General features: G+C 68.3%; 48 protein-coding genes. 28 read left to right on the forward strand and 20 right to left on the reverse strand.

The annotated features are described in order from the left end of the window. Positions 1-252: 252 nt before the first annotated feature. From ABZX92_RS21490 to ABZX92_RS21500, 3 genes are read left to right on the forward strand one after another with little or no spacing between them, the layout of a single operon-like run. A complete protein-coding gene (locus ABZX92_RS21490) occupies positions 253-1,182 on the forward strand; it encodes an ABC transporter ATP-binding protein (protein WP_355562008.1) in 930 nt (309 codons plus the stop codon). A gap of 56 nt (positions 1,183-1,238) precedes the next feature. Then, positions 1,239-1,937, forward strand: a complete 699-nt coding sequence (locus ABZX92_RS21495) for an ABC transporter permease (RefSeq protein WP_355562129.1) — start codon at positions 1,239-1,241, stop codon at positions 1,935-1,937. Between the two features lie 19 nt (positions 1,938-1,956). Further along, positions 1,957-2,871 carry a COX15/CtaA family protein gene (locus ABZX92_RS21500; RefSeq protein ID WP_355562011.1) on the forward strand — a complete coding sequence of 305 codons (915 nt, stop codon included), beginning with the start codon at positions 1,957-1,959 and terminating at the stop codon, positions 2,869-2,871. Here ABZX92_RS21500 and ABZX92_RS21505 read toward each other — a convergent pair. Together ABZX92_RS21505 and ABZX92_RS21510 are read right to left on the reverse strand one after the other, a co-directional pair. After that, the gene (locus ABZX92_RS21505) at positions 2,850-3,944 is read right to left on the reverse strand and encodes an ankyrin repeat domain-containing protein (RefSeq protein ID WP_355562014.1); all 1,095 of its coding nucleotides are present in this window, start codon (positions 3,942-3,944) and stop codon (positions 2,850-2,852) included. The genes ABZX92_RS21500 and ABZX92_RS21505 overlap by 22 nt on opposite strands. A gap of 9 nt (positions 3,945-3,953) precedes the next feature. Continuing rightward, a complete protein-coding gene (locus ABZX92_RS21510; protein ID WP_355562017.1) occupies positions 3,954-4,418 on the reverse strand; it encodes a transcriptional regulator in 465 nt (154 codons plus the stop codon). Between the two features lie 139 nt (positions 4,419-4,557). Here ABZX92_RS21510 and ABZX92_RS21515 point away from each other — a divergent pair, with 139 nt between their 5' ends. Both ABZX92_RS21515 and ABZX92_RS21520 read left to right on the forward strand, forming a co-directional pair. After that, positions 4,558-6,063 carry a glycoside hydrolase family 88 protein gene (locus tag ABZX92_RS21515; RefSeq protein WP_355562020.1) on the forward strand — a complete coding sequence of 502 codons (1,506 nt, stop codon included), beginning with the start codon at positions 4,558-4,560 and terminating at the stop codon, positions 6,061-6,063. A 3-nt stretch (positions 6,064-6,066) separates the two neighbouring features. After that, on the forward strand, positions 6,067-7,635 hold the full coding sequence (locus ABZX92_RS21520) for a carbohydrate-binding protein (protein ID WP_355562023.1): 1,569 nt from the start codon (positions 6,067-6,069) through the stop codon (positions 7,633-7,635). A 71-nt stretch (positions 7,636-7,706) separates the two neighbouring features. Here ABZX92_RS21520 and ABZX92_RS21525 read toward each other — a convergent pair whose 3' ends face one another. From ABZX92_RS21525 to ABZX92_RS21540, 4 genes are read right to left on the reverse strand one after another with little or no spacing between them, the layout of a single operon-like run. Then, positions 7,707-8,246, reverse strand: a complete 540-nt coding sequence (locus ABZX92_RS21525; protein WP_355562026.1) for an ATP-binding protein — start codon at positions 8,244-8,246, stop codon at positions 7,707-7,709. A 58-nt stretch (positions 8,247-8,304) separates the two neighbouring features. Beyond that, the gene (locus tag ABZX92_RS21530; RefSeq protein ID WP_355562028.1) at positions 8,305-8,850 is read right to left on the reverse strand and encodes a DUF742 domain-containing protein; all 546 of its coding nucleotides are present in this window, start codon (positions 8,848-8,850) and stop codon (positions 8,305-8,307) included. Between the two features lie 2 nt (positions 8,851-8,852). Continuing rightward, positions 8,853-9,272, reverse strand: a complete 420-nt coding sequence (locus tag ABZX92_RS21535; protein WP_045313784.1) for a roadblock/LC7 domain-containing protein — start codon at positions 9,270-9,272, stop codon at positions 8,853-8,855. After that, positions 9,269-11,935 carry a nitrate- and nitrite sensing domain-containing protein gene (locus ABZX92_RS21540; RefSeq protein WP_355562031.1) on the reverse strand — a complete coding sequence of 889 codons (2,667 nt, stop codon included), beginning with the start codon at positions 11,933-11,935 and terminating at the stop codon, positions 9,269-9,271. The genes ABZX92_RS21535 and ABZX92_RS21540 overlap by 4 nt, the downstream gene beginning before the upstream one ends. A 333-nt stretch (positions 11,936-12,268) precedes the next feature. Here ABZX92_RS21540 and ABZX92_RS21545 point away from each other — a divergent pair, with 333 nt between their 5' ends. Both ABZX92_RS21545 and ABZX92_RS21550 read left to right on the forward strand, forming a co-directional pair. Further along, on the forward strand, positions 12,269-12,679 hold the full coding sequence (locus ABZX92_RS21545) for a DUF485 domain-containing protein (protein ID WP_355562034.1): 411 nt from the start codon (positions 12,269-12,271) through the stop codon (positions 12,677-12,679). Continuing rightward, positions 12,676-14,253, forward strand: a complete 1,578-nt coding sequence (locus ABZX92_RS21550; RefSeq protein WP_355562037.1) for a cation acetate symporter — start codon at positions 12,676-12,678, stop codon at positions 14,251-14,253. Before ABZX92_RS21545 ends, ABZX92_RS21550 begins: the two co-directional genes overlap by 4 nt. Here the strand turns inward: ABZX92_RS21550 and ABZX92_RS21555 are convergent. The 4 genes from ABZX92_RS21555 to ABZX92_RS21570 form a co-directional block, all read right to left on the reverse strand. Then, complete coding sequence (locus tag ABZX92_RS21555) at positions 14,239-15,027, reverse strand: alpha/beta hydrolase (RefSeq protein WP_355562039.1); 789 nt, start codon at positions 15,025-15,027, stop codon at positions 14,239-14,241. The genes ABZX92_RS21550 and ABZX92_RS21555 overlap by 15 nt on opposite strands. A 26-nt stretch (positions 15,028-15,053) precedes the next feature. After that, entirely contained in the window at positions 15,054-15,461 is a 408-nt protein-coding gene (locus tag ABZX92_RS21560; RefSeq protein ID WP_355562042.1) for a hypothetical protein, read from the reverse strand. A 75-nt stretch (positions 15,462-15,536) separates the two neighbouring features. Further along, positions 15,537-16,382, reverse strand: coding sequence for a hypothetical protein (locus ABZX92_RS21565; RefSeq protein WP_355562045.1), 846 nt, complete (start codon positions 16,380-16,382; stop codon positions 15,537-15,539). After that, entirely contained in the window at positions 16,379-16,669 is a 291-nt protein-coding gene (locus ABZX92_RS21570) for a hypothetical protein (protein ID WP_355562048.1), read from the reverse strand. Before ABZX92_RS21570 ends, ABZX92_RS21565 begins: the two co-directional genes overlap by 4 nt. Before the next feature lie 36 nt (positions 16,670-16,705). On the opposite strand from ABZX92_RS21570, the gene ABZX92_RS21575 reads away from it, so the two are divergent. Further along, entirely contained in the window at positions 16,706-18,292 is a 1,587-nt protein-coding gene (locus tag ABZX92_RS21575) for a DUF885 domain-containing protein (protein WP_355562050.1), read from the forward strand. Positions 18,293-18,376: 84 nt separating this feature from the next. Next, on the forward strand, positions 18,377-19,318 hold the full coding sequence (locus ABZX92_RS21580; RefSeq protein WP_355562053.1) for a quinone oxidoreductase: 942 nt from the start codon (positions 18,377-18,379) through the stop codon (positions 19,316-19,318). A 59-nt stretch (positions 19,319-19,377) separates the two neighbouring features. On the opposite strand, the gene ABZX92_RS21585 is transcribed toward ABZX92_RS21580, so the two are convergent. Continuing rightward, the gene (locus ABZX92_RS21585) at positions 19,378-19,902 is read right to left on the reverse strand and encodes an FKBP-type peptidyl-prolyl cis-trans isomerase (protein WP_355562055.1); all 525 of its coding nucleotides are present in this window, start codon (positions 19,900-19,902) and stop codon (positions 19,378-19,380) included. 100 nt (positions 19,903-20,002) lie between these two features. On the opposite strand from ABZX92_RS21585, the gene ABZX92_RS21590 reads away from it, so the two are divergent. The 5 genes from ABZX92_RS21590 to ABZX92_RS21610 all read left to right on the forward strand — a co-directional run bounded on the left by ABZX92_RS21590 (position 20,003) and on the right by ABZX92_RS21610 (position 23,741). Then, positions 20,003-20,641, forward strand: coding sequence for an HAD-IA family hydrolase (locus tag ABZX92_RS21590; RefSeq protein WP_355562058.1), 639 nt, complete (start codon positions 20,003-20,005; stop codon positions 20,639-20,641). 385 nt (positions 20,642-21,026) lie between these two features. Continuing rightward, entirely contained in the window at positions 21,027-22,031 is a 1,005-nt protein-coding gene (locus ABZX92_RS21595) for a hypothetical protein (RefSeq protein WP_355562061.1), read from the forward strand. 6 nt (positions 22,032-22,037) lie between these two features. Next, positions 22,038-22,685 carry a hypothetical protein gene (locus tag ABZX92_RS21600; protein WP_355562063.1) on the forward strand — a complete coding sequence of 216 codons (648 nt, stop codon included), beginning with the start codon at positions 22,038-22,040 and terminating at the stop codon, positions 22,683-22,685. A gap of 58 nt (positions 22,686-22,743) precedes the next feature. Then, positions 22,744-23,397 carry an HD family phosphohydrolase gene (locus ABZX92_RS21605; protein ID WP_355562066.1) on the forward strand — a complete coding sequence of 218 codons (654 nt, stop codon included), beginning with the start codon at positions 22,744-22,746 and terminating at the stop codon, positions 23,395-23,397. Further along, on the forward strand, positions 23,361-23,741 hold the full coding sequence (locus ABZX92_RS21610) for a hypothetical protein (RefSeq protein ID WP_355562068.1): 381 nt from the start codon (positions 23,361-23,363) through the stop codon (positions 23,739-23,741). Before ABZX92_RS21605 ends, ABZX92_RS21610 begins: the two co-directional genes overlap by 37 nt. Here the strand turns inward: ABZX92_RS21610 and ABZX92_RS21615 are convergent. Genes ABZX92_RS21615 through ABZX92_RS21625 form a run of 3 tightly spaced genes read right to left on the reverse strand, consistent with a single transcriptional unit; the run spans position 23,704 to position 26,925 of the window. Next, positions 23,704-23,952, reverse strand: a complete 249-nt coding sequence (locus ABZX92_RS21615) for a three-helix bundle dimerization domain-containing protein (RefSeq protein WP_355562071.1) — start codon at positions 23,950-23,952, stop codon at positions 23,704-23,706. The two genes, ABZX92_RS21610 and ABZX92_RS21615, sit on opposite strands and share 38 nt — an antisense overlap. A gap of 32 nt (positions 23,953-23,984) precedes the next feature. After that, positions 23,985-25,982, reverse strand: coding sequence for a hypothetical protein (locus ABZX92_RS21620; RefSeq protein WP_355562073.1), 1,998 nt, complete (start codon positions 25,980-25,982; stop codon positions 23,985-23,987). Positions 25,983-26,004: 22 nt separating this feature from the next. Continuing rightward, positions 26,005-26,925 carry a heme o synthase gene (locus ABZX92_RS21625; RefSeq protein WP_355562076.1) on the reverse strand — a complete coding sequence of 307 codons (921 nt, stop codon included), beginning with the start codon at positions 26,923-26,925 and terminating at the stop codon, positions 26,005-26,007. Between the two features lie 243 nt (positions 26,926-27,168). Here ABZX92_RS21625 and tkt point away from each other — a divergent pair, with 243 nt between their 5' ends. Genes tkt through ABZX92_RS21660 form a run of 7 tightly spaced genes read left to right on the forward strand, consistent with a single transcriptional unit; the run spans position 27,169 to position 35,812 of the window. After that, positions 27,169-29,253 (forward strand): transketolase, encoded by a 2,085-nt coding sequence (gene tkt, locus ABZX92_RS21630; RefSeq protein WP_355562079.1) that lies wholly within the window; start codon positions 27,169-27,171, stop codon positions 29,251-29,253. 4 nt (positions 29,254-29,257) lie between these two features. After that, entirely contained in the window at positions 29,258-30,370 is a 1,113-nt protein-coding gene (gene tal, locus ABZX92_RS21635) for a transaldolase (protein ID WP_355562082.1), read from the forward strand. A gap of 7 nt (positions 30,371-30,377) precedes the next feature. Then, entirely contained in the window at positions 30,378-31,982 is a 1,605-nt protein-coding gene (locus ABZX92_RS21640) for a glucose-6-phosphate isomerase (protein WP_355562085.1), read from the forward strand. A 50-nt stretch (positions 31,983-32,032) separates the two neighbouring features. Continuing rightward, a complete protein-coding gene (gene zwf, locus ABZX92_RS21645) occupies positions 32,033-33,520 on the forward strand; it encodes a glucose-6-phosphate dehydrogenase (RefSeq protein ID WP_355562132.1) in 1,488 nt (495 codons plus the stop codon). Beyond that, entirely contained in the window at positions 33,517-34,545 is a 1,029-nt protein-coding gene (opcA, locus tag ABZX92_RS21650; RefSeq protein ID WP_355562087.1) for a glucose-6-phosphate dehydrogenase assembly protein OpcA, read from the forward strand. Before zwf ends, opcA begins: the two co-directional genes overlap by 4 nt. Then, complete coding sequence (gene pgl, locus ABZX92_RS21655; protein WP_355562090.1) at positions 34,542-35,321, forward strand: 6-phosphogluconolactonase; 780 nt, start codon at positions 34,542-34,544, stop codon at positions 35,319-35,321. Before opcA ends, pgl begins: the two co-directional genes overlap by 4 nt. A 56-nt stretch (positions 35,322-35,377) precedes the next feature. Further along, complete coding sequence (locus ABZX92_RS21660; RefSeq protein WP_355562092.1) at positions 35,378-35,812, forward strand: GNAT family N-acetyltransferase; 435 nt, start codon at positions 35,378-35,380, stop codon at positions 35,810-35,812. On the opposite strand, the gene ABZX92_RS21665 is transcribed toward ABZX92_RS21660, so the two are convergent. Then, positions 35,796-36,590 carry a hypothetical protein gene (locus tag ABZX92_RS21665; protein WP_355562095.1) on the reverse strand — a complete coding sequence of 265 codons (795 nt, stop codon included), beginning with the start codon at positions 36,588-36,590 and terminating at the stop codon, positions 35,796-35,798. The two genes, ABZX92_RS21660 and ABZX92_RS21665, sit on opposite strands and share 17 nt — an antisense overlap. Before the next feature lie 117 nt (positions 36,591-36,707). On the opposite strand from ABZX92_RS21665, the gene ABZX92_RS21670 reads away from it, so the two are divergent. Beyond that, entirely contained in the window at positions 36,708-39,611 is a 2,904-nt protein-coding gene (locus tag ABZX92_RS21670; RefSeq protein ID WP_355562097.1) for a substrate-binding domain-containing protein, read from the forward strand. Here ABZX92_RS21670 and ABZX92_RS21675 read toward each other — a convergent pair. Next, a complete protein-coding gene (locus ABZX92_RS21675; RefSeq protein WP_355562100.1) occupies positions 39,599-39,988 on the reverse strand; it encodes a response regulator in 390 nt (129 codons plus the stop codon). The genes ABZX92_RS21670 and ABZX92_RS21675 overlap by 13 nt on opposite strands. 286 nt (positions 39,989-40,274) lie before the next feature. On the opposite strand from ABZX92_RS21675, the gene ABZX92_RS21680 reads away from it, so the two are divergent. The 3 genes from ABZX92_RS21680 (at position 40,275) to ABZX92_RS21690 (ending at position 42,923) form a co-directional block, all read left to right on the forward strand. Then, on the forward strand, positions 40,275-40,811 hold the full coding sequence (locus ABZX92_RS21680) for a DUF4360 domain-containing protein (protein ID WP_355562103.1): 537 nt from the start codon (positions 40,275-40,277) through the stop codon (positions 40,809-40,811). A gap of 73 nt (positions 40,812-40,884) precedes the next feature. Further along, the gene (locus ABZX92_RS21685; RefSeq protein ID WP_355562106.1) at positions 40,885-41,514 is read left to right on the forward strand and encodes a DUF4360 domain-containing protein; all 630 of its coding nucleotides are present in this window, start codon (positions 40,885-40,887) and stop codon (positions 41,512-41,514) included. Between the two features lie 131 nt (positions 41,515-41,645). Further along, positions 41,646-42,923: a histidine kinase gene (locus tag ABZX92_RS21690; RefSeq protein ID WP_355562109.1), complete on the forward strand. Its 1,278-nt coding sequence runs from the start codon at positions 41,646-41,648 to the stop codon at positions 42,921-42,923. Here the strand turns inward: ABZX92_RS21690 and ABZX92_RS21695 are convergent. After that, positions 42,920-43,867 (reverse strand): hypothetical protein, encoded by a 948-nt coding sequence (locus ABZX92_RS21695; RefSeq protein ID WP_355562111.1) that lies wholly within the window; start codon positions 43,865-43,867, stop codon positions 42,920-42,922. The genes ABZX92_RS21690 and ABZX92_RS21695 overlap by 4 nt on opposite strands. Before the next feature lie 192 nt (positions 43,868-44,059). Here ABZX92_RS21695 and ABZX92_RS21700 point away from each other — a divergent pair, with 192 nt between their 5' ends. Beyond that, entirely contained in the window at positions 44,060-44,686 is a 627-nt protein-coding gene (locus ABZX92_RS21700) for a TetR/AcrR family transcriptional regulator (protein ID WP_355562113.1), read from the forward strand. Here the strand turns inward: ABZX92_RS21700 and ABZX92_RS21705 are convergent. Both ABZX92_RS21705 and ABZX92_RS21710 read right to left on the reverse strand, forming a co-directional pair. After that, the gene (locus ABZX92_RS21705) at positions 44,673-46,280 is read right to left on the reverse strand and encodes a serine/threonine-protein kinase (protein ID WP_355562115.1); all 1,608 of its coding nucleotides are present in this window, start codon (positions 46,278-46,280) and stop codon (positions 44,673-44,675) included. The two genes, ABZX92_RS21700 and ABZX92_RS21705, sit on opposite strands and share 14 nt — an antisense overlap. After that, positions 46,277-46,900, reverse strand: coding sequence for a hypothetical protein (locus tag ABZX92_RS21710; protein WP_355562118.1), 624 nt, complete (start codon positions 46,898-46,900; stop codon positions 46,277-46,279). The genes ABZX92_RS21705 and ABZX92_RS21710 overlap by 4 nt, the downstream gene beginning before the upstream one ends. A gap of 314 nt (positions 46,901-47,214) precedes the next feature. On the opposite strand from ABZX92_RS21710, the gene ABZX92_RS21715 reads away from it, so the two are divergent. Next, positions 47,215-47,979, forward strand: a complete 765-nt coding sequence (locus ABZX92_RS21715) for a hypothetical protein (protein ID WP_355562121.1) — start codon at positions 47,215-47,217, stop codon at positions 47,977-47,979. Then, on the forward strand, positions 47,976-48,818 hold the full coding sequence (locus ABZX92_RS21720; RefSeq protein ID WP_355562123.1) for a hypothetical protein: 843 nt from the start codon (positions 47,976-47,978) through the stop codon (positions 48,816-48,818). Before ABZX92_RS21715 ends, ABZX92_RS21720 begins: the two co-directional genes overlap by 4 nt. Positions 48,819-48,999: 181 nt before the next feature. Here the strand turns inward: ABZX92_RS21720 and ABZX92_RS21725 are convergent, their stop codons facing one another. Further along, positions 49,000-49,458, reverse strand: a complete 459-nt coding sequence (locus tag ABZX92_RS21725; protein ID WP_355562126.1) for an NUDIX domain-containing protein — start codon at positions 49,456-49,458, stop codon at positions 49,000-49,002. Between the last annotated feature and the right edge of the window lie 200 nt (positions 49,459-49,658).

Below are 49,658 nucleotides of genomic sequence, written 5' to 3' on the forward strand. Positions count from 1 at the left end.
GCGAGCATCCCTCCACTCACCCCACACCCGGGGAGCTTCCGTCCCGTCCCACCACACGCGGGGAGCTTCCGTCCCATCCCGCCACACGCGGGGAGCTTCCGTCCCATCCCACCACACGCGGGGAGCTTCCGTCCTGTCCCGATGCACGCGGCGTCCCCGCGTGCGTCGGGTGACGCGGGGCTCGCATTCCCCAGGAGGAGCGGCTGGACCCACGTTCGGGCGGATTGGCCTGACCGCCTAGGCTGACCGGTCGTGAGCTCGAATCCCCAGCCTGCGGTGGAAGTGTCGGGGCTGGTCAAGAGGTACGGCTCGAAGACCGCCGTTGACGGCCTCGACCTCGTTCAGGAAGCCGGCACCGTTCTCGCCCTGCTCGGGCCCAACGGTGCGGGCAAGACGACGACCGTCGAGATCTGCGAGGGTTTCCGCTCGGCCGACGACGGCACGGTGCGCGTGCTCGGGCTCGCGCCGGGCGACGAGGCGCTCAGGCCCCGCATCGGCGTGATGCCGCAGGGTGGTGGCGGGTATCCCGGCATCCGCGCGCTGGAGATGCTGAACCTCGTGGCGGCCTGCGCGAAAAACCCGCTCGATCCCCAGTGGCTGATCGAGATCCTCGGGCTCACCAACGCGACGAAAACGCCCTACAAACGACTCTCCGGCGGGCAGCAGCAGCGGTTGTCGCTGGCGTGCGCCTTGATCGGACGGCCGGAGCTGGTGTTCCTGGACGAGCCGACCGCGGGCATGGACCCGCAGGCCCGCCGTCTGGTCTGGGACCTCGTGCACGCCCTCAAAGACGACGGCGTGTCCGTGTTGCTGACCACGCACCTCATGGACGAGGCCGAAGCGCTCGCGGACAACGTCGTGATCATCGACGAGGGCAGGATCGTGGCGCAGGGCTCGCCGGCCGAGCTGACCGCGAACCGCGCGGACGACCAGCAGCTGCGGTTCCGGGCGCGGCCTGGGCTCGACACCAGCCTGCTGTCCGCCGCGCTGCCCGAGAAGCTCAAGGTGCGCGAGGCGGCGCGGGGGCAGTACGTCGTGGAGGGGCTGATCGACCCACAGGTCGTGTCGACCGTCACGTCGTGGTGCGCGCAGCAGGGGGTGCTGGCCGAGGAGCTGACCGTGGCCAAGCGCAGCCTCGAAGACGTTTTCCTGGAACTGACCGGCAGGGAGCTGCGTTCGTGACCACCTTCGCTCCCGGCACGTTCAAGCCCGCGCCCGGCCGCGGGTCGTTGCCGAAGATGCTCCTGACGCACGCGCGCACCGAGGCGATGCTGACGTTGCGCAACGGCGAGCAGATCCTGCTGACGGTGATCATCCCGCTGGCACTGCTCATCGCGCTCAGCCTGATGTCGGTCATCCCCATGCCGGAACCGAGGATCGGTTCGGCCACCGCACGGATCTTCGCGCTGGCGATCATTTCGAGCGCCTTCACCGGACAGGCCATCGCGCTCGGCTTCGACCGGCGTTACGGCGTGCTCAAAAGGCTTGCGGCCTCGGCACTCCCCCGCTGGCTGCTGGTGGCCGGACGGGTCTGCGGCGCACTGGTCGTGGCCGCGATCCAGGTCGCGATGCTGGCCATCACCGCGTTGATCCTGGGCTGGCGCTTCCCGCTCGCAGGCCTGCCGTGGGTCGTCGTGCTGGTCGTCCTCGGCACGCTGACGTTCGGCGCGCTGGGCGTGCTGCTCGGCGGGGCGCTCAAAGCAGAGGTCGTGCTGGCACTGGCGAACATCATCTGGTTCGTGCTGCTGATGGTCGGCGGCGTGGCACTGAGTGTCCCGGTCGGGTTCGTGCACCTGCTGCCGTCCGCAGCACTGGCCCAGGCGCTGGAAACCGCTGTGGTGCAGGGCACCGCGCCCTCCCCTGGCACGGTCGCGGTACTCGTGGCCTGGGGCGTTGTCGCCGGAGCACTGGCCACCCGGACGACGAAGCTGACCTGACCCGGCCTACCATCAGTCCGTGTCCCGATTGACCGCCTTCATCGTTCCGTTGCAACGCGCCCTTGCGATTGCCGCCATCATCGCGCAGGGCGGTATCGCGGTCACCGGGTCGATCGTGCGCGTCACCGGCTCCGGGCTCGGCTGCCCGACGTGGCCGGAGTGCGTCGAGGGCAGCATCGTTCCCGTCGAACACCCGGACGTCGCCGCGCTGCACCAGTGGGTCGAGTTCGGCAACCGGACGCTGTTCGGTGTCATCGGCATCATCACGGGCCTCTGCCTCATCGCCGCGTGGCTGAACAAGCCGCGCCGCAAGCGCGTCCTCTGGCTCGCCGCCGCCCAGGTCGGCGGTGTGCTCGCGCAGGCCGTGATCGGCGGTGCGACCGTCCGCCTCGGACTGGTGTGGTGGAGCGTGTCCGTCCACTTCATGGTCTCGATGGTGCTGGTGTGGTTCGCCGTGCTGCTGCTGCGGTCGCTGAGCGAGGGCGACGGACCGGCGCGCTGGCTCGTTCCCGTTGGGGCGCGCGGACTTCAGGTCGTCATGGCGGTCGTGATGTACCTGCTGCTGATCGCGGGCACGTTCGTCACCGCGGCCGGCCCGCACGCGGGTGACTCGGCGACGCCGCGGCTCGGCATCAAGGTGGCGACGCTCGCGCAGCTGCACGCCGATCTGCTGTTCCTGTTCCTGGGCATGCTGATCGCGATGGGCTTCTTCGTCCGCAACCGCGCCTACTGGACGCTCGTCGGCGTGGTCGTCGCCCAGGGCGCGCTCGGCATGGTCCAGTACTTCACCGGCGTGCCCGAGGTGCTCGTGTCGCTGCACGTGCTCGGTGCAGGTGCGGTTGTCGTTGCCACGGCGACGCTGTGGACTTCGAGCCGCGAACGGACCGTCGAGGTCGCCGTTCCCACCGAGGATCAGGCGCTCAGCAAGGCCTGAGCGTCCTGCTGCGAGTTGTGCCCGGCCCAGTTGGCGGGCGTCGAGTCGTAGTTCGCGTCCGTGATGGTCCGGTCGGCGCCTGCGTCGAGCAGGATCTGGATTACGGACAAGTGGCCGCGTTCGGCCGCGAGGTGCAGCGCGGTCACGCCCTCGCCGTGCATCGGACCGCCGAAACCCGTGCGCTGGTTGGGATTCGCGCCCAGGTCGAGCAACGTGCGGGTGGCGTTCTCCAGGCCGCACCACGCCGCCCACGCCAGCGCCGTGCCGCGGTAGACGTCCGCGTCGATCCGCGCGCCTCGCTTCAGGAGATCACCGAACACCTCGACCCGGTCGTTGCGCGCGGCCCACGACAACGCTTCGTCGAGCACTTCCTGCGGGTCGGCAGTCGGCCACCAGCGCGGGAAACCGCTGTGCGGGCGATAAAATCCGCGCTTCGCCTCTGGTTCGGCCGCTAAATCCAGATTGCCGAGACCAGCGGCGACCCGCAGGTTCGGCGGATCCACCCCCAGCAACTCGGCGACTTCCCTGTTGCCCCAGAACAACGCGACGGTCAACGGGGTACCGCCCTCGCCACGGGCTTCGAGGTCGGTGCGAGCGCCCGCGGCGAGCAGGATCCGCGCCATGTGCGGGAGGTTCGAGCAGCCGGCCTGGTGCAGCGCGGTCCAGCCGTGCACGTTCTGGTGGTTGACGTCCGCGCCGTCCTCCAGCAGCACCTGCACGAACCGCTCGTCGCAGGTGGCGGACGCGAGGCCGAGCAGGTCGTTCCCGTTGGTACCGCTGGCTTTCACGAGCCACGGGTCCCGCATCAGGATCGCCTTGAGCTCACCGAGGTTGCGCGTCTCGATCGCCTGGAACGCCCGCGCGAACGGCCTCGGCCTGCGGATGTTGGCCTGCAGCGCCTTCCAGTCCTCGCACCCGTGCGCGCGGGCGAGGACGTCGTGCGCACCCTCGTCCGTCAGCGGTTCGCCGTCGAAGACCTCCAGCGCACCGGGTGTCCCGTCCCACGCGGAGGCGAGCAGACCGCGCGCACGCTCCTCGTAGTACTCGATGTCATCGCGAAACGGGTGCCACATGGCACCACGCTACTTGGGCGAGGCAGGCCTGCGCTCCCACAAAGCGGGCAGTTCCGCTGAGAGCCAACCGTAGAGGTGGTCGACGGTCTTGAGCCGCATCGCGCGCTCCGGATCGCCGCTGAGCAGCCGCATGCCGTCGTCGGTCAGCGTCTGGACGCTCGCGATCGCGGTGAGCTTGCGCTGGATGAAGTCCGTCCAGGCCTTCTCGTTGATCCGGTACTCGGCGGCTTGCCGGCCGCGGCGGGTCCGCTTGGTCACCAGGCCGACGTTGACCAGGTACTTCAGGTTGGTGCTGATCGAGCCGCTGCTGGCCTCCAGCTCCTGCGACAGCTCGGCGGCCGTGCGCTCGACCGGCTGGCAGATCAGCAGATAGCCGAGGATGCGGCCGCCGATCAGCGGAATGCCCTCCTCTGCGAAGTGGGCCGCGAACCGCTCGATCCAGGCAGACAGCCGGGTTTCCCGTCCGACGCTCATGCTGTGCTCATCTCCGGGTGATCCCTTTCGGTCGACACTGAAATCATCGTAGCGATCTTGTCAACGATTTTCTTGTCATTCAGAGTCAATGAGTTGACACTTGGTCCGCCGCCGCCCGAACTGAAGGGCTGGGTGTGCGGTGCGCGTTCTCAGATCCGTGGTCGCCCTGGTGTTGGTCGCAGGCCTCGCGCCGGCGACCGCGCAGGCGGCCGTCTCGCAATACGAGGCAGAGTCGGCGGTGATCTCGCAGGGCGTGGTGGAGTCGAACCACGCCGGCTTCACCGGGTCAGGTTTCGTCAACTATGACAACGCGGTCGGCTCGTACGTCGAGTTCACGGTGACGTCAGACGGCCCGGTGACCTTCCGGTACGCGAACGGCACGTCGGTGGACCGGCCGCTGGCCATCTCGGTCGACGGCGGTCCCGCGACCACGGTGTCGTTCCCCGGCACCGGAGCCTGGACCACGTGGCGCACGCAGCAGGTGTCGCTGACCCTGCCCGCGGGCGGGGCGAAGGTCCGGGCCACGGCGACCACTGCGAACGGCGGGCCGAACCTCGACTCGCTGACCGTCGGATCGAGCGGGTTCGACTGGTCGGTGGCGGTGGTCGAGTCGACGATGGCGGCCAAGACGCCCGCACAACTGGGCGGCTGGGGGTATCAGACCGGGCTGTACCTGTACGGGCAGTACCTGGTGTACCAGCGCACGCACGATCCCCGGTACCTCGCGTACATCAAGGCCTGGGTCGACCGGTTCGTGGACTCCTCGGGAACCATCTCGCAGAGCTTCAACAACCTCGACAGCATGCTTTCGGGGCGGCTGCTGGTGATCCTGCACCACGAGACCGGTCAGGCCCGCTACGAGAAGGCGGCGCGCAAGATCAGGACCCGGCTGAACACGTATCCGCGCACGTCCGACGGCGGGTTCTGGCACTCGACGTCCGAGTCGCGGCACAACCAGCTGTGGGCGGACGGGGTGTTCATGCTGAACCCGTTCCTCGCCGAGTTCGGCGCGGAGTTCGGGGATTCCGCTTACGCCAACGAGGAAGCCGCGAAGCAGATCAACGTCTACGCGTCGCACCTGCAGCAGCCCAACGGGATTCTCAAGCACGCCTGGGACGAGTCCAAGTCGCAGCCGTGGGCCGACAAGACCACGGGCCTGGCGCCGGAGTACTGGTGCCGCGCCATGGGCTGGTGGGGCATGGCGTCGATCGACGTGCTGGAGAAGCTGCCCGCGAACCACCCGCGGCGAGCTCAGATGATCACCGACCTGCGCGAGTACGCGGCGGGCGTGCGCTCCTACCAGGACGCTGCCACCGGACGCTGGTTCCAGGTGGTGGACAAGGGATCCCGCTCCGACAACTGGACCGAGACGTCCTGCTCGATGATGTTCACCTACGTCTTCTCGAAGGGTGTCGAGCGCGGCTACCTCGACCCGTCGTTCAAGGACGCGGCGGCTCGCGGTTATGCGGGCGTGCTGGCGAAGACGTCCGTGAACTCCTCCGGCCGCACGGAGATCCGTGACATCTCCATCGGCACGAACGTGGGCGACTACGCCTACTACATCGCACGTGACCGGGCCACCAACGACTTCCACGGCCTCGGCGCGTTCCTGATCATGAACGAACAGCTGCGGAAGGTTGGCTGAATCATGCTTGCCAAGAACGTGCGCAGAGCGTTGTTAGCAGCGGTCCTCGTCGTCGGCCTGATGCCGTCCGCGCCGGCGATGGCGTTGGAGAACGGCCTGGCGCGCACTCCCCCGATGGGCTTCAACAACTGGAACTCCACCGGCTGCCGGGCGGACTTCAACGAGGCCATGGTGAAGGGCATCGCGGACATCTTCGTCTCGCGCGGCCTGAAGGACGCGGGCTACCAGTACGTGAACCTGGACGACTGCTGGGCCAAGACGTCCCGCGACTCGTCCGGCAACCTCGTGCCCGACCCGGTGCGCTTCCCCAACGGCATCAAGGCCCTCGCGGACTACATCCACTCCAAGGGTCTGAAGATCGGCATCTACACCTCCGCGGGCACCAAGACGTGCAACACGGCGGGCTTCCCCGGCGGCCTCGGCCACGAGCAGCAGGACGCGAACCTGTTCGCCTCGTGGGGAATCGACTACCTCAAGTACGACAACTGCAACAACCAGGGCGTCGACGCGCAGCAGCGCTACAAGGCGATGCGCGACGCATTGGCACGCACCGGCCGTCCGATCGTGTACTCGATCTGCGAGTGGGGCCGCACCGACCCGAAGGTGTGGACGTGGGGCGAGCCGGTCGGAAACCTGTGGCGCACCACCGGTGACATCTCCGACAACTGGGGGTCGATGATCGGCAAGGCGCAGGCGAACCGGGTACTGGCCCAGTACGCCGGGCCTGGCCACTGGAACGACCCGGACATGCTGGAGGTCGGCAACGGCGGCATGACCGCGACCGAGTACCGCACGCACTTCTCGCTGTGGGCGATCATGGCGGCCCCGTTGCTGATCGGCTCGGACCTGCGCAAGGTCAACGCCGACACGTTCACGATCCTGGAGAACCGGGACGTGATCGCGGTGGACCAGGATCCGCTGGGACGTCAGGGAACCGTGGTGTCGTCGTCTTCGGGCAAGGTCGTCTACTCCAAGGTGCTGGAGAACGGTGACCGCGCCGTCGCCCTGTCCAACGAGACGACGTCGACTGCCACGATCTCGACCACCGCGGCGGCGATCGGGCTCGGCGGCGGCGCGTCGTACACGCTGAAGGACCTGTGGTCGAAGCAGGTGCGGACGGTGTCGAGCACCATCAGCGCGTCGGTTCCGGCGCACGGGACCGTGCTGTACCGGGTGACGCGCAGCGGGTCGATGACGCGGTACGAGGCGGAGTCCGCGCAGATCTCCGCCGGTGTGGTCGAGTCGAACCACGCCGGGTTCTCCGGGACCGGCTTCGTCAACACCGACAACGCCGTCGGGCCCTACGTCGAGTGGACGATCAACTCGGCGGCCGGTGGCGCGGCGACGCTGTCGTTCGGCTACGCCAACGGGACCACGGTGTCGCGGCCGCTGGACGTGTCGGTGAACGGGGTGCTGGCGCGCGACGAGCTCGCGTTCGGCGGCACGGGTGCCTGGACCACCTACCTGGCGGTGCAGCTGCCGGTGACGTTGCAGCCCGGTGAGAACAAGATCCGGGTGACGGCGACCACCGCGAACGGTGCGCCGAACCTCGACTACCTCGACGTCGGGTAGCCGGGACCCCTGGCAATGACGAACGGCGCATCTGTCGACCTGAGGTGGACAAATGCGCCGTTCATCCGGAATCAGCAGACAGGCGCGAGCGGCGTCGTCTCGTCCGGGCCGGGGCGGCGGCGCCACCGGTCCAGCTTGGCGTGTTCCGCCAGCGAGATCAGCGTCTCGCGGACCGACAGCCGCACCCGAGGGTCGCAGTTCACCACGGGGACCCTGGGGTCGATGCCCATCCCGTGGATGATCGCCTTCACGTCCGACCGCACCGACGCGTGCACGTTGTTCAGCGCCAGCACGTACGGGATCCGGTGGTCCTCGAAGTACCGCATCGCGTCCACGGAGTCCGCCGGACGCATCACGTCGAACAGCACGACCGCACCGACGGCGCCGCGCACCACGTCGTTCCAGCCCGCGCGCGGGTCCTGCCACTGCGGGGCGACGAACAGGTGCAGCGCCAGCCCGGGATCGAGCCACACGCGGCCGAACTGTATGCGCACCAGCTCGGTGACCAAGCCCGCGCGCTCCGGTGGGAGCGCTGTCATGGTCAGCAGATCGTTCTCCACGATGGACCTGATGAAGGTGCTCTTGCCGACGCCGAAGCCACCGGCGACCACAACCTTGGCCGAAGTCAGCTCCCGTCCAGGCGGCCCGGGGGGCCCGAAGTCGGGAAATCTAGAGCCGACGTAGTCCACTAAGCACTCTCTCCATCAACCCGAGGTCCGGCGTGTCACCGCCCGCGGAAGCGGTCAGGTGCACGTCCACCAGACCTCGTTCCGCCATGTCGCCGAGCAACACCTTCACGACTCCGAGTGGGAGGCGCATCAGTGCGGCCACCTCCGCGACGGATCGCGGGGAGTGGCACAGCTCGACAACGCGTTGGTGCTCAGCCTGCAAGATACCCGCAGACTGCCGACTCTGATCATTGGCGGAGACAAGTGTCTCGATCTCGAGGTCGATGTTCGACCGTGTGCGCCCACCCGTCCAGGCATATGCACGAACGATCGACGCGTCCTGAGCCTCCGCGCCGGGAGGTTCGGAGGCGGGCGACTCTTCTTGCGGTGCAACGGGAGTCGCTTCCCGCGCGGGCACCGCGGACGACGTGCGCGATCGCTTGCGACCCGAGTCCAGGGAGAACCCGTTCATCAGGTCGGCGAACGTCTGCTCGGCGGGCGACTCAGCCCGCCTGCGTCGCCGGTGCGCGTCAGCGGCCGAACTCATGATCACCTCACGCTGTGCAGCTGCGCTCGCAGTTCGGGGGTGAGGATCTGACCCACCTGGTCGACCACCACGGTCATCTCGTAGGCCACTTGGCCGACGTCGCTGTCGGGCGCGGCGAGAACCGCCAGACAGGACCCGTCTCGAATGGACATGAGAAGCATGATCCCGTAGTCCATCTCGATCACGGTGCGCAACACTCCGCCACCTTCGAAGCAACGTGAGGCGCTCAGCGTGAGCGCCGTGACGCCCGAGGCGATGGCGGCCAGCTGCTCGGCGCGGTCCGGCGGCAGCCCTGTCGACTTGGTGAGCAGCAGACCGTCCACCGAGATCACGATCGCGTGCGCGACCCCGGCCACGCGGTCGACGAAGTTCGTGATGAGCCAGCCGAACTGGTCCACCTGGCGCGACTGAGGCGTGCTCATGCCTTTTCCCCGTTCCCCTGGCCGTTCGCCTGGCCGTTTCCGTTCCCGTTGCTGCCCAGCGGCATCTGGCGGATGCCGGTCTGGTAGCTGGCGAGGAAGCCTCGTGCTCGCTCCGGATCGCGCCTCGGCCTGGCCGCCGGGCGCGTGCCGTTCTCGGGACGTTCCGCGAGGTCGGGGAGCAGATTCTTGCGCGGAGCCCGCTTCGGCAACCCGGCATCGGTCTCGCCGGCGTCCGTCGCCGGGTCTCCCGACTGTTCCCAGACGCCGCCGGCGGGCTTCTTGCCGAACCAGGTGGCCGCTACCGTGGGTGACGGTCCAGGTCCCGGCGTTGCCGACGAATGATCACTGTTGACCGGTTCGCCGGAGATGTTCTCCGGGGCGCCGCTGCCGGCGAACCAAGAAGAAGTCGTCTCAACTGGAGTGGGCCGCGTCTCACTTGGCGACCCGTTGACCCCGTTGGCCGTGGTCCGCGGTTGCCGCTGGGGCAGCGGGGGTTCCTCGATCGCGGCGCCGCGGAACGACGTCCACTCGGCCGACTCGCGCGGGTGCTCGATCGCCGGAGCCGGAGCGGGCGGCGGGGCCAGGTTCGGGGTCTTGACGACGACGTGCGGCTGCTTGGCGGCCTGCTGTTTTGCGGCCTGCTGTTTTGCGGACAGCGCGGGCTTCGGCTGGGGCAGCGCGGCGTGGCGCGGCTGGGCCGGCGTCTCGGGTTCCGACTGCGAGCGCACGAGCTCCGACGGCACGAGGACGAACGCGCGCAGGCCCTCCCTGCCCTCCCCCGCCCCGCGCAGCCGGACGGTGACGCCGTGGCGGGCCGCGAGACGACCGACGACGAACAGACCCATCTGGCGCGAGACCGGCACGTCGTCCTCGGTACCGGACGACAGCCGCTCGTTCGCCTCGGTGAGCTCGGCGGGACCCATGCCGATGCCCTGGTCCGCGACCTCGACGAGCACCGAGCCCTGCTGGTCGATCCGCGAGCCGATCATGACCTGCGTGGTGGGCGCGGAGAACGCGGTGGCGTTGTCCAGCAGCTCAGCGACGAGGCGCACGAGGTCGCTGGCCGCGTAGCCGACGATCTCGACCGACGGCGTCGACTTCACCACGACCCGTTGGTAGTGCTCGATCTCCGACGCGGCCGCGCGCAGCACGTCCGCCAGCGGCACCGGCTGGTGGAAGCGGCGGGCGACGTCGGTGCCGGAGAGCACCATCAGGTTCTCGTTGTTGCGGCGCATGCGCGTCGCGAGGTGGTCGAGCTTGAAGAGGTTGGCGAGCTGCTCGGGGTTCTCCTCGTGGCGCTCCAGCTCCTCCATGAGCTTGAGCTGGCGCTCGACGAGGCCCTGCGAGCGGCGCGACAGGTTGACGAAGATGTTCTTCATGCCCGACCGCAGCGACGACTGCTCGACCGCGGACCGGATGGCCTGCTCGTGCACGGCGTCGAACGCGCGCGCCAGCTGACCGAACTCCTCGACGGTGTGCACGGGCACCGGTTCGATCTCGGTGTCCGGCTTGCGGTCGGCGCGGATCGCGGCGACGACCTCGGGGAGGTGGTGGTGCGCCACGTCGAGGGCGGAGCGCCGCAGCTCGGACAGCGAGCGCAGCAGGTAGCGGCCGATGACGAAGCCGAGCGTGCCGGCGATGATCAGCATCGCCAGCAGGATCACCGCGGCGGCGCCGGCCTTGTTGGACGTGTCGTCCTGCAGCGCGGCCGCCGAGTTCGCGAGCCCGTCCTGCAGGCCCCGGATGACCTCGTCCATCAGCCGCAGGGTGGTGCCGGAGGCCTTGTTCCACTCGTCGACGGCGATGCCGAACGACGGCGGCGGCTTCGGCTGGCCGGGACGCGTCGTCGCCTGGACGCCGTCGGGCTGGGTGAGCGCGCGTTCGGTCAGCACGGTCCGGCTCGCGACCGCGGCGCCGGTGACGGTCTGCTCGTAGTTGCGGCGCTGCTCGGTCGTGCCGATGGCCTGGAAGTCGTTGATGCGGTCCTGCAGCCGGATGTCGGACTGTTCGAGGGCGCGGGTCTCCGCGCCGAGCAGCTTGCCCCGGCCGATCCCGGCTAACACGATCGCGTGCTGCTGCGAGATCTGCTCCTGCGCGATGACCATGTTGTGCAGCGCGAGCGCGGTGCCGGAGATGCCCTGGTCGCTGAGCTGGCTGATGAGCGACTGCTCGAAGTCCAGCAGGGACTTCACGACCGTGGTGTAGCCGATGGTGCCGCCGTTGGGGTCACCGCCGTCGCCGCCCTGCGTGACCTTCTCCCGCAGGCTCTTCAACGTCTCCAGCTGGCTGCCCAGCTCGGTGAAGCGGTTGTGCGAGACCTCGCTCAGCCCGGCGGTGCGGTCGACGCGGCGGCGCACGGTCGCGGCGGCGTTGTCGGTGGCGCTGATCTGGTTCTGGTAGGCGCCCACACCGGATCCGGACGTCGCGCTCTGAGCGGCGAGCGTGCGTTCCTGCTGGACGCTGGAGATCAAAGGCGCGAGATCCGCCCGCAGGCGCACCAGGCCCTGCATCTGCACGTAGTTGTTCGACCGGTCGACGTAACCGGAGATCTGCAACGCGCCCGCGCCGATCGCCACGGCGACGGGCACCAACAGCACGACGCCGAGCTTGACCGGCAGGCGCCAGTTGCGCCAGTCGCTGATCTTTCTCCACTCGACATTCACGAAATGATCCCCAAGGCGCGCTCGAAGTGCCCCACTATCGGCTACCTCCTGGCCTGGTGAATCCCCGCGAGTCGAGACACCCGCAGCTCGATATCGAGATCAGCCGTATCGGGTGTTAGCGGATAGTAGGCCAGAGAGCGTGACGCGACAACGACCTGGGGCGTGTACGATCCGTCACTCCGCGTGACAGCCCACCTCATGGGGTGGTCCTGCGGGTTCAGGGGATTGACTCGCCGCCACGCGTGGTTACGCTGGCGCCCTCCACCCCTGGTCCGGTTGCAGCCTGTACTCAAGTGCTCACCGGGTACTCCCCGTAACGAATGCGAGCGGTTGATGACGAAGGCGCTGCCCTCCGTGTCACGCCCGGCGCAGCCCGGATTCGCGACCTTTGAAGAGCATCATCACTCATTGCTTATCGATGGTGACGGTGAGCCTGATTTCGGTGCCATCCAAACGAGTGAGGATTTCCTCGCCCTGAAGCGGCGAGTGACGCGATTTATTCTCCCCGCAACGGTGCTGTTCCTCGCTTGGTACGTCACGTTCGTATTGCTTTCCGCCTACGCCGCCGACTTCATGAGCACGCCTCTGTTCGGAACGGTGAACGTCGGGCTGACGATGGGATTCCTCCAGTTCGTCACGACCATCATCATCACGATGGCCTACGCCCGTTACTCCAAGAAGAGGCTCGACCCGCAGGTCGAAAAGGTGCGCGCGCTCGTGGAAACCGATGAGGAGCTCGCGTGACCGGGGCGAACACCGCGATCAACCTGTCCGTCTTCGGCATCTTCGTGCTGCTGACGCTCTACATCGTGTACCGCGCGTCGACGCGGAACGTGAGCGCCTCGGACTACTACGCCGCGGGCAGCAGCTTCACCGGCACCCAGAACGGCATCGCACTCTCGGGTGACTTCCTTTCGGCCGCGTCGTTCCTCGGAATCTCCGGCGCGATCGCGGTGAACGGCTACGACGGCTTCATGTACTCGATCGGGTGGGTCGTCGCCTGGCTGATCGGGCTGATGCTCATCTCGGAGCGGCTGCGCAACACGGGCCGCTACACGATGGGCGACGTCATGGCGTTCCGCATGCGCCAGCGCCCGGTCCGCGCGGCCGCCGCGAACGCGACCCTGGTGATCTCGCTCTTCTACATGATCGCGCAGATGGCGGGCGCGGGCGGCCTGATGGCGTTGCTGCTGGACGTCCACAGCTCCGTCGGCCAGGCCATCATCATCGCCGTCGTGGGCATCGTCATGGTGCTCTACGTGCTGGTCGGTGGCATGAAGGGCACCACCTGGGTGCAGATCATCAAGGCCGTCCTGCTGGTCCTGTCGGTCTCGCTGCTGACCATCTTCCTGATCGGCAAGTTCGGCTTCGACTTCTCCGCGATGCTCGACCGCGCGACCCAGAAGTCGCCGCTGGGCGAGGCCGTCCTCTCGCCCGGTGTGAAGTACGGCGCCTCCGGACTGTCGAAGATCGACTTCCTGTCGCTGGCGCTGGCCCTGGTGCTCGGCACCGCCTCGCTGCCGCACGTGCTGATGCGCTTCTACACCGTGCCGAACGCCAAGGAAGCCCGTAAGTCCGTCGTCTGGGCCACCTGGATGATGGCGATCTTCTACTCGTGCACGCTCGTCATCGGCTTCGGCGCGATGGCCCTGGTCGGCACGGACAAGATCACCGGCGCTCCGGGCGGCGAGAACTCGGCCGCACCACTGCTCGCGTTCCAGATCGGCGGCACGGTGCTGCTCGGCATCGTCTGCGCCGTGGCGTTCGCCACGATCCTCGCGGTCGTCGCCGGCCTGACTCTGACGGCGTCCGCCTCGTTCGCGCACGACGTCTACGCCAACGTCATCAAGCACGGCGAGGCCGACCCGCGCGACGAGGTCCGGGTCGCGCGCATCACCGCCGTCTGCGTCGGTGTGCTCGCGATCGTCGGCGGCATCGCGGCCAACGGCCAGAACGTTGCCTTCTTGGTCGCTCTGGCCTTCGCCCTGGCGGCGTCCGCGAACCTGCCGACGCTGCTCTACTCCATGTTCTGGAAGCGCTTCAACACCCGCGGCACCCTGTGGAGCATCTACGGCGGCCTCACGTCGTGCGTCCTGCTCATCGTGTTCTCGCCCGCGATCTCCGGCGCGAAGTCGTCGGTGTTCCCGGACGCCGACTTCGCGTTCTTCCCGTTGTCGAACCCCGGAATCGTGTCGATCCCGCTGTCGTTCCTGGCCGGGTTCCTGGGCACGATCCTGAGCAAGGAACCCGCGGACCCGGCCAAGCAGGCCGAGATGGAGGTCCGCGGGCTCACCGGCATCGGGTCAGGCCTGCGCTAGCAGTTCCTCAACGGCCTTGTTGAACACGTCAACGCGTTCCAGGTTCGGCATGTGGGCGGCACCGTCGACCACCACCAGCGCCGAACCCGGGACGCGTTCGTGCATGTACCGCGCGTCCGACACCGGCGTGAACTCGTCGTCGCTGCCGACCACCACCAGCGTCGGCACGGTGATCGTGCCGAGCAGTTCGGTGTAGTCCGGCCGCTCGGCACGCCCTCGCAACGCCGCCGCCGCGCCTTCCGCCGGAGCGTTGTGCATCATCCGCGAGACGTGGTCGGAGACCGGGCCCGCGTTGTGGCGCGCCACCATCTTCCACAGCACCTCGTCGGCATAGCCGGACATGCCCTCGCGCAGCAGCCGGTCGGCCATGTCGTTGCGGATCACGCGGCCCTGCGGGGACTCCGCCTGGGCGAACGTGTCGGCGAGGATCAGGCCTCGGGTGCGTTCGCCGTACAACCGCTGGAACTCCAGCACGATCTGCCCGCCCATCGACAGGCCGCCGAGCACGAACCGCTCGACGCCGAGGTGGTCCAGCAGCGCGACGACGTCCCCGGCGAACGCCGACAGCGGCGTCACACCAGGGACGACCGTCGATTCACCGTAGCCGCGCAGGTCGGCGGCGATCACGCGCCAGCCGGTGGCGCTGAAGTGCTCCAGCTGCGGCTGCCACATCGTGCGGTCGAACGGGTGGCCGTGCACGAGGACCAGCACGTCGTCGCCGGAGCCTGTGTCGTCGTATCCGATGGTGATGCCGTTGACGGTCGCGGTGCTCATACATCTGACCGTAACGACGCTGAGCCTTACGGGGCAGCGACTTTCCAGCTGATCTTCACACGGCCGGCGTCCACGTCGGCGATCTTGGCGAACCCGGCGCGGTCCATGTTGAGGTCGCCGGACTTCGGGCCCTCGGCCACGTCGACGATCAGCACCTTGAACTTGCCCTTGGGGCCGGTGACCTCGATGGTGACGCCGCAGTTCGGGCTCTTGTCGCCCTTGCCGAACTGGGGGCGGTTCAGGCCCGTCACGAACTGCTTGGGCAGCTTCGGCAGGTGGTCGTTCTTCGGGCAGGCGACGACGTTGAAGTCCGGCTTGTAGTCGTCGGTGAAGGTCGCGAAGCCCTGGTACGTCGTGGTGCCGAGGTTGCCGGAGTACGGGGGCGCGGCGACGCTCGCCAGCACGAGGGCGGCTCCGGTGAGTGCGGACAGCACGGTTCCTCCTGGAAAGTCGGGGAAGCTTGCGGGAAAACGCTTTCCGAAGCTAGCCCCGATTTCCCGGGAGTGGCGTTATCGAGACGCGGTTCGCCGGATTGCCGCACTCAAACGAGATGCGGCGTCTTCACTGGTGTACTTGAAGCCCAGCGTGGGCTCGGTCAGCTCCAGCTCCAGCAGCAACGGCTCACCGTCAGCACCTTCGACCACGTCCACCCGCGCGTAGAGGAAGTCCTTGCGGTCCAACGAGAGCAGCGACGCCGCCTCGTCCAGCACGCGGTCCGCGAGCGAGCGCTGGGCATCGGTCGGCTCGATGCCGCGCAGCTTCTCCTCGACGTAGAGGCCGGACTCCGACTCGGACAGACCCTGCACCAGCATCGGTCCTTTGTGGAACGAGTGGGAGTACTCGCCGGCGAAGAACACCAGCGCGGTCTCGCCGTGAGCGTCCACACTGGACTGGTACGGCTGCACGAGCGCTTTGACACCAAGAGCTTCGAAGTGCGCCTGGGCCTCGGCGTGGCCGGTGAACCGGCCGGCACCGCGAGAACCCGCGCCGATCGCCGGCTTCACCACGAACTCGCCGTCCGGGAACTCCGGCTGCTCCCCCGGTTCGACGACCGAGGTGGGCACGACGGCGAGACCGCGCGCGGCGAGCTCGACCAGGTAGGACTTGTCGGTGTTCCAGCGCACGACCGATACCGGGTTCGCCAGCGCGGGCACGGTTTCGCACCACGCCAGGAAGTCGTCGAGGCGCTCGGTGTAGTCCCAAGTGGCGCGCAGCACCACGAGGTCGGCGTCGACCGGCGATCCCCACGGCTGCCACGCGACGTCCACGCCGTCGCGCCGCAGCGCGGAGATCAGCGCGTCCTCGTCGCCGTCGCCCTCGGGCAGTGCGGCGCAGGACGCGAGGACGACCTTCATGACTGCATCTTGGCCATCTTGCGACGGTGCGCCGGGCCGATCTTGGTGGCCGCGGTGGTCTCGCGGTCCCATTCGGCCTGCTCGACGTTGTCGACCGTCTCAACGGCCTTGGTGGCGGTCTCGACGTCCTTCGCCATCACGTCGCCCATGGCGCCGTCCGCGCCGACCAGCACGATCCGCGCGCCGGAGCGGCCGATCGGCTCCACGACGGCCCTGACCGCGGTGCCCGGCTTGCCGTGGGCCCGCACGAACTCGGCGATGCGCTTCTGAGTGGTTTGATCAGACACCCCCACACTGTAAAACCAGCGAGTAGGTTCGGTCGGGTGACCACCGACACGCTCACGTCGTTCCTCTCGTGGTACTTCGACCACCACCCCGCCCACGCGGCGCAGGTCGGCTCACTCGAGCACTACTCGACGTTCGGGGACTTCACGGCTGCCGCGTTCGAGCAGCGGGCCAGGGACAAGGGCGAGTGGCTCGCGCGGCTGGAGGCGTTGCCGCGGTCGGTGGACCGCGATCTCGCGCTGTCGGTGCTGCGGGGTGCGCTCGCGATGGAGACGTGGCCGTCGTGGCGGCGAGACCCGCACGAGTACTCGGGGATGGTCTTCTTCGGACTGCTCTCGCCGTTCCTGCACCGCCTGCTGCCCGAAGCCGAACTGGTCGCGGCCGCGATCGCGAAGCTGCGCGAGGTGCCGTCGGTGTTCGCGGCCGCCGAAGCGAACCTCGACGCCTCACTGGCGTCGCCGCTCGTCGTGCAGCGGGCGATGGAGCAGGTGCGCACGGGTCGTTCGTTCGTGCTCGACGCGCTGCCGCTGGAGGTTCGAGATCCCGGGCTCCGCGCGCGGCTGATGGAGGCCGCCGGCCCCGCGGCCGAGGCGTTCGACCGGCACGCGGCGTTCCTGGAGGACCTCGGCCTGCGGGCGGGCGGCGACTGGCGGATGGGCGAGAAGCTCTACTCGACGTTGTTGCAGGACAAGGAGTTGCTCGGCTACGGCGCACCCGAGCTGCACCAGCGCGGCCAGGACGCCTACGCGTCGCTGCAGGCCGAGCTGATCGAGCTCGCAGGCTCGCCGGACTGGCGCACGGTCATGAGCTCGCTGCAGGACGACCACCCGCCGACGATGGAGGCGATGCGCGCGGAGTACGAGGCGGAGACTTCCCGCGCCCGTGCGGCTCTGGTCGAGCACTCGCTCGTGACGATGCCGGAGGGCGAGGAGTGCCGCGTGGTGCCGTCGCCGCTGTTCCACCGCGCGATCATGTCCGTGGCGAGCTACCTGGGTCCGCCACCGCTGACGTCACGCCGGGCGGGCTACTTCTTCGTGCCGTTCACGCCTGATGGCGCGTCGGACGAGCAGGTCGCGCACCGCCTGCGCACCAACGCGCGCCCGCAGCTGCCGACGATCTCCGTGCACGAGGCCTACCCCGGCCACCACTGGCACGCGGCGTGGGTGGCGGCGCAGGGTCCGTCGCATCCGCTGCGGAAGGTGTTCCGGACGTCGTACTTCTCCGAGGGCTGGGCGTTGTACTCGGAGAAGCTGCTGCGCTCGGTCGGCTACTACACCACGCGCGCCTCGCTGATGGGTCACGTCGAGGCGCGGCTGTTCCGGGCGGCGCGGATGGTCGTCGACACGGCACTGCACTGCGGCGACATGACGCCTTCGGAAGCCGAGGCGTTCATGGTGGCGCGCACGGCGCTGACCCCGGGAACCGCTGTCGGCGAGGTGAAGCGGTACTGCGCGTGGCCGACGCAGGCGCCGTCGTACCTGACCGGTGCGCTGGAGATCGACCTGATCCGCGACGACTACCTGGCCGCCGGGCTGGGCTCGTTGCGCGACTTCCACGACCGGATCGCGGGCTCGGGCGCGCTGCCGCTCGGACTGGCCCGTCGCGTGGCGCTCGGCGAGGACTGACGGGAGGCTGTCCCAGGGTGTGGAAGCGGGAACAACGTCGTCGTGGCTCGGGTTGACGGGGTTTGAGTCGATCTAGGAGGACAGATGCCCAAGGCAGTGGTGGTGCGTTCGGCCGGCGGCCCGGAGGTGCTGGAGTACTCCGACGTGCCGTCGCCCGTGCCCGGTGACGGCGAGCTGCTGGTGCGGGTGGGCGCGGCGGGCGTGAACTACATCGACACGTACCAGCGCAGCGGCCAGTACCCGCTGCCGCTGCCCACCGCTCTGGGACTCGAAGGTGCGGGCGAGGTCGTCGTCTCGAACTCCCCGGACTTCGCCGTCGGTGACCGCGTCGCGTGGATGAGCGTGCTGGGCAGCTACGCGTCCGAGGTCGTGGTACCTGCCGCGGCCGCGGTGCGGGTGCCGGACGGGCTGGACGTGGAGCTGGCGGCTGCGTCGCTGTTGCAGGGGATCACCGCGCACTACCTCACGCACTCGACGTATGCCGTGAAGGAAGGCGACCGGGTGCTGGTGCACGCGGCCGCCGGTGGCGTCGGGTTGCTGCTGACGCAGTGGTCGAAGTCTCGCGGCGCGCATGTCGTCGCGACCGTGTCCACCGATGAGAAGGAAGCGCTGGCTCGCGAGGCAGGCGCTGATGAAGTGCTGCGGTACGGGGACTTCGCGTCGCAGATCGAGAAGGTCGACGTCGTGTACGACGGCGTGGGCCGCGACACGTTCGACCAGTCGCTGGCCTCCTTGAAGCCGCGCGGTCTGCTCGCGTTGTTCGGCGCGTCGTCCGGCCCGGTGCCGCCAGTGGACCCGCAGCGCCTGAACGCCGCCGGCTCGGTGTACCTGACCCGGCCGTCGACCGGTGCGTACCTGCTGGACCGCGCCGAGTTCGAATGGCGGGCCGCGGACCTCTTCGGCGCGATCGTGGACGGCACGCTGAACGTGCGGATCGGCGGCCGGTACAAGCTGGAGGAAGCCGCCCAGGCCCACACGGACCTGCAGTCGCGCCGCACCACCGGAAAGCTGCTGCTCCTGCCGTGACTTTCTGGTCCGACGGCCCCCGGCCAAGTGCTGGTCGGGGGCCGTTTCGCGTCTTCGGGTCAGGCGGCGGGGGTGACCTTCACGCCGTCGATCACGAACACGAGGGTCTCGTTCGGCTGGATGCCGTTGCCACCCTTGCCGTAGCCCTTGGCGGGCGGCACGATCAGCAGCCGGCGCCCCTTCTCCTTGAGGCCCACGATCCCTTCGTTCCAGCCGTCGATGACCGGCGCCTGGCCGACGTTCTCGACGTCGAACGGCTCGCCGCGCTCGAAGGAGCTGTCCAGCACCTTCTTGTTGGAGAAGGTCGTGAGCTGGTAGTTCACCGTGGCCGTCGTGCCCGTCTTCACCTCGGCGCCGGTGCCCGCCACCAGGTCCTTGATGATGAGCTCGCCGGTGGGCTTGCAGGCGGGGATCTCGACCTTGGGGGCCTTGCCGAACTCGCCCGTGACCTTGAAGTCGTCGGCCTTGCACGGGACGGTCGGAGCGCCGGAGGAGGCGGTCGAGGGCTCTGCCGAGTTGCCGCAGCCGGACAGGGTGGTGGCAGCGGCTAGCGCCAGGGACGCGATGAGCAGGACGTTGCGCATGGTGGGTGAGGGTATTCGGGTGGGTGTTAGCGGGGTGTAGCAGGGCGGTTGCTGTTCCGGACGAGCGGCTTCGGCAGATCGACGACGGAGGACGAGGGCAGTGAAGCGCTACCTGCTGTTCGATCACGACGGCGTGCTGGTGGACACCGAGTTCTGGTACTTCCAGGCGGGAGCACGTGCTCTCGCCGAGATCGGGGTGGTCCTGGACGAGGAGCAGTACCTCAGGGACATGGGCCGGGGACTGGGAACCTGGGCCCAGGCGAAGGCGGCAGGTGTCGACGAGGAGACCATCGGCCGGCTGCGCGTGGTCCGGGACGCCTGCTACCAGGAGTACCTGAGGACCGAGCCGATCGAGATCGAAGGCGTCGTCGACACCCTGGCCGAACTGTCGAAGTTCGCCCGCATGGCCATCGTGACCACCGCGAAGCGCGCGGATTTCGACCTCATCCACGAGAAGCGCCAGATCACTCAGTTCATGGACTTCGTTTTGGCGCGTGAGGACTACACGCGGGCCAAGCCGCACCCGGAGCCGTACCTGACCGGCCTGGATCGGCTGGGGGCGAGCAGGGAGGAAACCCTGGTCGTCGAGGATTCGGCGCGGGGGCTGCGCTCTGCGGTGGCGGCCGGTGTCGACTGTGCCGTCGTCCACAACGACTTCACGAAAGGACAGGACTTCTCCGGAGCCCGCCATCGGATCCAGACCCTGGCGGAGTTGAAGGAAATCATCCTGAGTTCTTGAGTCACCTGGGGCAGGGCTGAAGCCGGTTCACGCGAGCCGGCGACGAGCGCCCGCCCGAGCAAGGCGAGCGCCCAGCCTGCCCGCCAACCGGACCAGCGCGACGCCTCCAGATCGGGCCATGCCACTCGCCGTGGGTGCGTGTGGGTGGCCGCGTCACCCTCATCCGACACGTTCGGAGCCACCGGCGACACGCCGTCACCGAAGCGCACGAGTACAGCCCGGCGACTGGGCCCAAGGGCGGTTATTCCGGTTCTAAATGTCGCACGAATAGCAGCTTCCTTATCTTTTGACCGACGCGTACAGTAACTCCGCGCACTTGATCGGACACCGACCGCATTCGTCCGTTCGGGTAGCGGCCGATGAGGTGACCCAGGAGGTGGGACGAGTGTCCGCGGAGGCCGGAGGCATCCGCAGCAACCTGCTCCAGGAGTTGTTCTGGACTCGGACCGGGTTGCTCCTCCTCATACTCGTGGTGACGTCGGGGACGAGCATCGCCATTTCCAGTCAAATGGATTCCGGCACAGCTAGAAACCTCCTGACCGCGCTGGGTACGGGCACGCTCATATCGGCGGTGGTGAGCTTCACGCAGACGTTGATCACTTCGAAAGCCGCGCAGAAGGCACTGCTCACGCCGGTCATCGAGGAGAGCCGAAAGGCGCTGAGAGAACTCACGCAGGAGTACCGGGCGTTGGACCGGGAGTTTTTCCCGAGTCACGTGTTCGAGCCGACGGCCACGCCGGATCCCGAGTTCAACCAGCTCATGATGCAGGACCTGGAGCGGACTCGGCTGTACTGCTTCCGCGGGTTCGCCGGCCGGTACGCGGCCGGAAGAGTGCTGCTCAGCCAGACGGAGTGCGAGCTCAAGGCGGTGCTGGCGGATCCGCGGGACGACAACGCGATCAGCGGGCGCGCGCGGTACCTGCTCCGCAACGAAGGGGCGGACGGCGATTACGACGAGATCCAGCAACGACTGAAGGAACAGATCAGCATCGGGCTGGTCGGCCTGTACGCGGCACGAAGCAGGTGCAGCAGGATCGACGTCACCATCGTTTCCGATCCGCCGCTCGACAGGCTCGAGCTGTTCGACGACTCGGTCTGGATGACGCTCTACAGCAACACCGCCGGAGTGCTGAGGCCATATCCCAGGACGCTCAGGTTCACCGAGAGCTCGTTCCTGTACGCGAAGGAGCGCGCGGAGTTCCTGCGGATCAGCAATTCCAAGGCCGGGTACCACTTCGTCATCACGCCGGGGACGACCAGAAACGACTTCAGCGCGCTGTACGAGAAGATCACCGGCGAAACACTCGAACAAGACGGTTTCAAGGAGCTGGAAGCCAAGTTCCACGCTTTCCGTCGCGAATTCTCCGCTTCCGCTCAGTTGAGGAGCTGATCGATCTTGCTAGCCGAGTTCACCGGGTTGTCCGCGCTCGAGGAGCTCGCCGCTCGGGTGAAGTGCGCCGAATTTCCCGTCGTGGACCACTGGACCGACGTCGGCGAGTGGTTCCGCGAGTGGGCGTGCCGGCCGGAGCTGCGCAAAGAGCTCAGGTCGCACCTCGACGGGCTCACGCCACAGCAGGCGACGTGGGTGATCGCGCACTCCCGCGAGACGACGACGCACTTCGCGTGGTGCCTCCGCGACGGGGAGGACGAGTCGTTCACGTTCTGGCTGCACGAGTACAAACCGCTGACGGACTGGCGCGCCGGGTACGCGGACTCGGTCCACAACCACCGGTACCACTTCTGCACCACCATCCTGAGTGGCGCCTACCTGCACGAACGTTTCGACGCCCGGCTCGGCCTGGGCGGGCGGACGGTCGTCGCGACCGAGCTCACGAACCGCACTCAGTGCACCGAGGGCACCACGGGCACGTTGCTCGCGCACGAGTTCCACCGCATCCCGCGGGCGGCTGATGGGACGATGACCTTCCTGGTCAAGTCACGTGCCGTCACGCCGTGGAGCCTCAGCTTCGACCCGGACACCGGGCTCAGCCACCGGCACGTGCCGGTCGAGGACCGCTTGGAGGATCTGACGAACCACCTGTGAAGCCTCACTGAGGCCGTCGCAACACGCCTACCATCAGCCCACCTGGTCGGGAGGGCTGATGATGCATACGCGCACAACGATTCCGAGAGCTGTCATCGCGGACGTGGAGCAGCGCGTGAGGCGGCTGTGCGAGGACCTGGCCGCGAAGCTGCAGTTCCACGGCTGGCACCACGTGAGCTTCGTCCGCGACAAGGCGGTGCTCTTCGCCAAGCGCAACGGCTCGGCGGAGGACATCGTCGAGGTGGCCGCGCTCGTGCACGACCTCAACTACATGGTCCGCCGCAACTCCCTGCCCACCGACGGCGAGGCGCTGCGCCGCAAGACCCTGTTCGTCGCCGGCGTGTGCGTCGGCGACATCGAGTGGATCGAACGCATCGTCATCGAGGCGGAGATGCGCACCCGCCACCGCGACATCTCGCTGGAGGCCCAGGCGCTCTCGGACGCGGACACGCTGTTCAAGGCCCTGCCGGTCACGCCGGTCGTCCTGGCGCACAAGTACCTGCAGGAGAACGGCATCACGCTCCGGGAGCTCGCGCACAAGATCGTCGGCGAGCAGGTGGGCAAAGCCGACGACGGGTACTACTTCTACGATGCGGAGGCAGCCGCGACCTACACCAAGTGGGCCGAGACCAACCTGTCGCTGTGGAAGTGCATCGTTGAGTCCCTCGACGACCCGTGCGTCGAGGACCTGCTGACCAAGGTGGCGTCCTGAGCACGTTCTTCATCAACACCGGCGAGTCCGTGGCCGCCGGCGACTACGACCCGCGAGCCGCCGTCGTCATCTGGCACGAGGTGCTCAACGAGGTGTGGGAGCCGCAGCCGGAGGACGCCGTCTTCGCGCTGCCGGCCGCCCTCGTCGCACAGCTCGTCGAGGCCCACCCCGCGCGCATGCACGATGTCGCACTGAGCTGGGCACCGCACGTCGACTGGGGCTTCCACGAGGCGTTCGCGCACCTCAGCGAGCTCTCGCAGCTCGCACGCACCGCAGCGGCGAACGGCGAGACGGTCTACCTGGAAGTCACCGAGCCGGCGTCAGCCCGGCCTTCTGCTGAGTAGGCATCTGCACGCCAATAGCCGTGAGCGCGAGTTCGCGGGCGGCGCGGCGTGCGGTGAGCACGGCGAGATGGGTGTGCACGGTCGCACCAGCGCTGAGCGATGCGTACGCGGCCTCCGCGGCCTCCCAGATCTCCAGATTCGTCACCCGGCCACCGAAGCGGAGGGTCAGCTCGGCGATCGCCTGACGAAGTTGAACATCCGGGTTCGGCATATCAACAAAAACGCACAGAAGCCGCTTTTGGTTCAGTTTCCCGGCCGGATCCGAAGATCCGCACTGCCGTGCAACGTGTACGCGAGCCCCATCACGTTGCCGCGGCCCAGCATCTCCCACCGGGAGAGCCGCAACGCCTCCCCCGCGCTGAACCCCGCCGCGAGCCGGACGAGCACCATGCCGGTCACCCAGCCCGCCATGTCCTGCGGCACAGCCACTTCCGGGCTGATCACGGCCGACGCCCCGCCGTCCGCGAAAGCCCGGACCAGGCCCGGCATCGGCGACGTGCCCACCACCACGGGCTTGCGCGACGGCCAATGCGGACGCGGCCACACACCCTCGCGGTCCCAGCGTTCGATCTCCTCGGCGTCGAGGAACCCCTCGCGGAAATGCAGGTGCACGACGTCCATGCCCTCATCGGCCAACGCCCGCCCCAGCTCCGACGGGCTGACATAGGCGGACGTCACGACCTCAGGCGAAAGCATCGACATCAGCTCGGTCACGTGCCGCTCGGTCAGCGCCCGGTCCATGCCGTGATCGACCGCCATCGACACCTCGAACGGCCGCGGCCGCACCGAGACGAACGGCACCAACGGCCCGACCGGCTGCTCCAGCACGGCCGACAGACCCCAGAAACCGAAGGGGCACAACACATTGCCGCTGTGATCGGACACCGGGCAGTGCGCCGGCACCTCTCCCCCGGCACCGAACGGCCCGAACTGCCCCACCGACGCGCACAGCCGGTACGGCCCGTCGTTCAACGGCAGGTCGTAGATCAACGACCACGGCACCGGGCTCGCGGCCGCCGAGGCGATCATCAGCCCGGCCGGACGAGCCCGCCCCAGCCGTCGAACCCGATCAGCCAGCGCATCGGACCCGAACAGCCGCGAGTAGAGCGCCGACCCCTGCCGCGCCAGCGCCGCCAGGTCCTCGCAGAACGACGGGAAGTCCTTGCCGTACCAGGGATCCAGCCCCGCGGCGACGGGAAACGAGTGCGGCAGGTCGCCCACGTCGAGACTCACCCGGGCAGGAACACCGGGACCGGAGGCCACCAGCGCCCGCTCCCCCAGCACGAGCACCGACGCCACCCGCGACGACAACGGCTCGAGATCAGCGAACGTCCGCGTCAGCTGAAACCGCACAGCAGCACGGGACTCACCGCCGCCGACGGGCAGCACGACCTGCCGGACGTGCACCGGCACCACACCGGAGTAGATGACCAGCTCACCGGTCCACGGCACCGAGGCGTACGGAGTGGTGACCGGGAAGCTCACCCACGGACTGGCCCCTTCGGCGGGCAGCACGAACGACTCGGCCTGCACCGGCCGCCCGTTCATGCTCAGCACCGCCCGCAGCTCCAGGTCGCCGGGCAACGGGTCGGGGTGCTGCCCGACGTGCACCCACACCTCGTACTCGCCACCGGGCCGCAACGCCCCGGCGATGCCCTCGGTGGCGCCGGGCAACGCGACCATCACGGTCACCGGGCGCTCGGAAGGCGCGGGAGGCGACGGCAACGCGGTGAAGCGGACCTGACGACGGCGTTCCAGCTCCCGGAACTGCCAGACGACGTCCTCGACCCGTCCCTCGCCGGCACCGACCGGCGAGCCGAGCACCACGTGTGGCGCGCTCCACCCGATCAGCACCGAAGCCGCGTCCATCCCGGACACCCACGTGTGCGCGGCGGTGAACAGCACGACCGGCCGGCCGAGCCGACGCAACGCCTGCACGACCGGCGTGGTGTCCCACGAGCGCGTGTCGTGCAACGCCACCACGTCACCAGGAACGTCGGAAAGCGACGGCAAGGAAGAAGCCGACGGAAAATGCCGGAGATCGAGAACGGCGAACCGCACCACCCGCACGGAGGTCGTGACCACGGTGGACGCCGGGTACCCGACCGCGAGCCCGGCGCTGACCTGCGCCCACCCGCCCGGATCGGTCACCACGAGCAGCGAGCACGATCCCAGGAACGCGGCCACGAACTCCAGCGGCGAGCCTTCGCCACCGGAGACGGTGAACTCTGCGGGCGCCACAGCCGTACGCCTGGAGGTGCAGCTAGAACGGCCAGCCAAGCACCGGCAACCCGACCACGGCGTCCACGGCGAGACCGCAGAACACGAGCATCAGGTAGAGGTTCGACATGTGGAAGAACTTCATGGTGTTCGTGGACCCGCCGCGGCGAACGACGTTGTGCAACTTGTGCGCGAAGACGGCGAACCACACGCCCGACACCGCCGCGACGGCCACGTAGATCCACGAGGTGACGGGGGCCAGCGCGAGCGTGCAGACGACGGTGATCCAGCTGTAGATGACGATCTGCCGCGTCACCTGCTGAGCTGTGGCCACCACCGGCAGCATCGGCACGCCTGCTCGGGCGTAGTCCTCCTTGAACTTCATCGCGAGGGCCCAGGTGTGCGGCGGAGTCCAGAAGAAGATGACGCCGAACATGACCAGCGCCGGCCACTCGACGGTGCCCGTCACCGCGCTCCAGCCGATGATCACCGGCATGCAGCCCGCCATGCCGCCCCAGATGATGTTCTGGGAGGTGCGGCGCTTGAGGACCAGCGTGTAGACGAAGATGTAGAACAGGATGGTCGCCACCGCGAAGGCGGCCGACATCAGGTTGACGAAGATCCACAGGAACGCGAACGAGACGACCCCGAGCACGATGCCGAAGATCAGGGCGTTGCGCGGCGGGATGGCGTTGTGCGCGAGGGGCCTGGCCGCGGTCCGCTTCATGACCGAGTCGATGTCGGCGTCGACGAAGCAGTTGAGGGCATTTGCCGACCCCGCGGCGAGGGTGCCGCCGGTGAGGGTGCAGGCGATCAGCCACAGCGGCGGGAGGCCGTGCTGGGCCAGGAGCATCGCGGGGATCGTGGTGATCAGCAGGAGCTCGATGACCCGCGGCTTCGTGAGCGCCACGTAAGCGCCAACAACCTGGCGAGGCGACCTGGGGGCCTCGAGGACGGCACTCATCGCGGGAACGCTCCTCGTGTTGAGACAGGTGTGAAAACCAGCGACTGATGGTAACCGCGCAAAGAATTCACAGCCCGTTCGGGTGCTGGTGTGCCTCGGCACACATGCCCTTGAGACCTTTCAGAGCAACATCTGAATCTCTCAGGACTAGGCTGGCCACAGGACGTGGGAGAGACGCGGGTCAGGCTGTTCGGGATCGATTCACCAGACCCGCCCGAGCGACAAGAGTGGAGCTGTAAGTCCGTGACCGTCACCGACGACATCACCCGGCTCACCAAGGCCGATCTGCCCGACGACTGGACCGACCTCGACAAGCGCGCTGTCGACACCGCGCGAGTGCTCGCTGCGGACGCCGTGCAGAACGTCGGCAACGGCCATCCCGGCACGGCCATGAGCCTCGCGCCGCTGGCGTACACGTTGTTCCAGCGCGTGCTGCGGCACGACCCCGCCGACCCGGACTGGATCGGCCGCGACCGGTTCGTGCTGTCCGCCGGGCACTCCAGCCTGACGCTGTACGTCCAGCTGTTCCTGTCGGGCTACGGCCTAGAGCTGGACGACCTCAAGCACCTGCGCAAGTGGGGCTCGAAGACCCCCGGCCACCCGGAGCACGGCCACACCAAGGGTGTCGAGATCACCACCGGCCCGCTGGGCTCCGGCCTCGCCTCCGCGGTCGGCATGGCGATGGCCGCCCGTCGCGAGCGCGGTCTCTTCGACCCGGACGCCGCGCAGGGCGCCAGCCCGTTCGACCACCACATCTTCGTGATCGCCTCCGACGGTGACATCGAGGAGGGCGTCACCTCCGAGGCGTCGTCGCTCGCGGGCACGCAGCAGCTGGGCAACCTGGTCGTCTTCTACGACGACAACAAGATCTCCATCGAGGACGACACGACGATCGCCCTGTCCGAGGACACCGCGGCGCGCTACGAGGCCTACGGCTGGCACGTCCAGGTCGTCGAGTCCGGCGAGAACGTCAAGGGCATCCTCGAAGCGGTCGAGAAGGCCAAGGCGGTGACCGACAAGCCGTCGTTCATCCTGCTGCGCACGATCATCGGCTACCCGGCGCCGAACAAGCAGAACACCGGTGCCGCGCACGGTGCCGCACTGGGCGTCGACGAGGTCAAGGCCACCAAGGAGATCCTCGGCTTCGACCCCGAGAAGACCTTCGAGGTCGCCGACGACGTGCTGGCGCACGCCCGCGAGGTCGTCAAGCGCGGCGAGCACGCCAAGGCCGAGTGGCAGAAGAGCTTCGACGCGTGGGCGTCGGCCAACCCGGAGGCCAAGGCGCTGCTGGACCGTCTCATCGCCCGCGAGCTGCCCGAGGGCTGGGACGCCGACCTGCCGTCCTACCCGGTGGACGCGAAGGGCGTGCCGACCCGCAAGGCCTCCGGTGAGGTCATCAACGCGCTGGCCAAGCACCTGCCCGAGCTGTGGGGCGGTTCGGCCGACCTGGCCGAGTCGAACCTGACCACGATCAAGGGCGCCAAGTCGTTCGGCCCGGAGTCGATCTCCACCGGGATGTGGAAGGCCGACCCGTACGGCCGCGTGCTGCACTTCGGTGTCCGCGAGCACGCGATGGGCGCGATCCTCAACGGCATCGCGCTGCACGGCCCGACCCGCCCGTTCGGTGGCACGTTCCTCGTGTTCTCCGACTACATGCGTCCGTCCGTGCGTCTCGCGGCGATCATGCAGGCGGCCGTCACGTACGTGTGGACGCACGACTCCATCGGCCTGGGCGAGGACGGCCCGACGCACCAGCCGATCGAACACCTCGCGGCCCTGCGCGCGATCCCGGACTTCACGGTCGTCCGCCCCGGTGACGCGAACGAGACCGCGTACGCCTGGAAGGCCACCATCGAGCAGCTCGGCCCGGTCGGGTTCGCGCTGAGCCGGCAGAACCTCCCCACCCTGGAGGGCACCTCCGCGGAGGGCGTGAAGCGCGGTGGTTACGTGCTCTTCGGTGACGAGAACCCGGAGATCGTGATCATCGGCACTGGCTCCGAGCTGCAGGTCGCCGCCGAAGCCGGGAAGGTCCTGCAGGGCGAGGGCGTTGCCGTGCGTGTGGTCTCCATGCCGTCGATCGAGTGGTTCGAGAAGCAGGACGCCGAGTACCGCGAGTCGGTCATCCCGTCGTCGGTTAAGGCGCGCGTCGCGGTGGAAGCCGGTATCGCACAGCCGTGGTACCGCTACGTCGGCGACAACGGCGAGATCGTGTCGATCGAGCACTTCGGTGCCTCGGCCGACTACCAGGTTCTGTTCAAGGAGTTCGGCTTCACGACGGAGAACGTCGTCGCCGCCGCCCGCCGTTCCCTTGACCGAGTGAGGGGTTAAGCAAGTGAGCAAGCCGAATCTCGACGCACTTTCCGGCGCCGGAGTCTCGATCTGGCTCGACGACCTGTCCCGTGAACGGCTCACCAGCGGCAACCTGGACGAGCTGATCCGCGACTGGAACGTCGTCGGTGTCACGACGAACCCGACGATCTTCGCGGGCGCGCTCTCGAAGGGCGAGTCCTACGACGAGCAGGTCCGCGAGCTCGCCAACCGGGGTGCCGACACCGAGGCGACCATCCGCGAGGTCACCACGACGGACGTGCGCAACGCGTGCGACAAGTTCCGCGACATCTACAACTCGACGAACGGTGTGGACGGCCGCGTCTCCATCGAGGTCGACCCGCGCCTGGCGTTCGACACGGACAAGACCGTGGCCGAGGCGCAGGACCTGTGGAAGACCGTGGACCGGCCGAACCTGCTGGTGAAGATCCCGGCCACCGAGGCGGGCCTGCCGGCGATCACGAAGACGATCGCCGAGGGCATCTCCGTCAACGTGACGCTGATCTTCTCGGTCGAGCGCTACCAGAAGGTCATGGAGGCGTACCTCGACGGCCTGGAGCAGGCCAAGGCGAACGGCCACGACCTGCGCTCGATCCACAGCGTCGCGTCGTTCTTCGTGTCCCGCGTGGACACCGAGATCGACAAGCGCCTGGACAAGATCGGCACGGACGAGGCCAAGGCACTGCGCGGCAAGGCGGCTGTCGCCAACGCGTGGATCGCCTACGGCGCCTTCGAGAAGACGTTCCAGGGCGAGCGCTGGGAGGCGCTCAAGGCCGACGGCGCCAACGCGCAGCGTCCGCTGTGGGCGTCGACCGGTGTGAAGGACCCGAGCTACTCCCCCACCCTCTACGTCGACCAGCTCGTCGTGAACGGCGTCGTGAACACGATGCCGGAGAAGACGCTGCACGCCGTGGCCGACGGGGGCAAGATCACCGGTGACACGGTCACCGGACGCGCCGCTGAGGGCCAGGAGGTGTTCGACCAGCTCGCCGCCGTGGGAATCGACCTGCAGGACGTGTTCGTGGTCCTGGAGACCGAGGGTGTCGAGAAGTTCGAGAAGTCCTGGGAAGAGTTGCTCGAGACGGTGACGAACCAACTGGCTCAACTGAAGGGCTGATCACGAAGTGACCTCCGTCGAAATCGTGAGGTCACCGAACGCCGACCAGGTCAGCATCATCGCTGCTGACCTGGTCGCGGATTCGGTGCCGAGCAAGCTGACCGCGCAGGACCCGACCCTGTGGGGGCCGGAAGCCGAGTCCGAGGCGAGCATCCGCCTCTCGTGGACGACGTTGCACGAGACGTCCCGTCCACTGCTCCCCGAGCTCGTGGCACTGCGCGAGGAACTGCACGCCGAGGGCGTCGACCGCGTCGTGCTCGCCGGAATGGGCGGCTCGTCGCTGGCCCCCGAGGTGATCACGCGGACCGCGGGCGTCCCGCTGGTCGTGCTGGACACCACCGATCCCGCCCAGGTCGCCGACGCTCTCGCCGGTGACCTCGAGCGCACGGTGATCGTGGTGTCGTCCAAGTCCGGTGGCACCGTCGAGACCGACAGCCACCGGCGCATCTTCGAGAAGGCTTTCACCGACGCGGGCATCGACGCCGCGTCGCGCATCGTGGTGGTCACCGACCCCGGATCGCCCTTGCAGAAGGCGTCCGAGGAAGCGGGCTACCGCAAGGTCTTCCTGGCCGACCCGAACGTGGGTGGCCGTTACTCGGCGCTGACCGCGTTCGGTCTGGTGCCCTCGTACCTGGCCGGCGCGAACGTCGAGGCGCTGCTGGACGAGGCGGCCGAGGAGGCCAAGGTCCTCGCCGAGGACTCGGTCGACAACCCGGCGGTCGTGCTGGCCGCGGTCTTCGGTGCCGCGCACGCGCACGGCGCCGAGAAGATCGTCTTCGCCGACACCGGTTCCGGCATCAAGGGGTTCGGTGACTGGGCCGAGCAGCTGATCGCCGAGTCGACCGGCAAGCACGGCACCGGTCTGCTGCCGGTCGTCGTCGAGGGTCCCGGCGCTCCCGGCTTCGTGGACGCGCGCTCGGACGCCACGACCGTCGCGATCGGACCGGCCACCGGCTCGGCCCACCTCGCGGTCGAGGGCAAGCTCGGCGCGCAGTTCCTGCTGTGGGAGTACGCGACGGCGCTCGTCGGCCGGGTGCTCGGCATCAACCCGTTCGACCAGCCGGACGTGGAGGCCGCGAAGAAGGCCTCCCGCGCGCTGCTGGACGCGCCCGCCGTCGCCGCCACCACGCCGTCCTTCGTGGACGGTCCGGTCGAGGGCCACGGCACCGACTGGGCGCCGCGCAAGGTGAACACGGTCGCGGAAGCGCTCGCCGCGCTCGTTGAAGTGGCGCCCGACCACGGCTACATCTCGGTTCAGGCGTACTTGGACAGGATCGACGACGCGTCGTTCGAGCTGCTCCGTGCGGAGATCGCGAAGAGGACGCACCTGCAGACCACGTTCGGCTGGGGTCCGCGCTTCCTGCACTCGACCGGCCAGTACCACAAGGGCGGTCACCAGAACGGCGTGTTCATCCAGATCACCGGCGAGTCCGGTGACGACCTGGAGGTGCCCGGCCGTCCCTACACGCTCGCGCAGCTCCAGCTCGCGCAGGCGCTCGGCGACGGTCAGGTGCTGGCCGAACACGGTCGCCCGGTGCTGCGGCTTCACCTCGAAGACCGCATCGCGGGTCTGGCCCAGCTCGTCGAGGCAGTCCAGGAGGACGGCTCGTGACCTCATCCGGCAAGTGGCGCAACCCGCTGCGGGACGCGGCGGACAAGCGCATGCCCCGCATCGCGGGCCCGAGCGCGCTGGTCATCTTCGGCGTCACCGGTGACCTGTCGCGCAAGAAGCTCATGCCCGCGATCTACGACCTCGCGAACCGGGGTCTGCTGCCGCCGGGCTTCGGTCTCGTCGGCTTCGCCCGCCGCGACTGGGCCGACCAGGACTTCATGAAGGTCGTGCACGACGCGGTCAAGGAGCACGCGCGGACGCCGTTCAACGAGGCGGTCTGGCAGCAGCTCGCCGAGGGCATCCGGTTCGTCCAGGGCACGTTCGACGACGACCAGTCGTTCGACAACCTCGCTTCCTGTCTGGCTGCTCTGGACGCCGAGCGCGGCACGGGCGGCAACCACGCGTTCTACCTGTCGATCCCGCCGGGCGCGTTCCCGACGGTGGTCAACCAGCTCAAGCGCGCGGGTCTCGCCCAGACGGCTCCGGACCAGTGGCGCCGGGTCGTCATCGAGAAGCCGTTCGGCCACGACCTGAAGTCGGCCAAGGAGCTGAACAAGACGGTCAACGAGGTCTTCCCCGAGGAGTCGGTGTTCCGCATCGACCACTACCTCGGCAAGGAGACCGTGCAGAACATCCTGGCGCTGCGGTTCGCGAACCAGCTGTACGAACCCATCTGGAACTCGAACTACGTCGACCACGTGCAGATCACCATGGCCGAGGACATCGGTCTCGGCGGCCGCGCGGGGTACTACGACGGCATCGGTGCGACGCGGGACGTCATCCAGAACCACCTGCTGCAGCTGCTCGCGCTGATCGCGATGGAGGAGCCGGTCTCGTTCAAGCCGGCCGACCTGCGCGCGGAGAAGGTCAAGATCCTCTCGGCGACGCGGCCCGCGGAACCGTTCGAGGAGACCACCGCGCGCGGTCAGTACACCGGTGGCTGGCAGGGCGGTCAGAAGGTGCCCGGTCTGCACGAGGAGGGCGGTTTCTCGCCCGAGTCGAAGACCGAGACGTTCGGTGCGATCACGTGTGAGATCAACACCCGTCGCTGGGCCGGGGTGCCGTTCTACCTGCGCACCGGCAAGCGCCTGGGCCGTCGCGTCACCGAGGTGGCCGTCGTGTTCAAGCGGGCACCGCACCTGCCGTTCGACGACACCGCGACCGAGGAGCTCGGCCAGAACGCTCTGGTGGTCCGGGTTCAGCCGGACGAGGGCGTGACCATCCGGTTCGGCTCGAAGGTGCCGGGCAACACGATGGAGGTCCGCGACGTCACGATGGACTTCGGCTACGGCCACTCGTTCACCGAGTCGTCGCCGGAGGCCTACGAGCGGCTGCTGCTGGACGTGTTGCTCGGCGAGCCGTCGCTGTTCCCGAAGAACGACGAGGTCGAGCTCTCCTGGGAGATCCTCGACCCGGTGCTGGAGTTCTGGGCGCGCAAGGACGAACCGCCGCTCGAGAAGTACAAGGCTGGAACCTGGGGCCCGCCGTCGGCGGAGACGATGACCGCCAGGACCGGAAGGCAGTGGAGGCGTCCGTGATCATCGACCTGCCCTCGACCACCACCTCCCAGATCAACTCGCGCCTGGTCCGGCTGCGCGACGAGGGCGGTGCGACGACCCTCGGTCGTGTGCTGACCCTCGTGATCGTGACCGAGGACGGCCAGCGCACCGACGCCGCGATCGACGCGGCCAACGACGCCTCGCGCGAGCACCCGTGTCGCGTGATCGTCGTGGCGCGCGGTGCTCGTCAGGCCGCTCCTCGCCTGGACGCGCAGATCCGCGTCGGTGGCGACGCGGGTGCCTCCGAGGTCGTTGTTCTCCGTCTGTACGGAGAACTCGCCAAGGAAGGCGCGTCCTGCGTCATGCCGTTGCTGCTGCCGGACACCCCGGTCGTGGCGTGGTGGCCGTTCGACGCCCCCGTGTCTCCGTCGAAGGACCCGATCGGTCAGCTCGCCCAGCGCCGCATCACCGACGCCGCCGCCGAGAAGAACCCGATCAAGGCCCTGGAAGCGCGTCGTGCGCACTACGCGCCCGGCGACACGGACCTGGCCTGGACGCGCCTGACGTTGTGGCGCGCCATGCTCGCCGCTTCGCTGGACCTGCCGCCGTACGAGAAGATCACCGAAGCGGAGGTGACCGGTGAGGCCGACTCGCCGTCCACCGACCTGCTGGCCGCGTGGCTGACGGACAAGCTGAAGGTGTCTGCTCGTCGCTACAAGGCGACCTCGGGTGAGGGCATCGTGCAGGTCAAGCTGGACCGCCCGTCCGGCGCCGTCGACCTGATCCGCCCGGACGGCAAGGTGGGCACCCTGTCCCAGCCCGGCCAGCCCTCCCGGCGGGTCGCGCTGCAGCGTCGTTCGGTGCGCGACTGCCTGGCCGAGGAGCTGCGCCGGCTCGACCCGGACGAGGTCTACGCCGCGGCACTGAAGTCGCTGTCCAAGGTCGCGAAGGGCCGCACGTCTTCTTCGAAGCCCGAGGCCGTCGAGGAAGCGCCCGCGGAGTCCGGCGCGAACGGCAAGGCGGCTGCTCCTGCGAAGAAGTCCAAGGCGAAGGCGAGTTCGTGAGCAATCCGCAAGTGGTGGTCCACCGCGACGGCGACCTGCTGGCCGCCGCCGCGGCGGCCCGCCTGGTCACGCGCATGGTCGACGCCCAAGCCGCCCGCGGCTACGCGTCGGTCGTGCTCACCGGCGGCCGCACCGGCACCGCCGTCCTGGAACACCTGAACCGCAACGGCGCCCGCGACGCCGTGGACTGGTCCCGCGTCGACCTGTACTGGGGCGACGAGCGCTTCCTGCCCTCTGGCCATCCGGAGCGCAACGAGACCCAGGCCCGCGCGGCCCTGCTGGACCACGTTCCGCTGGATCCCTCGCGTGTGCACGTGATGGAACCGTCGGACGGCAAGTTCGGCGACGACCCGGAAGCCGCCGCCTCGGCCTACGCGGACCTGCTCGCTTCCCTTGCCCGGCCTGAGGATCACGGCGACGTGCCGACGTTCGACGTGTGCATGCTGGGCGTGGGCGAAGAGGGCCACGTGGCCTCGGTCTTCCCCGCTTCTCCCGCCGTGTACGAGAAGGAGCGGACCGTCGTCGCGGTCCGCAACTGCCCGAAGCCACCGCCCACGCGCATCTCGCTGACCTTGGCGTCGATCCGCTGCGCCCAGGAGGTCTGGCTGATGACCACCGGCGAGGGCAAGGCGGCCGCGGTGGCCATGGCTTTGACCGGTGCGGGCGAGGTGCAACTGCCGGCCGCGGGTGCCACCGGCCGTCGCCGGACGTTGTGGCTGCTGGACACGGCGGCCGCGTCGAAGGTGCCGGCTCTGTTCAAGCCACCGCTGGCTTGATGATCTCGATCGGCCCCTCAGGATGTTTCTGAGGGGCCGTTTTCTTTGGGGGCAACATGGTTTCGGTACGTCCGGCGGAGCTGTCCGACGCTGGGTCCATTTGCGACATCAACCGTGCCGCCCTGGGCTACGACTTCCCGGTGGACTCCACCACCGCCCAGGTGTCGCGGATCATCAAGGCGCCGAACATCGCACTGCTCGTGGCCGTCGACGGCCCCGAGGTGCTCGGCTACATCCAGCTCAGCGACTACGAGAACACCTACTACCCACCGCTGAAGAACCTCATCACGCTCGCCATCGCACCCCAGCACCAGCGCCGAGGCGTGGGCAAGCGCCTGCTGCAGGCGGGCGAGGAGTGGGCGCGTGCCGATGGTGCCCGCGGAGTGCGGCTGGTGACGGGGCACAACCGGGTGGACGCGCGGAAGTTCTACGCGGCCAACGGGTACGAGCTCCGCAAGGAGCAGACCAACCTGATCAAGTGGTGGAGTTGAGAAGTTCCTCCATCACGGCGACCGGCAGCGACGGGTTCGACGCCGCCGGTCCCGCCGTGAACTCACTGCCCAGCAGCTTCAGGATCATCGGCACCGGCAAGTGAGGATGCGCGGCCGCGAGGTGGCGCGCCTGAGCATCTCCCAGGCACAGCAACAAGGTCTCACCGGAAGCACGCGGATGCCGCGCGATCGCCCGATGCAGTTCGACCTCCTCGGACCGTTCAGCCATGAGGTGCAACAGCTCCGGCGGACACTCCGGACTACGCGCGGCCGTCAGGAACGCGTGCGGCCCCTGGGACACCAACGATCGGATCTGCGCAGCGCTCAACGAGGGCAAGGGCTCCACCCGAGCAGAAGGCCGCGCCCTGCCGACGACCGAGGCGACCACCCGTTCATCCGGGTCGCGGGCCAGCAGAGCAGCCACATCCGCGGGCAGCCGATGGGCGAGGCGCGCGAGCCGGGCGCGGACCACCGGGTCGGGATGCGCGGCCAGCGAGCGGACGAGATCCAGCGGAGCGTCCGGGTGCTCGGCCACCACCAGCGCGATCCGGGGATCGGTGACCGGCACGGAAGACGGCGCGACCCAGCCCGACTCCAGCAGCGCGGCCACGACGTCCGGGTCGTCGCGGGCCAGCAGAGCCTGAACATCAGCAGCGGACAGGTCGGATCTGCGAGCCAGCGTCAGGGCCAGCACGCCGTCCGCCAGACCGATCAGGCGGCTGACCAGAGACGCGGGCAGGGCGGGGTTCGAGGCCAGGCCGTCCAGAACAGTGTTCACCAATCCCCCTGGTAACAGGGCAGGCATTCCCTCCGACAACGCGTATCATCCCGAATCGCGTTGAGTAGCGGGGGTTTTGTGGCGAACGGCAGTGCGAAGCGACGTCCCACCATCGGGATGATCACCGCGGGCCCGCTCATCGAGCTCGCGGGCGAGCAGTGGCGCGGTGTCAGCGACGGGGCGTTGCATCTCGGGTGTGACCTGGTGTGTTTCGTCGGCTCCGAGCTGGATCACCCGGACCTCCACAAGCGGCGGGCCAACACCGTTTACGACCTCATCTCGCCCAATCGGATCGATGCGCTCGTGGTGTGGACTACGCGCGTGGGGCAGCTCATCGGGTCTGAGGGCATGCATGAGTTCGTGAAGCAGTACGCGCCGATGCCGATCGTGAGTGTGGAGACCTCTCTCGCGCAGTGGCCGACCATCCTGATGGACAACCAGGACGGCATGGAGCAGGCCGTTGACCACCTGATCGAGGTGCACGGCAAGCGCAGGATCGCGTTCGTCCGCGGCCCGCAAACGCATGCGGGGGCGCAGGAGCGGTACCAGGGGTACCTGGACTCGCTGCGCAAGCACGGCATCACCTTCGACCCCGAGCTGATCACCATGCCCGGCTCGTTCATCTGGGAACCGAGCGGTGCGGCCGACGCGGTCCGAAAGATGCTCGCCAGCCTCGAAGAACCGCCGGACGCCATCGCCGCCGCGAACGACGACTACGCCATCGGTGTCGTGTCCGCGTTGGAGGAGCTGGGGTTGCGCACGCCGGAGGACATCGCGGTCGTCGGCTACGACAACCACACCAACGTCCGCACGCACGACCTCGGCTACGTCACCGCCACGGGCCAGGGGCCACCGGACCGGGTGCGCCGCGAGGTCAACATCGACGCGGCGACACCGGGGTTCACCACGGTCAGGGCGCCGTTCCACGAAATGGGTTTCCGGGCCGCGGAACTGGCGCTGGCGCTCGTGCACGGCGAACCGACGCTGCCCAGGCAGACCATGCCGACCGAGCTGATCGTCAGGAGGTCGTGCGGCTGCCTGCCGTCGGGCCTCGGCGACCACGCCCCGGCGCACGGCCGGCTGAACATCTCCGAGTCGGCGACGGCGGCCACGGTCGCGGACCACCTGCGAGGCTCGCTCGGGCCACTGCAGGCCAAGCTCCCGGACGGCTGGGCCGAGCAGCTGATCGTCGAACTGATGGCGGCCGGCCGTGGCGAGGTCGAAGGCGCCGAGTTCCTCAAGCTGCTCGCCGAGTACATCAGGGCGAGTGCGCGCGCTGGGTGCGAACCGGAACGTTGGTGGCCACCGCTGTTCGACCTCCATCGGTTCGTGACGGCACGGATCAGCGATGCCACGCTCATCAACGACTTGTGGCTGCGCGTGCAACTCCTCGTCGGCGATGCGTTCGCCACGGACGCACGGTTCAAGTACCTGTCGCACGAGCGCCACGACCAGACGGTGCGCGAAGCAGGGCAGCGGCTCATCGCGTCGAGGGACGTCGACGAGCTGACGAACGCCCTCACCGAAGAACTCCCCCGCCTGGGACTCCCCGGCTGCCACGTCATGGCGTACGACACCGCAGGCACGGCACGCGCGCTCGTGCGGTACGAGGACGGTCAGCTCAAGGACCACCCCACGACCCCGTTCCCCGCCATCAACCTGACGCCGTACCCGTTCAGAAGGGACCACCCCTTCAGCGCCCTCTGCGCCCCGCTCTACACCGACGAGGACCACCTCGGGTACGTGATCTTCGAGCAGGGCCCGGAACCCGGCTGGATCTACGAGGCCGTGCAGCAGCAGCTCAGCAGCGCACTCCGGGGCATCAGGCTGATGCAGGAACTGAAGGACGCGCGCGCACGGCTCGAAGAACGCGTCGGCGAGACCGAAGCACAGCTGAGGCACGCGCAGAAGATGGAAGCCATCGGCCGGTTGACCGGCGGCATCGCGCACGACTTCAACAACATCCTCACGGTCGTGAACGGCAACAGCGAGATGCTGCTGCGACGCACCCCCGACGACGACCCGCGCCGCACGGCGATCGAGGACATCAAGCACGCCGGCGAACGAGCCGCGAACCTGACCAGGCAGCTGCTCGCGTTCACCCGCCAGCAGGTCCTGCACCCGGAGTCGCTCGACCTCAAGCACAACCTCACCAAGGTCCACTCGATGCTGCGCACGCTCGTCGGCGACCACATCGAGCTCGACATGCACCTGCCCGACGACGTCGCCAGGGTGTGGGCCGACGCGGGCCAGGTCGAGCAGATCCTGTTCAACCTCGCGGTCAACTCCCGCGACGCGATGCCCGACGGCGGCCGGCTCAGCATCGCCATCGAGGACGCCACGCTCGGCCACGGCGACACCGGCCGGATCGTCGGCGTCCGGCCCGGCGCGTACGTGGTGATGCGGGTCCAGGACACCGGCGCGGGCATGGCGCCGGACGTGCAGGCGCAGGTGTTCGAGCCGTACTTCACCACCAAACCGGTCGGCAAGGGCACGGGTCTCGGCCTGTCCACGGTGTTCGGCATCGTGCAGCAGTCCGGCGGCCAGATCGAGCTGATCAGCGCCCCCGGCAGGGGCACGACCATCGAGGTCTACCTACCGGTGCCGCACGAACGCGACGGCACACCCGAAGCACCGTGCGCGCGCAGGACCACCACGCACCAAGGAGCGGGCACCGTGCTCCTCGTGGAGGACGACGCCCAGGTCCGGGTCATGACCCGCCGTTCCCTCGAAACGGCGGGCTACCAGGTGATCGAGGCGAGCGACGGCCAGGAGGCGTTGCAGCTCGCCACCGCCCACCGCAGCACGATCGACCTGGTGCTCACCGACGTCGTGATGCCCAAGATGGGCGGTCCGGAGCTGGTCAGGCTGCTCAGGTCGGCAGGAGCGGCACCCGCCGTCATCTACATGTCCGGCTACACGACCGACGAGGTCCTCGACGACGAGGTGCTGATCACCAAGCCGTACGTGGAGTCGGAGCTGCTCGAAAAGGTGCGAGAAGTACTGGCTCAGGACGCCTGAGCCCGGCGCGCCACGGCGGCGCGCACGGTCTCGTCGAGCATCTCGATGCGGAACGGCTTCTGCAGGTACCCCGCGATGTCGTGCCCGGCGAACCGGCGCTCCAGCGTTGTTCGGTCGTGGCCACTGGTCAGCACGACGGGCACCTTCAGGCCCTCGCTCTCGAGCTGCGCCAGCACCTCGCCGCCGGACAACCCCGGCATGCTGTGGTCGAGCAGCATCGCGCTGATCTCCGCGCTGCGTTCGCGCAGCACCGCGAGCGCCTCGGAACCGTCACTGGCCTGCAGGACTGTGTAACCGAGCTCCTCGAGCAGGCTGACGGTGTACCTCCGCACGGGGTCCTCGTCCTCGACCACGAGCACCAGTCCGGCTTGCGACATGCGCGTCAGTATGCCGGAAACTATTCGTGTCCTCAGCACCAGGTCGTCAACTATTTCTGGAAATTCTTCACGAACTGCTCCATCAGTGTGACATGGGCCATTTGGATCACATCATTGGTTGAGGGTCTGCGCTAACCTCGCGACACCGCTGCCGCTCCACGCTGAGAAAGAGGCACCAGGAAAGGCCAACTTCATGCGTAAAGCGACGGCAGCAGCCGCTCTGGCCGTGCTGTTCACATTGTCGTCCACACCCGCACGCGCAGCTGAGTCGATTCCTTCGGAGCGGGTGACGATCGATGTGGTGACGGTGAACGGTTCCGGGTGCAAGCAAGGCACCGCCGAAGTGGTCGTCTCACCGGACAACACCTCGTTCTGGGTGATCTACAGCGACTACCTCGCCCAGGCGGGCAAGGGTGCCGGTGCGACCGACTTCCGGAAGAACTGCCAGCTCACCCTGCAGGTGAACACCCCTCAAGGCTTCTCCTACGGCATCGCGGAAGCGACTTACGCGGGCTTCGGGCACCTTGAGCGCGGCGCGATCGGGTACCAGTCGGTGAATTACTACTTCCAGGGTCAATCGGCCACCACCACCTGGAAGCACACCTTCAACGGGCCGTTCGACGACAACTGGTCGATCACTCATCGAACCGAGTTCTCGGAGATCGTCTGGGCTCCGTGCGGCGAGCAGCGGAATCTCAACGTCAACAGCGCACTGCGCGTCGACAAGGGCACTTCCGATGCCAATACAAACAGTTTCATGACGATGGACTACCAGCGCGGAGAAGTGCGCACCCTGCACCACTTCTCGTGGAAGCGCTGCTGATTTTCCACCAAGGCCGCCGCCCCCTCTCAACCGCCGCCGCCCCACCCTGCGAGTTGCGTTGGAAAGGTGTCCCATGCTCAACGCGGTTGCCGCTGCCCTGCTCGCCTCGTCCATCATCATCCCGCCCGGCGCGCCGAACGAGACGCCGCCGCCCGACCACATCACGATCGACATCGTCACGATCAACGGCTCGGGCTGCCCCGCGGGCACTGCGGCCGTCGCGGTCTCCGAGGACAACAAGGCCTTCACGGTCACCTACAGCGACTACCTGGCCCAGATCGGCGTCGGCGCCAAGCCCACCGACCTGCGCAAGAACTGCCAGCTCAACCTGCGGGTCAACGTGCCGCAGGGCTTCACCTACGGCATCGCCCAGGCCGACTACAGAGGCTTCGCACATCTGGAACGAGGTGCGTACGCCATCGAGAAGGCCAACTACTACTTCCAGGGCATGTCGCAGACGGAGTCCATCTCCCACCGGTACAACGGCCCCGTCAGCGACGACTGGCAGGCCACCGACACGACCGAAGTGGCCGCGATCGTCTACTCCCCCTGTGGCGAGAAGCGGAACTTCAACATCAACACCGAGCTCCGCGTCTACCCGGGCTCGTCCAACACCACCAACACGACGAGTTTCATGACGATGGACTCGACCGACGGCAACCTCGACACGATCTACCACTTCGCGTGGAAGACGTGCCCTTAGTAGTGCCGTGACTACCGCACGCGCCCACCGGGGCGTGTGCGGTAGCACATACCTGAGGGGCGCGCCGTACCAATCCGCGACGAACGGCGTCTTACCCCCTGACGGGTCGGGTCGGGGTGAAGGGGCAGCCAATGCCAACCGCGGCATACACGCAGTACGGTGAGGACCGAACGCCTGACAGGGGAGGCCGGATCCTGACCACCACGCTGCTTCCGGCACGCCGCACAGCGGATGCCGAGGTCGGCTCGCGCAAGGCGCTGCTCGGCGACTACCGCATGATCCTGCTCGACGTGGGACTCGTGCTGATCGCCCTGCTCGACGCGTGGTTGCGGCTGCGGTGGGTCAAGGCCGAACCCGAGGGCATGCCCGAGGTGCCGTTCCACTCCGAGTGGCTGTCGTGGATCTCCGCGGGCGTGCTGATCGGCCGGCGGCGCTTCCCGTTCGCGGTCGCCCTGCTGACCATTCCGGGCTTCTTCACCGGCTTCGCGCAGCTCGCGGCGATGATCGCGCTGTACACGGTCGCCCGCCGGCACGTGTCGTCGTGGCAGACCATTGTCGTCGGGATCCTGGTGTGGCTGAGCAGGTTCATGGCCTGGCCGCCGTCGGAGTTCATCGAGCGGTCGGCGTACGGGCACTTCGCCTCGGCGATCTCCGGTTTCCTGACGGCCGGTCTGCCGATCGCCCTCGCGCTGATGGCTCACGCACGGCAGGAGCTGTCCAACCGCATCGTCGAGCTCGCCGAGTCCCGCGAGAGAGAACGCGTGCTGCACGCGCACGCCATCCGCGCGGACGAACGGGCGAAGCTCGCCCGCGAGATGCACGACGTCGTCTCGCACCAGGTCAGCCTCATCGCGATGCAGGCCGGTGCGCTGCGCATGGCCTTGGCCAACGCCGAGCACAAACAAGTCGCGGGCACCATCCGCATGTTGTCGACGCGCACTCTCGACGAGCTCCGTCAGCTCGTGTCCGTCCTGCGCACCACAGACGACAGCCAGCCGAGCCTGGACGAGCTGACCGAACTGGCCGCCGACGCCGGTTTCGAGGTGTCCGTGCAGCTCAAGGGCGCGGTGCAGGACCTCGCCGCGCCGGTGTCCGGCGCGGTGTACCGGACGGTGCAGGAGGCCCTGACCAACATCCGCAAGCACGCCGTCGGGGCGAGCGCGACGGTGCTCGTCGATGCCGGCGACACGGTCGGCTCCGAGGGCGACGTCCTGGTCGAGGTGCGCAACACGCCGCCGTCCAGCCCGTCGTCGTCCCAGCAATCGTCACTGCCGAGCGGTGGGCACGGCCTCGTCGGGCTGCGCGAACGGGCCACGTTGCTCGGTGGCCAGTTCTCCGCGGGACCGACCGAGGAGGGCGGCTTCCTCGTGTCGGCGTCGTTCCCGAAGCAGCGGACGGTGTCCGACTAGCAGTTGTGCCTTCGGAAGGCGTGGTACGACTGCTTGGGCTCCAACCGGTACGGCGAGCTCTCGTCGTCGAACCGCTCCCGCACGGCCTTGAACAGGCTGTACGCGGCGATGTCGTAGTCGCGGTCGCGGTTCGCCGGGTGGTGCGGCAGGTCGGGTGAGATCACCGAGTACAGGTGCGCGCCGGCCAGCTTCTCCTGGTCGAACACGCGCAGCATCCGCGCGACGTGATCGGCCTGCTCGCGCTCGTCGCGGACGATGCCGGGCTTGATCACCGGCGGGTCCGCCTCGAAGTCGAGGACGTCCCAGCCCATTCCACCGGCCTCGGCCGCGCCGGTGAAGGTGCAGCAGCCGAACTCCAGCACCATGATCGGCTTCCCCCACTGCCGGTACCTGCCGAGGTCCTCCGTGTACTCGGCATCGGTCTTGAAGTACTGGTAGTAGTCCAGGCCCACGAGGTCGAACAGCGACCAGTCGTTCCACTCCGAGTCGGCCCCGGCCGCGGAGCCGTAGGTGATCTTGCCGCGGAACTCGCGGCGGGTGACGTCGACGGCCTTGCCCATGAACTCGCGGAACCGGCCGACGATCGCGGGCCACTCCGTCTCCGGGATGTTCTCGACGCCCCGGATCCGGTCCATGAACGTGGCACCGGGCAGGATGCCGGGCGTGAACAGGAAGTGCTCGCAGCCGGTCACGAACTTGACGTTGTCGCCTCGTCGCTGCCGTTCGGCCTGACGTGCGGCCTCCGCCATGTGCTGGAGGACCTCCTCTTGCGAGCGGTCGTAGAGCCGTGGCTGGACGAACACCTCCATGCCGTGCCGCAACGCCGTGGACGTCGTCTCGGCCAGTCTCCCCAGGTCGCTGCCGAACGCGTTGACGGACGGACACCTCAGTTCGGACGCGATGAGGCCGATCTCCCGCTCCAGCTGGCGCCTGCTCCACCGCACGCGACTCAGTGGCGCCCCCGCCGCACTCTGCACACCGGTGTCGTAGGCGACGCTCCCCCGTAACCTCCGCGTGGCACTTGCCGTCCCCGTACCCAGTCCCACCAGCGCCGCAGCCCCCAGCGCAGACTTCAGGAACACCTGTCGGCTGATCATGATTTCCCCCTGACTAGTTGCTCAACTAGGCTACTGGTCATGCAACCAGAAAATCAGTCGGGCGGCCAGGAGAAGCGCAAGAGCTTCATCGAGGACGCTCGCAGGGGGCAGATCGTGGCGGCGACGATCGAGACGATCGCCGAGATCGGGTACGCGAGGGCCTCGTTCGTGCAGATCGCGCGACGGGCGGGCATCAGCCCCGGCCTCATCACGTACCACTTCGCCAAGCGCGAGGAGCTGATGAAGCAGGTCATGCAGACCGTGCACGGCTCGATGGACCACGCGCTGAGCGCGCGCGCCGAGGGCTCGGAGAGCTACTGCGCCGCCATCCGTCACTTGATCGAGGGCTTCGTGCACTACTGCGCGGAGCACCCGTCCGAGCTGATCGCGATCGGGCAGATCGCGAGCGCGGCACGGGACGCCCAGGCCGCGCAGGAGTGGTACCAGGAGCAGGCCGCCGCGACGCTCACCGAGATGGAGGACATGTTCCGCGAGGGCCAGCAGGCAGGCGAACTGCGGGCGTTTTCCCCGCGGGTGATGGCGGTGTCGATCATCGGCGCGATGGAGGCGGCGCCGGGCGAGCTGATGGCCCACCCGGACACCGACGTCGCTCAGTACGCGAAGGAACTCGCGGACATCTTCGAACTGGCCGTCAGGGCCGCTTAGAGGCGATCGACGCGCTGATCGCCGCCGCCGCACCGAGCACACCGCACGTCAGCGCGATGGGCAGCGTCGGCTCGTACGCCTTCAGCACGGACACGAGCAGCCACACGGCCAGCCCGAACCCGAACCCGAGCGGCACCGACGCGATCACCGCGGCCACGCCGGTCTGCCGTTTGCGCAGCGCCCGCAGGTTCGACTCCAGGTAGGCGAGCGTGAAGAGCAGCAGCAGCGCCGAACCCGTGCCCATGATGCTCAGCCACGGCGTGCGATCTGATCCGAGCCCGAACGTCCCCCACGGGCCGTCTGTCTTCGCTGTGACGATGCCGCCGACGATCCACCTCGTGGCACCCGGCAGCACGAAACCCTTCGGCCCGCGCTCGGTGACGTCCGCGAGCGGGATGCCGGCCAGCGTCACGGTCAGCCGCGCGCCCTCGACGTTCACGGGTGCCGCGAGGTCCTGGGTGATGGACCTGCCCGGCACCGAGCCCGTCACGAACGGCACGATCGCCAGTGCCAGCAAGGCGATCGCGGCCACCAGCCACAGCGCCCACGGCGTCGACGGTGGCTTGATCACCTGGGAGGCCGGCACCAGCGTGCTGCTGCCGCTGAGCCGCGCGGCCGGGACCGGGTCGACCAGGGTGGCCCGGATCGGTTGCTGTGCAAGCGAAACCGTGTCGCGCTCGACCGGCCGCAACGACGGGCGCGTGGACGACGCCGACACCTGCGGCGCGAGGTGCACCGGGATGCCGAGCCGCGTCAGCCAGTCCGGGCCGAACAGGTGCCCGGCCGCGCCCGCGAGGTCGATCGCGAACGTCTCGGCGTTGCGGTAGCGCGCGTCCGGCTCCCGCGCGATGCTGCGCATCACCACGCCCGCAAGGGGTTCCGGCACGTTCTGCAACGGCCGCGGGTCCTGGTAGACCCGCTTCTGGATCATCGCGAGCGGCCCGCCGCCGCGTTCGAACGGCAGATCGCCGCTCAAGAGTTCGTACAGCACAGTGCCGGTCGCGTAGACGTCCGCGGCGGGCGTGAGCGCGTTGCCCATCGCCTGCTCCGGCGCGATGTAGGCGGGCGTGCCGAGCACCGCGCCGCCGTGCGTCACGAGCGTCGCGCCCTCCGACACCACCTGCGAGATGCCGAAGTCCGCCACCTTCACCACACCGTTGGAGGTGAAGAGCAGGTTCTTGGGCTTCACGTCGAGGTGCAGCACCCCGGCCTCGTGCGCCGCGTGCAGCCCGGACAACGTCGCCAGCACCAGCGCACAGGACTGCTGCGCCGTCAGCCCGTCCGTGGAGAACCGCGACCACACCGTGCCGCCGTCGAGCCGTTCCATCACCAGCAGGTGCTCACCCTGCTGCCGCACGTAGTCGTAGACCGGCACGATGTGGGGATGATCAAGGCGGGCCAGCAGCCGCGCCTCGTGCTCGAAGCGCTCGCTCATCCGCGGATCAGCCGCGACCGCGTGCGGAAGTCGTTTGATGGCAACGGGACGCCCGAGCTGCCGGTGCACGCCGCCGTAGACGACACCCATTCCGCCCTCGCCGATCTGCTCCCCGACGGCGTACTGCGGCAGGGCGGCGACCACACTGGACGAAGTCACCGTTGAATCCTCACGGTATCCATTTCGGACGGTTGCTGCTCACCGGGATGCGGCGTCACATAGCCAAGAAGCAACGCGGCCGCGGCCGCCCCGACGATGAACGGAATCTCGGCCGACGGCGACGGCGCCACCAATCGCAGGACTGACAACGAGATCACCGCCACCAGCCCGGTCCCGATCCCGGCGGGCAGGAACCGCATGGCCCGCTGCCACCGGTTCGCCGGCAACCTGCGCCGTGCCAACGCGATCAACGCCCCGGCCCACGACAACGCCGTCAGCACCAGCACGCCCAACCCGAACGCCCCGTAGACCGACCACAGCGAGCCCTTGATGTCACCCGTCGTCTCCACCGACGCGATGCTCTCCCGTTGCACGTCGACGACCTCGACCGTGACCGGAAGGAGACCAAGGGCCTGCGAGCCGAGATCCGTGGGCTCCAGCGGGAACGCCCGGGTCTCCGACGACTTGGCCGGCACGTCGAACGGAACCGTTGTGTCGTAGGTGAAGAAGGTCAACGCCAGCGCCGTCCCGCTGATCCTGACCGTCTTCACGCGCTGCACCGTGTTCGTGTTGTTGCGGACCGTGATGGACACCCGCGCGGTCTCCGCCGGGTTCAACACCAGCGTCCCTACTCCAACCGGCCTACCGTCCACATCGGCCTCGAGCAGAACCGACCCGTCCTGTGCGGACGCCGTTGACGGCAGCAGCATAATTCCGCACCACAGCAGTAAACCTGCACCGGTCAAGCGACGTCTCACTAGCGCACCTTAGGTTCTGATCCCGGGGAGAGGGAATGCGGTCTTTAGGCTTACTCGCGGCTATAGCTGCTGGTGTTACGGTGCTGAGCGCCACACCGGCGGTCGCCCAGACGAGCACGCAGCCGCCCCCTTCGGTGGTGAGTGCGGCGCCGCAGCCTGCCACAGCAGGCGGCCCCGTGACCATTTCCTGGAGCGGTTTCATCACGTGTCGCGCCGTCAGCATCGTCTTCGCGCTCGACGGCACCCAGATCGCCACCGCGGCCTCCAGCGCGAGCGGCTCGGTCGGGGCCACCGTGCCGGCGGGCACCGCGGCGGGTAGCCACAAGCTCACCGCCACGTCGACGAACACGAAGTGCGGCACCGCGGGCAGCGCGTTGCGCGTGATCCTGCCGCCGCCCACCACGACCCAGCCACCTCCCACCAAGCCCCCGGTGACTCAGCCCCCGGTCACCCAGCCGCCCGTGACGCGCCCTCCAGTCGTCACGACGACCACCACCACTCCCCCGGTGACCACCACGACGACCACGGACACCCCGTCGTCCTCCTCGGCAACCCCGTCGTCGTCCACCGACGCGTTCACCAGCTCCGGTGACGGCGTCCTGCTCCTCGACAAGGACAACATCCAGCCCGGCGACGCCCTGACCGCGACCGGTACCGGCTGCCCCAAGGGCGCACCCGTCAAGCTCACCTCGCTCGGCCAGTCCGTCGGCGCCACCACCGCCGACGACAACGGCGAGTTCAAGTCCCCGGTGAAGTTCGCCAGCATCGAACCGGGCCGCCACCGAGTCCGCGCCGAATGCGGCATCACCCTCGTCGGCAACGTCGACGTGACCCTCTCCAGCTCCTCCGGCGGCACCACCAGCACCCTCGTCGTGCTGCTCTTCTTCCTCCTGATCGGCGCAGCGATGCTCCGCCGCCAGTTCACGGGCCTGCGCAGATGAGACCCCTGGTCCTGGCTCTGGCCGCCGGTGCCGCGCTGCTGAGCGCGACACCGGCATCCGCACAACAGCAGGTAACCGTCACCGCCACCCCGAACAGCGGCCCAGCGGGCTCCAGCACCACCTTCACCTGGGCCGGCTTCATCCGCTGCAAGGGCACAGTCCGCATCAACTGGTCCGGCACCCTCCTGACCACCGCGCCGTATGTGGCCAACGGCTCCGTGACCGCGAACATCCCGGCGGGCATCAAGGAAGGCACCTACGTCTTCACAGCTTCCGACGACTGCAACCACCTGGCCCGCAACACGTTCCAGGTGGCCCCGCCACCTCCGGTCACCACCACAACGCAGCCACCCGTCACCACGAAGCCACCGCTCACCACGACGCGACCGCCCGTCACCACCACTCCCCCGACGACCACGACCACCACCGACACGCCGTCGTCCTCTTCGGAGACTCCCTCGTCATCAGGCGAGCCGTCCGGCCCGAGCGACGGCGTACTGGTCCTCGACAAGGACAACATCCAGCCCGGCGAAGACCTCACGGCGACCGGAACGGGCTGTCCAAGGGGTGCTCAGGTCACCCTGAAGTCGCTGGGTCAGGACGTCGGCAGGACCACCGCCGACGACGACGGCAAGTTCACGTCCCCGGTGAAGTTCACGAACATCGAGCCCGGACGGCACAAGGTCCGCGCCGAATGCGGCATCGTCCTGGTGGGCAACGTGGACGTGACCTTGTCGAGCTCGTCCGGCGGCACCACCAGCACCCTCGTGGTCCTGCTGTTCTTCCTGCTGGTAGGCGCGGCAATGCTCCGCCGCCAGTTCACGGGCCTGCGCCGCTAGGCGCCTCCCAGGCGATGGCGAAGCCAAGCAGTACCGAAGGCGAAGCCGAGGCAGCTTTTCCAGTGCACTCCGGGTGGGGTCCCGTCACGAGTCGTGCCTGATCGTGTCCCGGCCAACGCAAGCCGACCACCCCGCCCAGGTCGCGGATCGCACGCAACCTGAGCCCCACCACCTACAGCCATCAGTGCTCGATCAGACCGCCAACCCGAACCGGATCCACATGCCCACTCGGCGGGAGCGCGTGCGCCAGCGCAAGACCGACGTCCACCAGCGACGACCTGCGAAGACGAGGAACATCAGAGATCGGCGTCCACACAGGCTTTCCGGTCGCACCGCAAGGCTCAGGCCGCAGAGCGCCACCCACGATCCGGACCTGGTAGAAAACGCCGACGTTCTGGTGCGGCACCGAACCGGGCACACGGCGTTCGGCCACGGGAATCACCCTGGAGTCAACGCCCAGCAGACGTTCGACCACCACATCACAGCCGGTCTCCTCGGCGAACTCGCGGATCACCGCCTCGAACGGGTCCTCCCCGTGTTCGATTCCGCCGCCGGGGAGGGTCCACGCCGAAGCGCAACGGACCAACAACACCCGCTCCTGCTCGACGCACACCGCGTACGCCGCCAACCTGAAGCTCATCCCCGCACTCCTGCCCGAACAAGCAAAAGACCCCCTCTCCGCAGGTGAGGGGGTCTTTCACAGTGTTCTACAAGCGTTTCAACAAGCCCTACGGCTCTTCCCGCTGCGCGAACTTCTCGTCCAGCAGCGGTCCATAAAGGACATCGCCGGTCGGGTCGCCCACCGTGGCGGCGGCGACGGCGTCGACGAACCGCGTGAGG

The organism is Lentzea sp. NPDC006480 (assembly GCF_040611995.1).
GTDB lineage: Bacteria > Actinomycetota > Actinomycetes > Mycobacteriales > Pseudonocardiaceae > Lentzea.

Coding starts and splice junctions, on each gene's coding strand:
- ABZX92_RS21495 (WP_355562129.1), top strand. CDS start 1,239: ATGCTCCTGACGCACGCGCGCACCGAGGCGATGCTGACGTTGCGCAAC.
- ABZX92_RS21505 (WP_355562014.1), bottom strand. CDS start 3,944: ATGTGGCACCCGTTTCGCGATGACATCGAGTACTACGAGGAGCGTGCG.
- ABZX92_RS21510 (WP_355562017.1), bottom strand. CDS start 4,418: ATGAGCGTCGGACGGGAAACCCGGCTGTCTGCCTGGATCGAGCGGTTC.
- ABZX92_RS21520 (WP_355562023.1), top strand. CDS start 6,067: ATGCTTGCCAAGAACGTGCGCAGAGCGTTGTTAGCAGCGGTCCTCGTC.
- ABZX92_RS21530 (WP_355562028.1), bottom strand. CDS start 8,850: ATGAGTTCGGCCGCTGACGCGCACCGGCGACGCAGGCGGGCTGAGTCG.
- ABZX92_RS21535 (WP_045313784.1), bottom strand. CDS start 9,272: ATGAGCACGCCTCAGTCGCGCCAGGTGGACCAGTTCGGCTGGCTCATC.
- ABZX92_RS21545 (WP_355562034.1), top strand. CDS start 12,269: ATGACGAAGGCGCTGCCCTCCGTGTCACGCCCGGCGCAGCCCGGATTC.
- ABZX92_RS21555 (WP_355562039.1), bottom strand. CDS start 15,027: ATGAGCACCGCGACCGTCAACGGCATCACCATCGGATACGACGACACA.
- ABZX92_RS21565 (WP_355562045.1), bottom strand. CDS start 16,382: ATGAAGGTCGTCCTCGCGTCCTGCGCCGCACTGCCCGAGGGCGACGGC.
- ABZX92_RS21580 (WP_355562053.1), top strand. CDS start 18,377: ATGCCCAAGGCAGTGGTGGTGCGTTCGGCCGGCGGCCCGGAGGTGCTG.
- ABZX92_RS21585 (WP_355562055.1), bottom strand. CDS start 19,902: ATGCGCAACGTCCTGCTCATCGCGTCCCTGGCGCTAGCCGCTGCCACC.
- ABZX92_RS21605 (WP_355562066.1), top strand. CDS start 22,744: ATGATGCATACGCGCACAACGATTCCGAGAGCTGTCATCGCGGACGTG.
- ABZX92_RS21615 (WP_355562071.1), bottom strand. CDS start 23,952: ATGCCGAACCCGGATGTTCAACTTCGTCAGGCGATCGCCGAGCTGACC.
- ABZX92_RS21625 (WP_355562076.1), bottom strand. CDS start 26,925: ATGAGTGCCGTCCTCGAGGCCCCCAGGTCGCCTCGCCAGGTTGTTGGC.
- zwf (WP_355562132.1), top strand. CDS start 32,033: ATGCCCCGCATCGCGGGCCCGAGCGCGCTGGTCATCTTCGGCGTCACC.
- ABZX92_RS21660 (WP_355562092.1), top strand. CDS start 35,378: ATGGTTTCGGTACGTCCGGCGGAGCTGTCCGACGCTGGGTCCATTTGC.
- ABZX92_RS21670 (WP_355562097.1), top strand. CDS start 36,708: ATGATCACCGCGGGCCCGCTCATCGAGCTCGCGGGCGAGCAGTGGCGC.
- ABZX92_RS21675 (WP_355562100.1), bottom strand. CDS start 39,988: ATGTCGCAAGCCGGACTGGTGCTCGTGGTCGAGGACGAGGACCCCGTG.
- ABZX92_RS21685 (WP_355562106.1), top strand. CDS start 40,885: ATGCTCAACGCGGTTGCCGCTGCCCTGCTCGCCTCGTCCATCATCATC.
- ABZX92_RS21690 (WP_355562109.1), top strand. CDS start 41,646: ATGCCAACCGCGGCATACACGCAGTACGGTGAGGACCGAACGCCTGAC.
- ABZX92_RS21700 (WP_355562113.1), top strand. CDS start 44,060: ATGCAACCAGAAAATCAGTCGGGCGGCCAGGAGAAGCGCAAGAGCTTC.
- ABZX92_RS21720 (WP_355562123.1), top strand. CDS start 47,976: ATGAGACCCCTGGTCCTGGCTCTGGCCGCCGGTGCCGCGCTGCTGAGC.
- ABZX92_RS21725 (WP_355562126.1), bottom strand. CDS start 49,458: ATGAGCTTCAGGTTGGCGGCGTACGCGGTGTGCGTCGAGCAGGAGCGG.